This window comes from Clostridium sp. YIM B02555 (genome assembly GCF_022320955.1).
Classification (GTDB): Bacteria; Bacillota; Clostridia; order Clostridiales; family Clostridiaceae; genus Clostridium; species Clostridium saccharoperbutylacetonicum.
Genome location: NZ_JAKJJY010000014.1, coordinates 1 through 57,671, shown reverse-complemented (window position 1 = coordinate 57,671; position 57,671 = coordinate 1). Strand labels below are relative to the sequence as shown.

The following is a 57,671-nucleotide window of genomic DNA, read 5'->3' as shown; positions in this document are numbered from 1 at the left end:
GGAATTAGGATATCCTATATTACTTGGAACATCAAGAAAGTCTATGATAGGATTAACTTTAAATCTACCGTCAGAAGAGAGAATTGAAGGAACTATAGCTACAACGGTTATTGGTATAATGAAAGATGCCTGTGACTTTGTTAGAGTTCATGACGTATTGGAAAACTTTAGAGCAGCAAAAATGACAGATGCAATAGTTAGAGAATAGGATGGATGTATTTTGGATAAAATGTATATAAGAGATATGGAATTATTTGGGTTCCATGGGGTTTTTGAAGAAGAAAAAAAACTAGGTCAAAAATTTATTTTATCATTAGAATTAGATTTAAATTTAAAATTAGCAGGCAAAAGTGGGGATTTAACAAAATCTGTGCACTATGGCGAGTTATGCGAATTAGTAGAAAAGGAATTTAATAGAGAAAAGTATGATCTTATTGAGACAGCAGCTTTAAAAATGGCGGAATGTATTTTAAAGGAATATAAAATAATAGAAGGCGTGAAAGTGTTTTTGAAAAAGCCTTGGGCCCCAATAAAAAAACATTTGGATACAATTGAAATAATGATTGAGAAAAAAAGACATAAAGCATATATAGGGTTAGGTTCTAATATTGGAGATAAAGAAAAATATTTAAATGAAGCAATCAATAGAATATCTAATGAAGAGAGTATTGAAGTATTAAAGAAATCTTCATTTATTACAACAAAACCGTGGGGATATTTAGAACAAGAAGATTTTTTAAATTCTGTTATTGAAATTGAAACAACTCTTGAAGTTGAAGAACTTATGGATTTATTATTAGAATTTGAAGCTGAATTAGATAGAAAAAGAACAATTAAGTGGGGACCAAGAACTATCGATTTAGATATTATTATGTATGATGAAATTATATCTTCTAATGAAAAGGTGGTTTTACCACATCCAAGAATGCATCAAAGAGAATTTGTATTAAAGCCGTTAAATGAAATAGCACCATATCTTATGCATCCTGTACTACATAAAAGAATATTTACATTATTGGAGGAATTAACTTTAAATAATTAATTAGAAATTTTGATAAGATAGGAGTAATTTATGAGAAGTTCACTAAAGTTTACAAATAAATTAAAGATGTTATCTGAAATGGAATATGAGTCTAAATTTCAAGTATTGGAATATGAAGATTTAGACGGGGCTACAGATGTGCAGACAGCTTTTGGACTAAACATAATAAAACAAAGTGGTATAAAGTTAAAACAAGTTAGAATAATATTAGATGATAGCTCAGTGAAACTTGAACCGGGAACATTGAGTTATATGAAAGGAAATATAGAGATACAAAGCAGATCTGGTGGCTTAATAGGGTTTGGAAAAAAAATAATATCAAGTAAGTTAACAGGTGAAACGGCATTTAAACCAATCTATAGTGGTACAGGTGAGATATTTTTAGAGCCTTCTTTTGGGCACTTTGCCTTAATAGAATTGGAAGATGACGAGATAATTTTAAGTGATAATATGTTCTATGCATGTGAGGAAGGCGTAGAAGTTAATGCAGCGGCACAAAGGTCTGCCTCAGCTGTATTTTTAGGTAATGAAGGTCTTTATCAAACTAGACTAGAAGGCAATGGAATTGTAGCAATTAAAGTTCCTGTTCCAGAGAATGAAATATTTAAGTGTGTACTAATTAATGATACCTTGAAGGTAGATGGAAGTTTGGCTATTTTAAGGACTGGAAATATTGAGTTCTCGGTGGAAAAATCATCAAAATCAATTATGGGAACAGCTATTAGCGGAGAAGGTATAGTAAACGTATATAGAGGAACGGGTGAAGTATGGTTAGTTCCTACAAAAAATATTTATAGTGAGTTAAAGCTGGAGGGGGCTCACAAAGTAAACAAGTTGGAAACTGACTTAGAAGATGAAGATGTTTAATAATATAGACTATTTTGGAATGCATTTATAAGAGAATCAGTGTGTAAAATTGCTTTTGCATATTAAAGTTGTAAAGGGAATTATAGATAAGTATAATTATAGATGTAAATAGTTATGCAATGAGGTGATAAAGTGAGTTCTTTTGAATCAAAAATTAAGAGTCAAGAGTTAGATATTTTTTTTAATGCAATTTTAGAACTAAAGGATATAGATGAATGTTATAGGTTTTTTGAAGATGTGGCAACTATAAATGAAGTTAAAGCTTTGGCACAAAGGTTACATGTAGCAGCATTACTTAAAAACAAAAAGACTTATTCAGAAATTGCAGAAGTAACAGGAGCAAGTACAGCAACTATCAGCAGAGTTAATAGATGTTTGAATTATGGAAGTGATGGATATAATACCGTACTTGAAAGATTAAAAGATAACAAAGAAATTGATATGAACTATTAAATTATAAAAAATTATATTCAATTTTAAAATAATAAGTATTAAAATAAATAGAAGATTGTAAATATTATTTAAAAATATTATACTATTTAAGGTAAAGCAAATGAAGAGATAATAATTATATATTGTTTTTTATAATAAGAGCTATAAAATATGTGGTTAATGTAGCAATTATAACAGAATGAAAAAGTGAGGTAAAATTATGGGTAGAATGTTTGGAACTGATGGTGTTAGAGGAGTTGCAAATACAGAATTGACAGCAATAACAGCATATAATCTTGGAAGAGCTGGTGCATATGTATTAACAGAAGGAGCTCATAAGCCTAAGATATTAGTTGCAAAAGATACAAGAATATCAGGTGATATGCTAGAATCAGCATTGATAGCAGGAATATTATCAGTTGGAGCTGAAGCTGTAGTGCTTGGAGTAGTGCCAACACCAGCAGTAGCATATTTAACAAGAAAATATGGTGCAGATGCAGGTGTCATGATTTCAGCATCACATAATCCTGTAGAGTATAATGGTATTAAATTTTTTGATGACAAAGGGTACAAGCTTTCAGATGAATTAGAAGATGAAATCCAAAGAATTATAGAAAGTGATTTTGAAGGAGTGCCTAATCCAGTTGGGACAGACTTAGGAAGAGAAACTATAGAGGTATCTGCATTAGATGATTATATAGAATTTGCTAAGGACACAATTCCATACAATTTAAAAGGTCTAAAGGTAGCTTTAGATTGTGCAAATGGAGCATCGTATAAATCCTCAGTAAAAGCATTTAGAGAATTAGGTGCTGAAGTTTTTGTAGTTAATGATAATCCAGATGGAACAAATATAAATGAAAATTGTGGGTCAACACATCCAGAAGAATTGATGGAATATGTTGTGAAAAAGAAATGTGATTTGGGGTTTGCCTTTGATGGTGATGCAGATAGATGTTTAGCAGTAGATGAAAAAGGGAATTTAATAAATGGTGATTTCATATTAATGTTGTGTGCTAAGTATTTAAAAGAAATTGGAAAATTAAAAGATAATACTTTAGTAGTAACTGTTATGAGTAATCTTGGATTAGATCTTGCATGTAAAAAAGAAGGAATAAATCTTGTTAAAACTAGTGTTGGAGATAGATACGTTTTAGAAGAGATGGTAAAAGAAAAATATGTTTTAGGTGGAGAACAATCTGGACATGTAATATTTTTAGATTATAATTCAACTGGAGATGGATTAGTTACAGCTCTTCAAATTGCAAGCATTGTTAAGAAAAAAGAAACTCCATTATCAGAATTGTGTTCTATAATGAAAGAATTACCACAAGTATTAGCAAATGCTACAGTACCAAATGATAAAAAAGATCTATATCTAACAGATAATGAAATACAAAGTGAAATAAAGAAAATAGAAGATGCATTAAATGGTGTTGGAAGAGTTTTAATAAGACCTTCAGGAACAGAACCATTAGTTAGAGTAATGCTTGAAGGAGAAGACCAAGCAGAAATAGATAAAATGGCTCATGATTTAGCAAATTTAATTGAGAAAAAATACAATTAAGCAGTTTATTTAGAATATAAAAAGCAGTAGATAACTTTTTGAGTAAAACCAAAATATCTGCTGTTTTTTTTAGAAAGAAATTATTCTTTCATTATTTATTTAAGAAATTTCCTAAGAAAAGGTAACTATTAGTGGATATATAAAATTATATGAGGAGGCTTAATGATGTATAACAAAGAAAACTATCTTAAAATAATTGATCAGGTTATTGATAAAGGTCCTTTTTATGATAATTGGGACTCATTAGGTGAGTACCAGGTACCAAAGTGGTATAAGGATGTTAAGTTTGGAATTTTTATTCACTGGGGAGTTTATAGTGTACCGGAGTTTGGAAATGAGTGGTATTCAAGAAATATGTATATTAAGGGAAGTACTGAATTTGAGCACCATAGGAAAATTTATGGTGAACATAAGGATTTTGGGTATAAAGATTTTATTCTAATGTTCAGAGGTGAAAAGTTTAATGCAGATGAGTGGGCAGATTTATTTAAAAATGCGGGCGCTCAATATGCGATACCAGTAGCAGAACATCATGATGGATTTCAAATGTACAAAAGTGAAATCTCAAAATGGAATGCTTATGAAATGGGTCCTAGAAGAGATATTCTAGGGGAATTATCTCAAGCGTTTCAAGAACGCGGAATGAAGAATGGTGCTTCCTCTCATCGTGTAGAGCATTGGTTCTTTATGGGGCATGGGAGAGAATTTGAAAGTGATATAACCAATGAAGAAAAAGAAGGAGACTTTTATTGGCCTGCTATGGAAGAAAAGAATCATCATGATTTATTTAGTGAACCAACACCGACAAAAGAATTTTTAGAGGATTGGCTAGTTCGATGCTGTGAAATTGTAGATAAATTTAGGCCTAAAATAATGTATTTTGATTGGTGGATACAGCATAGTTCTTTAAAACCATATTTAAAAAAATTTGCCGCATATTATTATAACAGGGCAAAAGAATGGGGATTAGACGGTGTGGTAATTAACTATAAGCATGATGCATTCATGTTTGGTACAGCTGTTATTGATATTGAAAGAGGACAATTTGCTGATATTAAGCCGTTCATCTGGCAAACAGATACAGCAGTTGCAAAGAATTCTTGGTGTTATACTAAAAATAATAATTATAAGAAGGCAAAAGATATTATTTGTGATTTGGTGGATATTGTAAGTAAAAATGGTCGCTTATTATTGAATGTTGGACCGAAGGCAGATGGATCAATTCCAAAGGAAGATAAAAATATTTTACTTGAGATAGGGGAATGGCTCAAGGTAAATGGAGAAGCAATATATGGCGCAGGTATTTATAGAGTTCCTGGTGAAGGACCAACAAAGATTACTGAAGGCCAATTTTCTGATGGTAAGGACAAAGTTTTTACTAGCAAAGATATCCGTTATACTATAAAAGGTTGTTATTTATATGCGACAGTGTTAAATTATCCAGAGGATGGATTTGTGAACTTGGTTGAATTGGCAGAACAGGATGCTTCTTTGTTGCCTAAATTTCACGGTATAGTAAAGGAGGTTTCTGTTCTGGGCTTTGAAGAAGTTATAGAATGGACAAGAACGAAAAACGGTTTGCAAATAAAGACTAATAGTGTGAAAAGTGATAAGCCAGTGGTAATAAAAATACTAATTGATTAGGCTTAAATATGTATTTTTATTTGATAAGGGAAAATTTAAAATGCTTAAGAGTTCCTTATAGATAAACAGAAAGCATGCTTATGATAATTCCATGAATGTGCCTAAATTAGTAGCTTTGAATGATTTTTATAATTATTTATTAAATTTAAAGTTAATAATAAAGAATATAGGTATAATTTTCATGGAATTATTATTTGAGGATGATAAAGAAGAAATATAATTAGCATATATTTTAATTAGAATTATGAAATAGACAGCTTATACTTATTGAATATGTATGAGCTGTCTATTTTTATAATATATATTATAACTTTCAGTTATCAATGGTCAGTTACCAATTAATGAAAAAATTCTATCAATATTTTCAGAAGTTACATGTATAGTATTAATTAGAAGTTATATATCTAATTAATATTTTTACGAAATATATTTTGTATATCTAATGTTTAAGGTAAAACATATAAAATTTTTATAGTAGGACATTAAAATAATTAGCTATATAATAATGGTAAAATATTATCATTTATAATGAATTATTTAAATAGGAAGTGAAAATTTTATATGAGAAGTAAGTCTGGAATACTAGATAGTATAGTATATAAAATTACAGTGTGTATAACCAAGTTCTTTGTAATAAACTTTTGGTTTTTGATAATGATATCTCCATTTTTATTATATATATATTTTTTTGAAGGCCACATATCTATGTCAATATTATTAGTGTTCTCAATATTGCTTGGACCAGCGATAACAACACTTTTCTCGATAAGTGGAAAATTTATAAATGAAGGGGATATATGTCCTTCAAAGGATTTTTTTCGATTGTATAAAATGAATTTTTTCCAAGGAATTTTTATAGGTATAATATTAAATAGTTTTATGGGGATCTTATACTCTGATATGGAGTATTTTAATTCAATAGGAAATACATATCTTTCGATTATATGTTTACTTTTGTTAATAGTCGTAATTATGCTAAGTTTTTATATATATCCTATTATCTCAAGGTATAACATTAAAATGATATATTTATTTCAACTTTCAATAAAATTATTAATCAAAAAAATATATATAAGTTTAAGCTGTATATCTATGATTATCATTGTATTAGCACTTATAAGGATTACGAGAATATCATTAGTAGGAGTTCTATTTGGAGCAAGTATAATATGCTATTTAATAATGAAAATAGAAAATAAAACAATTGATGAATTAAATGAAGAAATAAAAGAAAAATACAATATAAATGACTAATTAAATAAAGAGTATTAGAATTCTGAGTATATAAGGAAGATGGATAAATGTATAAAATAATTGATTTAAGTGGTATTTGGAGATTTCAATTAGATGAAGAAAAATTGGGAGTAAGTGAACCATTTAACGATACAATGACACTACCAGGTACAACTTCTTACTTTAAAAAAGGTAAGAAAAATGAAAAAGTTGAACTTGGATTTCTGACTGAAGAATATAAATTTGAAGGGTATGTATGGTTTTCAAAAACCATTTATATTTCTGAGGATGTTGCCAGTAAGAAGTGTTTTCTTTATTTGGAAAGAACACGTGTAACTACTATTTGGATAGATGAATTTATAGTTGGTACACAAAATAGTATTTGTACACCACATGTTTATGACATAACAAACTACATGTCAACTGGTGAGCATGTAATAAAAATATGTGTTGATAATACAAATTATCCAACTAAGGGAGGTCATTTAACTTCAGCGGATACACAAACAAATTGGAATGGTATTACAGGAAAACTAGAATTGCAAATATATGAGAGGAGTTATATAAGTGATATCCAAATTTATCCTAATAATAGAGAAAAATCTGTTACCATAAAGGCGAAGCTTATTGGAGTAAATGAAGGCATTATCTCAATTTCAGGAGTAAGTTTTAATAGTGAAAAGGAACATAAGGTAGAAGAAGTTGATTTTAAACTTGCTTCAAATGAGGTTTTTATAACTTATGAGCTGGGAGAAGATGCTTTGTTCTGGAGTGAATATGAACCTAATTTATATAAGTTAAAATTAAAGCTTGTGATTAATGGATTAATAACAGATACTAATGAGGTTATATTTGGACTTCGTGAATTTAAGACACAAGGTAATAAGTTTACAATAAATGGTGTTGAAACCTTTCTTAGAGGGAAACATGATGGCTTGATTTTTCCATTAACAGGTTTTGCTCCAACAACTGTTGAAGAATGGTTAAAAGTTTTGAAGATTTCAAAGTCATATGGAATAAATCATTATCGGTTTCATACGTGCTGTCCTCCTGAAGCTGCATTTATTGCGGCTGATATCCTTGGAATTTATATGCAACCTGAACTACCATTTTGGGGAACTATTACTGATGAGAATGATAAAAAACATAATCAAGTTGAGCAAGATTTTTTATTTAATGAAGGGGTTTCTATGCTAAAATGCTTTGGAAATCATCCTTCATTTGTTATGATGTCTCTTGGAAATGAACTTTGGGGTAGTAAGGAGAAATTAGATGATATATTAAAAAGGTATAAAGAATTAGATAATCGCCATCTTTATACACAAGGGTCAAATAATTTTCAGTTTTGTCCTGTGATTCTAGAAAATGATGATTTTTTCTCTGGAGTTAGATTTTCAAAATATCGTCTTTTAAGAGGATCTTACGCAATGTGTGATGCGCCCTTAGGTCACATACAAATTGACGCGCCTAGTACAATGAAAGATTATGATGAAAATATTATTCCTAAATTAGTTGATGCTCAGAAAAATTTAATAGTAAACTGTGATGATCCAATAGAAATTCAATTTGGTACAGAGACTAAAATTGTTCAAGCAGCTAATTATGATTCTGAAATTATACCAAGAGTTCCGGTAATTTCACATGAAATTGGTCAGTATGCAACCTATCCAGATTTTAATGAAATAAAAAAATATAGAGGGCCTTTAAAGGCAAAGAATTTTGAAATGTTTAAACAAAAACTTGAAGAAAGAGGTCTTGGTGATTTAGCAGAAAAGTATTTTTACTGCTCAGGAAGACTTGCAGTGTCTTGTTATAAAGAGGAATTAGAAGCAGCATTTAGATCAAGAAGACTAGGAGGATTTCAGCTTTTAGATTTACAAGATTTTAGCGGACAGGGAACAGCATTAGTAGGGATGTTAGATTCATTTATGGATTCAAAAGGATTGATTTCACCAGAAGAATGGCGTAGTTTTTGCTCAGATTCAGTGCTTATGGCGAGATTTAATAAGTATAATTATATATCAGAAGAAAATTTTGATGCGCATGTTGAACTTTGCTATTTCAAAGACATCCCATTACATAGTTTAAATTTGTTCTGGGAACTAAAAGATAGTAATACTGTATATGAAAAAGGAGAAAGTTATATTTGCAATATTGAAAATCAAAATTATATTGATATATGTGATATTAATATAAAAATGCCTAATATAACTTTGATGAAAAAATTAACACTATCACTTCAAGTAAAGGAGATAGGTGTTGAAAAAAACTATGATTTGTGGATTTATCCGAAGAATGTTATTTGGGATAAGGCAGGTGTAAATATATTTAATAATTTATCCAAAGGGGTAATTGAATTACTTGAAAATGGCGAAAAGGTAATATTATTTCCCCAAGCAGATACTTTGAAAAATAAAATAGATGGATTTTTTTGTACAGATTTTTGGTGTTATCCAATGTTCCGTTCTATTTCTGAAAGCATGGGCAAAAAAGTTCCTATAGGTACTATGGGCTTATTGATTAATAATACACATCCTATTTTTAATGATTTTCCTTGTGAAGAATATTCAACCTATCAATGGTGGAACATAGTCTCAAATTCATGCTCGATTATTTTAGATGATACTGCAAAGGACTTTAGACCTATTGTGCAAACAATAGATAATTTTGAGCGAAATCATAAGTTGGGATTAATTTTTGAATGTAAGGTATTAAATGGGAAACTGTTAGTTTGTGCGTGTGACTATAATAAGATAATTAATCAACCAGATGGAAGACAATTATTATTTAGTATGTTTAATTACGTAAAATCTAAGGATTTTAAGCCAAGTACTGAAATTAGTATTCCAGCACTCAGAAATCTTTTGTTATCTTAAAAACTATGGTACAGTAGATAGATTGCTTTTATAGCAATTTAGCTACTGTCCTTTTTAATTAAGGGGCTTTTATCTATCAATCAGTAATTATAAAGCAATATAAGGACTATAGAAATTATTGCTTACAATAGCAAGAAATTTACTCCAACATAATTGGGAACTCTAATTTTTATATGAAAACATATACATTTTTTCGGGTAGTTGAGTTTGAAAATCCAGATTAAAATTAATACATAAGTTAGAGAGAAAATAAGGAGGTACATAGATGCAAATTTCAAAAATTGATACAGAAATGCTACTAAAAGATAAAACTAAAAGACAGAAGAAAAATTTATGGAAATTAATAAAGAAACAAAAATTCCTAATATTTATGTCACTGCCTTTTGTGGTTTGGATAATTATTTTTAAATATATGCCATTAATCGGATGGTCGATGGCCTTTCAGGATTATAAGCCTGGTAAATCATTTTTTGATCAAACATGGACTGGATTAAAACAGTTTAAAGTATTATTCACGGAACCACAATTTTATCAATCATTAGAAAATACTATTGCTATGAGTTTGTTGGGATTAGTGTTTGGAACTATATGTGCAATAGGTTTTGCTTTGTTGTTGAATGAATTGAAAAATGTAAAATTCAAAAAGAGTGTACAAACTATTTCGTATTTACCTCATTTTATATCTTGGGTAGTAGCTGCAAGTATAATTACAAGTATGCTTGCGCCAAGTGGAATAGTCAATGAATTATTAGTAAAATTTCATATAATTAATAACCCTATAAGCTTTATGTCAGATCCAAGTTTATTTTGGGGTATAGTAACTACAGGAGATATTTGGAAGGAAATGGGATGGAATGCCATAATATATCTAGCTGCTATAACAGCTATAGATCCAGAAATGTATGATGCTGCAAAAGTTGATGGGGCAGGACGGATAAGACAGATTATTAGTATAACATTACCTTCAATAAAGCCAACGATAATAGTTTTGTTAATAATGAGTATAGGAAATTTACTGAATATAGGTTTTGAAAAACAAATGTTACTTGGAAATCCTGTTGTTGCAGATAAATCATTGGTAATAGATAAGTACGCTTTGGATTATGGTATCGGAATGTTTAGATATTCTTTTGGTACTGCAATAGGTATATTTAGGTCAATTGTTAGCATTATTTTGTTATTTTCTGCAAATAAGTTAGCAAAAAGAGCTGGAGAAGGTGCTTTGATTTAGAACATGTTGAAATAACTAACCAAAATTCATTTAAAGAGGGGGATATCCAGTGAAGAAGAAGATTAAAAGATTTGATATAGTATTAGTTATTATTATGACAATAATTGCGCTAGTAACAATATATCCATTTTTAAATGTATTAGCAATTTCATTAAATGATGCATCAGATACAGTTAAAGGTGGAATTCACATATGGCCAAGATCTCTTACAATACAGAACTACAAGGAAATTTTCGAGGGAAGTAGTAAGTTACCTCAGGGACTTTTGATATCAGTACTTAGAACTGTAGTAGGTACTATAACAGGAGTTTTAGCGAGTGCAATGGTAGCATTTGTATTAAGCAGAAGAGAATTCATATTCAATAAATTTGTTACAATATTATTTGTTTTAACAATGTATGTAAGTGGAGGATTAATACCTGAATATATGTTGATAAAAAATTTAGGATTGGTAAACAATTTTGCTGTATATATATTGCCTGGGTTAATAAGTGCTTTTAATGTAATTGTTATTAGATCATTTATTGATGGATTACCTCCAGCATTAAATGAATCAGCTATGATAGATGGTGCAAATGATTTTGTAATATTTACCAAGATAGTGCTGCCACTTTGTTTGCCGGTAATTGCAACTGTAGCCTTGTTTATAGCTGTAGGTCAATGGAACAGCTGGTTTGATACTTACCTTTATGCAAGACAAAGTGATGGTTTAACAACACTTCAATATGAACTTATGAAGGTAATGAGCACCGCAAATGCAAGTGCAAAGGTAGATCCAAACAGTGTAGCATTGCAAGCAGCCGCTGTTAATCCAGAATCAATAAAGATGGCAATAACAATGGTTGCAACTGGCCCAATATTACTTGTATATCCATTTGTACAGAAATATTTTGTAACAGGAATGACTTTAGGTGCAGTTAAAAGTTGATAATATTAGATGGGAAGTTATGTTGATTTTTATAAGGGGGAATCATAATTGTTAATTGAAAAAACTAAACTGTGGGAAGATAATGAAGAGGTTATCTTAACATCATATATTTTAGATAATTCAGAGGAAATAAAATTAAAAAAGCGCCCAGCAATAATCATTTGTCCAGGAGGAGGATTTTTATATACTTCCGATAGAGAAGCAGAACCAATAGCAATGAAATTTGCAGGAGAAGGTTATAACACTTTTGTGCTTAGATATGGAACATATTTTAATAATTCAAAATTGGATTTCAACAATCTGCCAAAGGAAATCGAAGGAAATAAGGGAGTGAAATATCCACAACCATTGTTTGATTTAGCTAAAGCAATATTGACTGTACGAGAAAATTCAGAAAGATGGTCAATAGATAGTGAGAAGATTTTTCTATGTGGATTTTCAGCTGGTGGATATGTGGCCGCTAGCCTTGGGGTGCATTGGCAAGACGAATTGTTAAAAAGAAAGTTTGATGTAGATAATGAATTATTTAAACCCAATGGTATGATATTAGGTTATCCAGTCTTAGATTATGCATTAATGAAAGAAGTTCTAGTAGAAACAAATGATAAATTTTTGCATGAATTTTGGAGGGTATCCAACGATTCCATTTTTGGAGAACCAGAGCCATCAAATGAGTATATTGAGAAATTAGCTCTTACAAATTATATAACTGAAAAAACACCCCCTACATTTATGTGGCATACGGCTAATGATGGATTAGTAAGTGTAAGAAATACACTCAATTTTGCAAATGAATTATCGAAAACTAAGATTCCGTATGAACTTCATATATTTGAAGATGGATGGCATGGCTTAGCGCTTTGTGATGAAGTTACTGCAAATGGTGATGGGCATATTAATCCAGAAGTTAAAGTTTGGTTTGACATGGCGTTAGCTTGGTTAAAAAAATATTCATTTAATATAAATAAACTGTAATAAAGAAAGAAGGACTAGACATGAAAAAAAGTAAAATTTTATCAGTAATAATTTCATTTACTTTAGTAGCAAGTTTGTTTGTTGGGTGTGGTGGAAGCTCAAAAGGAGATAAAGCGACATCGGCTAGTGGTGGAACAATGGATAAGACACCAGTAACATTAACTATGTATACTGTTGATTCAACAGAAGATATGCTTTTTGATGATGATGTAGCAAAGAAAATAACAGAACTTACAGGGGTAACCTTAAAAATATCACATCCAGTAGCAGGAGATACTCAAGCAATTCCTTTAATGATAGCGAGTGGTGATTATCCAGATTTAATTTATGCTAAAGGTGATACAGGTAAGTTAGTAGATGCAGGGGCAATTATTAAACTTGATGATTATATCGATAAGAAGGGTGATAATTTAAAGGCACTTTATGGAGATCAATTAAAGAGATTAAAATATAGTACAGAAGATCCATCTATATATACGGTTGGAACATATGGAGTACATTCAGATATATTTGATCCAAATGGAATTATGCAATTACAGCACGCTGTTTTAAAAGATTTGGGATATCCACAAATTAAGAATTTACAAGACTATGAAAATGCAATAAAAGCATATATAAAAAAATATCCTGAAATAAATGGTAAAAAAACAATTGGGATGACGCTAATGGCAAGTGATTGGAGATGGTTGATAACATGTGGAAATATAGCTAGCCAAGTAGCTGGAATACCAGATGATGGACAGTTTAAAATAGATGATGAAACTCAAAAAGCTACTTATAAATTTGAATTACCAGAAGTTAAAGAGTACTTCAAATGGTTAAATCATATGAATGCAGAAGGATTGTTAGATCCAGAATCATTTACACAAAAGGAAGACGTATATCGTGCAAAGATAACTCAAGGTAATGTTTTAGGATTAACAGATCCAAAGTGGGATTATGATACTGCAACAAAAGCATTAATTTCATCAGGAATGGATGAAAGAACATTTGCACCACTTTCAGTTACATTGGGAGATAAATATAAAGATCAAACTATGAAAGATTATGGATATAGTGGTGGCTGGGGAGTTGCTATATCTTCAACAAGTAAAAACAAAGACAGAGCTTTTGATTTTTTAAATTGGTTGGCATCAGATGAAGCTCAAGTTTTATTAAACTGGGGAGTTGAAGGAAAACATTACAAAGTTGAAAATGGTAAGAGAATTTTTTTACCAGAGATACAACAACAAAAAAATTCTGATAAGGACTTTAAAAAGAAGACTGGTATAGGGCAATATAATTATCCATTCCCAGAAAGAGGAGATGGGGCTATAGATCCAACAGGAAATTCTTATACTACTAATACTTTAGATAATTTCATTCAAAATTATAATAAGGGTGAAAAAGCTACCTTAGCAGGTTATGGAAAGAAATCTTTTGTAGAGTTTTTCCCACCAGCAAAAGATTTAGGTCAATCTAAACACGGACAAGCATGGGAATATAATATTCCAAGTGATAGTGATATGGCTATAATTCAAAAGAAAGCTGATGATTATACTCAAAAGGCTATAACTCAAGCAATTCTTGGAAGTGAATCTAATTTCGATTCAGCTTGGGATAAAATTCAACAAGATCTTAAAGCAATGAATATAGACAAACTTGATGAAGGCATGAGTAAATTAACAGTAGATAAGATTAAACTTTGGAATAATTAAATCAAAATTATGAAGTAAATAAGCTAATGAAGAGAATAGTTTACTTCATAAAAATATGAAGATTTTAATGGATGGAAGGGTGTAAATGCTTTTGGATATTCCCAATACTGAGTTGGGTTAGCAAAAATAAAACATCCTTCCATTAAAAATTTTACCTGGGTTATATAAATAATAAAGAGATAGTTTAATAAGAGTTAAGGTAAAATATATCAAATTTATTAAGTACAAGTATAATGATTTATATAGCTTTGAACATAATGAGGATAAAAATAATTTGTGTGAAGAAGGAGTGTTAATATGAAATTTAGCAACGGATGTTGGTTAAATAAAATAGGAGTTGAAACATTTAGTCCACAAGAAATCTATAACACTAAAATTGAAAAAAATCTTTTAACAATATATACGCCTTGTAGCAAAATATATAACAGAGGATGTACCCTTGGTGGACCAGTTATAACATATAAAATTACATCTCCTATGAAGAATGTTATAAGAGTAAGAGCTTATCACTATATGGGTCAGCAAGAAAAGAGTCCAAGCTTTGAAATTTATGAAGATGATGATACTAACGTTTTGATAGATGAAAATAAAGATAAGGTTTCGTTCAAATCAGGAAACCTTAGAATGGAATATGATAAAAATACAATTGAAATGAGTTTTTATAGAGGAGATAAAAAATTAACTTCTAGTAAATATAGAGGGATGGCTTATGTAAAAACTGAACCAGAAACAGCATTTCTAGAATCATCAGATAAAGGAATATACATGAGAGAACAACTGCAGTTATCTGTAGGCGAATTAGTATATGGCTTAGGTGAGAGATTTACACCATTTGTAAAGAATGGTCAGACTGTAGATGTGTGGAATGAAGATGGTGGAACAAGTACAGAACAATGTTATAAGAATATTCCATTTTATCTTACCAATAAAGGATATGGTGTATTTGTAAATCATCCAGAAAAAGTTTCTTTTGAAGTGGGATCAGAAAAAGTAACCAAGGTTCAATTTAGTGTTCCAGGAGAATGCTTAGATTACTTCATAATAAGTGGAGACTCAATGAAAGAAGTAATTGAAAATTATACAAATTTAACAGGTAAGCCAGCAATGCCACCAGCTTGGTCATTTGGATTGTGGTTATCAACTTCATTTACAACAAATTATGATGAAAAAACAGTAAATGAATTTGTAGATGGAATGAGAGAAAGAGAGATTCCATTAAGGGTATTCCATTTTGATTGTTTCTGGATGAAAGAATTTAATTGGTGTAATTTTGAATGGGATAGCAGAGTATTTCCAGATCCAAAAGGAATGTTAAAAAGATTAAAAGAAAAAGATTTAAATATCTGTGTTTGGATTAATCCTTATATAGCCCAAGAATCTAAACTATTTGAAGAAGGAAAGGAAAACGGATATCTTATTAAGAAAGCTAATGGGGATGTATGGCAATGGGATATGTGGCAGCCAGGAGTGGCCATTGTAGATTTTACAAATCCAGATGCATGTAAGTGGTATTCAGATAAATTAAAAGAATTAGTGGTAATGGGAGTTGACTGTTTTAAAACTGATTTTGGTGAACGTATACCAACTGATGTAGTTTACTTCGATGGATCAGATCCAAACAAGATGCACAATTATTATACTCAAATGTATAATAAGGTTGTTTTTGAAACAATAAAGGAAGTTAAAGGTGAAAATGATGCAATAGTATTTGCAAGATCAGCTACAGCTGGTGGACAACAGTTTCCAGTTCATTGGGGTGGTGATTGTGAATCTGATTATGAATCAATGGCTGAAAGTCTAAGAGGTGGGTTATCGCTATGTATGTCAGGATTTGGATTCTGGAGTCATGATATAGGTGGATTCGAAAGTACATCTACAGCTGACGTTTATAAGAGATGGGTTGCCTTTGGTTTATTATCTTCACATAGCAGATTACATGGAAGTACATCATACAGAGTTCCATGGGCATATGATGAAGCTGCATCAGAGGTGGTAAAATTCTTCAGTAAGCTGAAATGTAGTATAATGCCATATTTATATGAAACAGCTAATACAGTTAATGTTAAAGGGATTCCTGTAATGAGAGCTATGGTGTTAGAATTCCAAAATGATCCGGCATGTACTTATTTAGATAAACAATATATGTTGGGAGATTCTATTTTGGTAGCACCTATCTTTAATGAAGATGGAGAAGCTAAGTACTATTTGCCTGAAGGAAAATGGACTAATTTTATAACAGGTAAGCAATATGATGGTGGAAAGTGGATTAAAGAAAAACATGATTATTTGAGTATACCTATGATGGTAAAAGAAAATAGTCTTATAGCTTTAGGATATGAAAATAATGTGCCGGATTATGATTATAGAAAAGAAGTTACCATATTAGCCTATGAATTAAAGAAAAATGTTAAAGCTACTGCAAAAATTTTAGATATGGAGAGAAAAGAGAGTCTTAAGGTTGAAGTATTAAAAACTGAAAAAGCTATTAATATAGAAGCAAAGGGAACTGATAAAGGTTGGAGTATTGTTTTAAAGAATGTAGTAAATGTAACTGAAGTTTGTGGAGCAGAATATAAGATAGAAGGAAATGATACAAGGATAATAGTGAAGTCAGGAAACAGTAATATTGCATGTAAATTGGAAGGATAGGAAATATAATGAGAACATGGAAAAGCTGTTCTCATTATTCAAAAAGCATCAAATATTTAGGAGGTTAGTGATGAGTAAGGATGAATTAATAGATGAAGAAAAAATAGAGAAAATAATATCGGAATTAACACTTGAAGAGAAAGTTGCGATGTGCCATGGGAATGGTTTGTTTAGAACTGAAGGAGTAAAAAGATTAAATATACCTCCAATAAAAATGTCTGATGGCCCAATGGGAGTAAGAGCAGAATTCCCAGATGATAGCTGGATGCCAATTGGAAATTCAGATGATTATGTCACATATCTTCCATGCAATACAGCTTTAGCTTCAACTTGGAATGTTAACTTAGCCCATGAAGCAGGTAGAGTTTTAGGAAATGAAGCAAGAGGAAGAGGGAAAGATATTATACTTGGACCTGGAATTAATATTGTGAGAAGTCCTTTATGTGGACGTAATTTTGAATATATGTCTGAAGATCCATTTTTAATAAGTAAGTTAGCAGTGCCTTTTATAAAAGGAGTTCAAGAAAATAATGATGTGGCAGCTTGTGTAAAACATTTTGCAGTAAATAATCAGGAAACTGAAAGATTAAAGGTTGAAGTAAAAGTAGATGAAAGAACGTTAAAAGAAATATATCTACCAGCTTTTGAGGCAGCAGTAAAAGAGGGAAATACTTATTTAATAATGACGGCGTATAATAAGCTTTTTGGATACTATTGTTCCCACAGTGAATATTTAATAAAAGAAATATTGGAAGATGAATGGGGCTTTGATGGAGTTGTGGTATCAGATTGGGGAGCAATACATGATACTATAGAAGCTGCTACAGCAGGTATGGACATAGAAATGAACGTAACATACAATTTTGATGAATATTTTTTTGCTAACCCATTAATTAAGGCTGTAGAAGAAGGCAAAGTAAATGAAGAAGTAATTAATGAAAAAATAAGAAGAATTTTAAGATTAATGTATAAGATAAATATTTTTTCTGATGATAGAAAAAGAGGAAGGTATAATTCTCCTAAACATAGAGAAAAAACTTTAGATATTGCTAGAGAATCAATAGTTCTTCTTAAAAATGAAAATAATGTGTTACCATTAAAAGATAAGAAAATAAAGACTCTAGCAGTAATTGGTGAAAATGCAAATACAATGCACTCCAATGGGGGTGGAAGTGCTGAAATAAAAGCCTTATATGAAGTTACACCATTATTAGGAATTAAAACAAGATTAGGTGGACAAACAGAAGTTAAATATGCTAAGGGATATAGTGCTGATAAATCAGAGAAGGAAAAATTAATAGAAGAGGCTGTTGAATTAGCTAAAATATCAGATACAGTGGTTATAATAGGTGGATTAAAGCATACTGCTGAAGATATGGAATTAGAAAACAATGCACTTACGGTATCAAAGGATAAAGAAATAAAGCGTTATGTAGATAGTGAAGGATATGATAAAACAGATATGGATCTTCCATATAATCAAGATGAGCTTATTAATAGAGTATTGGAAGTTAATAAAAATGCAATTGTAGTTATGCTTAGTGGGGCACCAGTAAAAATGACTGAATGGATAGAAAATGCAGCAACTGTAGTCCAAACGTGGTATAACGGAATGGAAGGTGGTACTGCATTAGCAGAAATACTTTTTGGAGATGTTAATCCTTCAGGTAAATTACCAGTTACTTTCCCAAGAGAACTAGAAGATTCTCCAGCACATAAAATAGGAGAGTTTCCTGGCGGTGAGAAAGTTAAATATACTGAAGGGATTTTTGTTGGGTATAGATATTTTTCTACTTATGACGTAGAACCTCTATTCTGCTTTGGTCATGGACTTTCATATACAGATTTTAAATATGAGGATTTAAAAATATCAGTTAACGAAGAAGTAGCTGATGTTGATATATCAGTAGTATTTAAATTAACAAATACAGGAGATATAGAGGGAGCAGAGACTGTTCAAGTTTATGTAAAAGATGAAGAGGCATCAGTAGAAAGACCTGAAATAGAATTAAAAGGCTTTGATAAGGTGTATCTAAAAGCTGGTGAAACTAAGGAAATTGAAATTAAATTAGATAAAAAGGCGTTAGCATTTTATAGTGTAGAAGATAAAAAATGGACAATTGAAGAGGGCGCTTTTGAGATTTTTGTTGGAAGTTCTTCTGAAGATATAAGATTAAATGGTGAAATTAATTTGGAATCAAGCTATAAATTTAAATAGTAAATAGAGTATTACAATAGCTATTAAATGGAAATGCTATAGAACTTTAAAATTGTACCCAATAGAGAATGGAGTTTTTCTGTTGGGTACAATTATATATACCAGGTAGTGGATTTTTAGTTACTATGTAAAATATACGAAGTGATGTATAATGTTATAACAAATGTTTTCTAAATAATTCCATATTTGCTGGAGAGGATTAACTATGAAAAAAAATATAAGAATTATAATAAATAATATAAAAATAAAAAATAAACTAATATATACATACTTAATAGTAACCATTGCAACTGCATTAATAGTTGGAACATATTTAACAACACAAATGACAAATGTAATTGTAAATAGGGCAATAGAGAATGCAGAAAATAATTCTAATACAATTCGAAATAGATTAGAAGAAGTACTTAATTTAACAACAAAGGTATCTGATTTGGCTTATTCAGATGAAAAATTAATTTCAATTTTAAAAAATAGATATCAAACTTATGGAGAAGTTATAAATACTTATTCTAATTATCCTGTACTCAGAAATTATCTAAAATATTATAGGGAACTTTCAAGTATAACTGTATATGTAGATAATGACACAATCCTTGGAAATACTGAAATACTAAGAGTTTCAGACAAAGTAAGAAATGAAGATTGGTATAAAAAAGCTGTAAGCAATAGTGGCAAAATAGCATGGAGATATACTACAGATGAATTTACAGGACATGAATATTTATCATTAATTAGGAGTATAAAGGATAATAATGGAGTATTAGTTGGTGTGCTAGTTATAAATATTAATCCTAGTATATTAAATGATCTAATAAGTACAGAACCAGATAATAACATGATACTTTTAGATGGGGAAGTGATTTCATTAAAAAATTCTTATCAAATTGATAAGAAGCAACTACTTAAATATAATACACAATCTAATGAAATTAATGTATTAAAGACTAAATTTAATGATAAAGATAGCTATTTAATTTTAAATTCATTTAAAATAGAGAAAACACTAGAAAATAATTTTAAAGTCGTTACAGTCTTGCCTATAGTTCAAATCACAGATCAAACTAATAAGGTTATTATTAATAGTATAATTGCAATTACAGCAACCATTATATTAGCAATAATAATGATAATATATTTTTCTAAGAATATATCAAATAGAATTGATTTGTTAAGAAGAGAAATGCATAGAGTAGTTAACGGAGATTTTTATATAATGACGAAGATTGATGGCAATGATGAAATAGGACAACTATATGATGACTTGAATATTATGGTTGAAAGTATTAATAAATTAATTAATGAAGTATATCTAGGAGAAATACAAAAAGAACAACTTAAATTAAGGCAAAAAGAAGCAGAATTTAAGATGCTTGCAAATCAAATAAATCCTCACTTTTTGTATAATACATTGGAGACAATTAGAATGAAAGCCTTCTGCAATGGAGATAAGGAAATAGCTGATATAGTGAAAAAATTAGGGAAAATAATGAGAAGAAATCTTGAAGTTAGTGGTAAGGAAGTTACACTTAAATCTGAGTTGGAGCTTATAGAAGGATATCTTCAAATTCAATCCATGAGATTTGAAGGCATGGTTAGTTATGAAATGAATATAGAAGATAATATAGATACGGAGAGCTATAAAATATTACCATTGTTACTCCAACCAGTTGTAGAAAACGCATTTGTTCATGGATTAGAAGAAAAAAGAAATAAAGGTACTATTATAATTAATATATTTATAAAAGAGAAACTTTTAATAGTAAAGATTTGTGATGATGGAGTAGGAATTAAATTAGAAAGATTACAGGAAATAAATAAAAAATTAGATTGCTTTGAAGAAAATAATGGGAAAAGTATTGGGTTAATGAATGTAAACCAAAGAATAAAAATGTACTATGGAGGAGAATATGGGATGAAGATAGAAAGTGAATTTGGAAAAGGGACAATCGTCACTTTATTTCTTCCTATATAGTGAAAATGGAGGGATTTTAAATGTTGAATGTTTTAATTATAGATGATGAACCTAATGTTAGACTAGGTCTCAGAAAAATAATTCCTTGGGAGGAAAATGGGTTTAAGGTATGTGGTGAAGCACAAGATGCAGAAGATGGATATGATAAAATAATTAACTTGAAGCCTGATATGGTATTAATAGATATAAAACTTCCAGGAAAGCTTGGAACGGATGTAATTAAGGAAACTATAGAGGCTGGATTCACTGGAAAATTTATAATTATAAGTGGATATTCTAATTTTGAGTATGCTAAAACAGGAATAAAATATGGAGTTAAATCATATATCTTAAAGCCTGTTGATGAAGATGAATTAATGGATATTCTATTAAAATTAAAGAAAGAAATAGAAACTGAAAAAAGATGGGCATTAAAAAGGACGGTAGTACACTATGCTAATTTGCAAGAAATGATTTTAGATGAGAAGTATAACTTTGATAAAGAAGATGAATTAAATTCAAGTTATTATAATTATGATAGGTTTCAAGTAGCCTTAATACTTAATCAAAGAAATAAAAAAAATAATTTGTTTAATTTGGAGGAGTTTGTAAAGATACAACTTGAAAATCATGGAGATGTAGATATAGTAAAATTGGAAGACTTAATTTTAATTTTATTCAAAGGTTTTAAAGAAGAGAGGGTATTTAAGACATTAGATGCAGTAAAATCAAAATTAGATCAGGAAGTGGAAAATCCAATTTTTATAACTATAGGAACTCCAGTTAATAAGATAAATAAAATAAGAAGTGCTTATAATGAAGCAAAGGAACTTATGGAAAAGAGATTTATATTTTTGGAAAAAGGAATAATTTCAAAAGACAATATTGAATTAAATTTTAATAATGTTAAAGTGGATCTCAATGAAGTTGTTTTTAAAATATATAGTTTTGTCGAAGTTAATGATTTAGAACAAATAGAAATAGAGTTTAGAAATATTGAAGCAGCAATTATAAAAGAGGGATACTTGGAAGAGGAAATAAAAGCGTATAGTACAAGAATCTTTATAGAACTAAAAGAAAAGTTAATTAATGATTATGATTCGAGTGAAATCAAAATAATAAATAATGAAGAAATAATAAAAAACATATATAATCAATTAAGTTTGAAAAGCACAATAGATTATTTGATTAAAAATTTTACTGATATTTCAAATCAAATTGGGACAAATTCTTCAGATAATATTATAAAAAGAGTGACTGGTTATATAAATAGAAATTATTATAAGGACATAAAATTAGAAAGTTTAGCTGAAATATTTAATTACAATAGTGCGTATTTAGGAAAACTTTTTAAAAGTATTGAAGGCGAAAGTTTTAATACTTATTTAGATAAGATAAGAATAGAAAAAGCGAAGTTATTATTGGTAGATGATAATCTTAAAGTATATCAGGTTTGTGAAAAAATAGGGTATAAAAATATAGACTATTTCCATAGTAAATTTAAAAAATATGTAGGTACAAGTCCGTTAAGTTATAAAAAACAGTTTGATAAGGAAGAATAGAGTGTATAGAAAAGTTTAATTAGTAACATTTATCTATTACTTCTAACTAAAATTTATTTTAACAATAAAAATGATAATAAGAATAATTTTCAAGGAATTATTATTTAGTCATTGTAAAAAATAAAAGTAAGAACTATAACATAAAGCGAAAAATAAGAGGTTATATTCTTTAGAAGTTGGAGGTGGAATGATTAATGGATAAAGAACCTTATAATGAGTATTTAGTAGTGATGCCAAGTGGAAATTGTAAAGGATTTAATGATATAGAAGGAGCGAAAGCGTATATAAATATATACTATGAATGGAAATATGATGATGTTATTCACAAGGATGGATTTGTAGATGCGACGGAAATAGGAGGTGATCAACCTAGATTTATTGTATTTACTCAATTAGGAGCTGAGGAAGGAGCAAAATGTGAAATATACAAAACTGAAGCCTTCATTAATGCAATTAATAAGGAGTTAGTATTTGAAGATGAAAAAGAAGAAATAATTTCAAAATTATGTGAAGCCAAGGTTGAATTTAATATATATGATTATAGTTTAGATACAGTTTTAGCTGATATTCAAGAAGTTGAATATATGGAGGATTTTGGAGATTACATTAGTAGAATGTAATTTTTATATACTAATAGTATAAAATGGATATATTTAATTTATTAAAATATATTTGATAATTAATATATATAATCAAATAAATGATAAAATGATTAATAAAATAATAAAAAAATAGCTAAAAAATTAATGAATAAATAATTAAGAAGTGCTTTTTGCAAATAAAAAAACAAGAATGAAAAATATATTACGAAAATATTGACAATAGTAAAAACGGAGAGTAAAATTCTATCTAACAAGAAAACTTAATATGTCCTTACGTTAAAAAATGCTATGATGGAGACAATTGTTTAGCAGACAAGTTGCAGAGAGTCGATGGTTGGTGAGAATCGATACTTTAGCTTTAGAATTATCACTCCTGAGCAGAATCCAGAAAGAGAAGGTAAATTTCTCGAGTAAAAGATATCCGGTGTGCATCCGTTATATGCAAGGGTTTGTTGGAACCTAGTGATATTATATAAGGCGGAATATTATCCCACTTCTTATGATTCATATCATTAAGGGTGGATTTTTTTAACCATTTTTAAGGGGGGAAGTAAATGGAGAAGTATGTGTTATCAGTACTGGTAAAAAATTCATCTGGTGTTTTAAGTAGAGTTAGCGGGTTGTTTTCAAGAAGAGGCTATAATATTGAAAGCTTAACTGCAGGCAGAACGGAAGAACCATCAATTTCAAGAATGACAATTACCTTAATGGGAGATGAAAACACCTTAGAACAAGTAAAAAAGCAATTAAATAAATTAGAAGATGTAATACGAGTTGTGAATTTTAAAGCTGATGAATCAGTTTATAGGGAGTTAGTGCTAATAAAGGTAAAAGCAAATGCAGAAAATAGAGCAGCTATAAATGAAACTGTAAAAATTTTTAGAAGTAAGATAATTGATTTATCTACAGATACTTTAACAATTGAATTAACTGGGGATGAAAATAAAATATCAGCATTAATTAACCTGATGGAGGAATATGGAATTGAAGAGCTAGTTAGAACTGGGGTTACAGCACTTCAAAGGGGAGAAAAAACTATAAAGAATTCATCAGAAAACTATTAGTGAATGACTAAACTAGAAGCAAAGGCAATATAGCAATAAGAGTGGAAGGGGGATACGATAAATGAAGCAGGTCAAGATATTTGATTCTACCTTAAGAGATGGAGCGCAAGGCCAAGGAATTTCATTTTCATTAGAAGATAAAATAAAAATAGTAAAAGTGTTAGATGAGATGAATATTGATTATATAGAAGCTGGAAATCCTGGTTCAAATCCTAAGGATATGGAATTCTTTAAAAGACTTAAGGATATACAATTTAAAAATTCCAAAGTGGCGGCGTTTGGATCAACTAGAAGACCTAATATTAATGTGGAAGATGATAAGAATCTACAAGATTTATTAGCATCAGGTGCAGAGGTAATTGTTGTATTTGGAAAGTCATGGGATTTTCAAGTGACAGATATTATTAAAACATCATTGGATGAAAATATTAATATGATAAAAGATACAATTAAATATTTATGTGAAAATGGGAAAAAAGTAATTTTTGATGCTGAACATTTTTATGATGGATATAAAGCAAGAAAGAATTATGCGCTAGAAACTTTAAAGGCAGCAGAAGAAGCAGGGGCTGATGTAGTTGTGCTGTGTGATACTAATGGAGGAACTTTGCCAAAGGAGATATATGATATAACTAAGGCTGTGAAAGAGCAAATTGCAATAGAAATTGGTATTCACAGTCATGATGACATGGGAATGGCAGTGGCAAATTCAATTATGGCAGTAGAAGCAGGGGCCACTCAAGTTCAAGGTACTTTTATTGGAATAGGCGAAAGGTGTGGAAATGCTAATTTAAGTGCAATAATACCAGCATTAAAATTAAAGCTCGGCTATGAGATATTAAATAATAGAAATTTAGAAAATTTAACTAAGACTGCAAGATATATATCAGAAATATGCAATGTTACATTAGTGGATCAAAAACCTTTTGTAGGGAATTCTGCATTTGCTCATAAAGGTGGAATGCATATAGATGCAATAACCAAAGCACCAAAATCATACGAGCATATAGCGCCAGAGTTGGTTGGAAATAAAAGAAGATTTTTGGTTTCAGAAGTTAGTGGAAAAAGTACAATACTACAAGAAATACAAAAGATTTTCCCTAATATATCTAAAGATGATAATTCTGTTAAAAAGATTACAGATAGATTAAAGGAATTAGAGTATGAAGGGTATCAATTTGAAGGCGCAGAAGGGACAATTGAACTAGTTATAAGAAAAATTATTGGGAAATATAAACCTTTCTTTCAATTAAATCATTTTAAGATTATTGGTGAGCAGCCTTATGGTTCAGAAGAATTTTCATCAACAGCTGTGATAAATATTACAGTTGATGGGAAAAGTGAGATGACAGCAGCAGAAGGAGAAGGGCCTGTAAATGCACTAGATAAAGCAATAAGAAAAGCGCTTGAAGTATTTTATCCAGAGATTAAGCAAGCAAGGCTTGTGGATTATAAGGTTAGAGTTCTAGATTCAGAAAGTGCAACAGAAGCGAAGGTAAGAGTTTTAATTGAGTCAACAGATGGAATTGAAACTTGGAGTACAGTTGGGGTATCCCGAGATGTAATTCAAGCCAGTTGGATAGCATTAGTAGACTCTATAGAATATAAATTGATAAAAGATATTGAAAGAAAAGTAAAAGCATATTTTTAAGGAGATGATTAAAATGGGAATGACAATGACACAAAAAATCTTAGCAGCACATGCAGGTTTAGAAACTGTAAAGGCAGGACAATTAATAGAGGCGAATCTTGATTTAGTTTTAGGAAATGATATTACAACTCCAGTAGCTGTAAATGAATTTAAAAAGTTTGGGACAGATAAAGTTTTTAGTAAAAGTCAAATTGCAATAGTGCCTGATCACTTTACTCCTAACAAAGATATAAAAGCAGCAGAGCAAGTTAAATATATTAGAGAATTTGCTCAAAAGATGGAGATTGAGAATTTTTTTGAAGTAGGAGAAATGGGAATTGAACATTGCTTACTTCCTGAAAAAGGATTAGTTGTTGCTGGAGATGTAGTCATAGGGGCTGATTCGCACACTTGTACTTATGGTGCACTTGGCGCATTCTCAACAGGTATTGGTTCAACTGATATGGCAGCAGGTATGGCTATAGGAAAATGTTGGTTTAAAGTACCATCAGCTTTAAAATTCGTGCTTAAAAATAAACCAGCCAAGTGGATAAGTGGAAAAGATATAATATTGCATATTATTGGGATGATTGGTGTTGATGGAGCATTATACAAATCAATGGAGTTTGTGGGTGATGGATTAGAATATCTTTCAATGGATGATAGATTCACAATGGCTAACATGGCAATTGAAGCAGGAGGAAAAAACGGAATATTTCCTGTTGATGATAAAACTATTGAATACTTAAAAGAACATGCAACTAGAGAATGGAAGGTTTATGAAGCGGATGAAGATGCTGAATATGATGAAATTATTGAAATTGATTTAAGTACATTGAGACCAACAGTATCATTTCCACATCTTCCAGATAACACAAGAACAATTGACAATACAGGAGATGTAGTAGTTGATCAAGTAGTAATTGGATCTTGTACTAATGGTAGAATCTCTGATTTAAGAATAGCTAGAGATATATTAAAAGGAAAGAAAGTAAAGAAAGGAATTAGATGTATAGTGATTCCTGGAACTCAAAAGATTTACTTACAGGCTTTAGAAGAAGGAATTATTAAAGATTTAGTTGAAGCTGGTGCAGTATTCTCAACACCAACCTGTGGACCATGCTTAGGTGGACATATGGGGATTTTAGCAAAAGGTGAAAGATGTGTATCAACAACAAATAGAAATTTTGTAGGAAGAATGGGACATGTTGAATCAGAAGTATATCTTGCAAGTCCAGCTGTAGCAGCAGCATCTGCATTGACTGGAAAAATAACAGACCCAGAATTAGTCTAGGAGGTATTAGTAATGAGCGTAAAAGGAAAAGTATTTAAATATGGTGATAACGTAGATACAGATGTAATAATCCCAGCAAGATATTTAAACACATCAGATGCTAAAGAGCTTGCTGCGCATTGTATGGAAGACATAGATGTTAATTTTGTGAGAAATGTAAAAGATGGAGATATAATTGTTGCTAATAAAAATTTTGGATGTGGTTCTTCAAGAGAACATGCACCACTAGCAATTAAAACTGCTGGAGTTAGTTGTGTTATTGCATCAACTTTTGCAAGAATATTTTATAGAAATTCAATCAATATTGGATTACCAATTTTGGAATGTGAGGAAGCTGTAAAAAATATTGATGCAGGGGATGAATTAGAAGTAGATTTTTCAACAGGATTAATTAAAAATCTATCAAAAAATCAAGAATATCAAGGTGAAGCATTTCCGGAGTTTATGCAAAAAATTATCGATAATGATGGACTAATAGGATATATAAGAAATAAATAAGTAAAAATATGAATGCTTTATATTGATATAATTTTTGAATAAAGAGATAATAATAGAAGAACGTTAAATTGAGTGAATTTTCAAATAAGCAATAAGAATCAGAAAATTACAAAAGGGGGATTTTTATAATGAAATATAATGTAGCTGTAATACCAGGGGATGGAATAGGCCCTGAAGTAATAGAGGAAACAATAAAAGTTTTAAAAATTATTGGGGAGAAGTTTGGGCATAGATTTGATTATGAATATGTTCTAGCTGGAGGCTGTGCTATAGACAAAGAGGGAACACCACTTCCAGAGGAAACTTTAGAAATATGTAAAAAAAGTGATGCCGTTTTACTAGGGGCTGTTGGTGGACCAAAATGGGATGATCCTACGGCTAAAATAAGACCAGAACAAGCATTATTAGGTTTAAGAGGGGCCCTAAATCTTTATTGCAATTTAAGACCAGCGGTTTTATATGCACCATTAAAAAATGAATCACCACTTAAAGATAGCATTGTTAAAGATGGAATTGATATTTGTATAGTAAGAGAATTAACTGGTGGAATTTATTTTGGTGAAAGAGGACTAGAAACAGTTGATGGTGTAAAAAGTGCGTATGATACTGAAAGATATAATGTAAAAGAAATAACTAGAATTGCTAAAATTGGATTTGAAACAGCAATGAAGAGAAATAAGAAGCTTACAAGTGTTGATAAAGCAAATATACTAGAAAGTTCAAGACTTTGGAGAAGCGTAGTAAATGATATGGCTAAAGACTATCCAGAAGTTGAAGTAAATCATTTATATGTTGATAATGCAGCAATGCAATTGGTTAAGGACCCAAATCAATTTGACGTAATTGTAACTTCAAATATATTTGGAGATATATTATCAGATGAAGCTAGCATGGTAACTGGATCAATAGGAATGTTGCCTTCAGCATCTCTTGGAGAAGGAACATTAGGAATGTATGAACCAATTCATGGAAGTGCACCTGATATAGCAGGGAAAGGAATCGCTAATCCTTTAGCAACAATTCTTTCAGCAGCTATGATGCTTAGATACAGCTTTTCATTAGATGAGGAAGCTAAGGTTATTGAAAACGCAGTGTTAGCAGTGCTTGAAGATGGCTATAGGACTGGAGATATAATGACAGAAGGAAAGAAAAAAGTTGGAACAGTTGAAATGGGGAAATTAGTTTGTAAAAAAATAGAAGCATAATTGGCAATTATTATTGAAATGGAGAAAATACTGAAGAGTTTTTTCAAAAACATGGTTGCTGAGCATAAAATCAATTAAATAGGAGGAATATAGCGTGAGAAGCGACATTATGAAATTGGGTCCTACTAGGGCGCCACAAAGATCCTTGTTAAAAGCATCAGGATTAACTGATGAAGAAATAGAAAGACCACTAATTGGAATTGTTTCTGCACAAAATGATATAATTCCAGGTCATATTAATTTAGATAAAATTGTTGAAGCAGTAAAAAAGGGTGTTTTAATGAGTGGTGGAACTCCACTTGTATTCCCTGCTATTGGTGTATGTGATGGAATAGCAATGGGGCATGAAGGAATGAAATATTCTTTAGTTACTAGAGAACTTATTGCAGATTCGATAGAATGTATGGCTAAAGCACATGCATTTGATGCTTTAGTATTTGTACCAAACTGTGACAAGATAGTCCCTGGAATGGTAATGGGGGCTCTAAGAGTTAATATTCCATCAGTTGTAGTAAGCGGTGGTGCTATGCTTGGAGGAAAACATAAAAATAAAAGTATTTCCCTTACAACTATGTTTGAAGCTGTTGGTGCATATGAAAATGGAACAATGGATGAAAAGGAATTGTGTGATTTAGAAAATTGTGCATGTCCAACTTGTGGCTCATGTTCGGGAATGTTTACTGCAAATTCGATGAACTGTTTATGTGAAGTATTAGGAATTGCATTACCAGGGAACGGAACAATTCCAGCAGTATTTTCAGAGAGAATAAGACTTGCCAAAAAAGCTGGTATGGCCGTTATGGAAATGCTTAAAAAAGATATTAAGCCAAGAGATATAATCAATGAGAGAAGTATTCAGAATGCATTAAAAGCTGATATGGCACTTGGATGTTCAACTAATAGTGTTCTTCATATAACTGCAATAGCAAACGAGGCAAAGGTTGAAATGAATTTAGATATTATAAATGATTTATCAGCGAAGACTCCAGACCTATGTAAATTAGCTCCAGCATCTGATGTTCAAATTGAAGAATTATATGCTGCTGGTGGGATTTCAGCAGTACTTAATGAACTTTCTAAGAAAAATGTTTTAGATTTAGATTGTATGACGGTTACAGGAAAGACTGTTGGAGAAAATATTAAGGGAGCTCAAGTTAAGGATTATGAAGTAATTAGACCAATTGATAATCCTTTTAGCCAAACTGGAGGAATCGCAATTCTTAGAGGTAATTTAGCTAAAGATGGAGCTGTTGTAAAAAGAGCAGCAGTTTTGCCTGAAATGTTAGCACATGAAGGTCCTGCTAAAGTATTTAATTCTGAAGAAGAAGCTTTAGAAGCTATATTTGGAAAGAAAATAGTTTCAGGGGATGTTGTTGTTATAAGATATGAAGGACCAAAAGGTGGCCCAGGAATGAGGGAAATGCTTCAAGCAACAGCAGCCGTTGCAGGGATGGGACTTGATTCATCAGTAGCTTTAATAACTGATGGAAGATTCAGTGGTGCAACAAGAGGAGCTTCTATTGGGCATGTTTCACCAGAAGCAGCTGATGGAGGAGTTATTGGATTAGTTGAAAATGGGGATATTATTTCAATTGACATAAATAATGCAAAACTTGAATTAATGGTTTCCGAGGAAGTATTAGAAGAAAGAAGAAAGAAGTTTAAACCACTAGAGCCAAAAGTTAAAGAAGGATATCTAGCTAGATATGCTAAACTTGTAAGCTCAGCGGCAGAAGGAGCAATTCTTAAGTAGTTATGAGTTAAGAGTTGAGGAATTACTTTTGTAATTTTATGAAGAGTATGATTGCTGAAAGAGTGCGAAGCACGACTAAAAAACTAAATTACAGAAATTTCGAAGAAATTTCCTCCGCAACTGTAAATTGCCCACAGGATATCCTAAAGGGCATAAACTGATAACTGTAAACTGAATAAAGGGGGGAATACAATGTTGTTAACAGGGGCTGAAATCTTAATAAAGTCATTGCTTGATGAAGGAGTAGAGACTATATTTGGATACCCAGGAGGCGCTGTATTAAATATATATGACGAACTATATAAATATAAAGATAAGCTTCACCATGTCTTAACTTGCCATGAGCAAGGAGCAGCACATGCGGCTGATGGATATGCAAGAGCTACAGGTAAAGTCGGAGTATGCCTTGCAACTTCAGGTCCAGGGGCAACTAATTTAGTAACAGGAATTGCTACAGCATATATGGATTCAGTTCCAATGGTAGCTATTACAGGAAATGTAGCTAAGCCGTTACTTGGAAAGGACAGCTTTCAGGAGGTTGATATAACTGGAATTACAATGCCTATAACGAAGCATAATTATATTGTAAGGGATGTTAATAAACTTCAAGAAGTAATTAGAGAGGCTTTCTATATAGCACAAGAAGGCAGGCCAGGACCTGTATTAATAGATATTCCTAAGGATGTTACAGCTGAGAAGACTCAATATACAAAACTTATTCCTAAAGAAGTAATTAGAAAAGCAGATTATATTACTGATAAAGCTTTACAAGAAGCAATAGAATTAATAAATCAAAGCAAAAGACCTTTTATTTATGCTGGTGGAGGTATAAGAATTTCAGGAGCAACTCAGGAATTAATAAATTTTGCAGAAAAAATAAAAGCACCTGTATCAACATCACTTATGTGTATGGCTGAATTTCCTAATGATCATGAACTTTATACAGGGATGATAGGAATGCATGGGACAAAAGCATCAAATATAGCAGCAACTAAATGTGATTTGTTAATAACACTTGGAGCTAGGTTTAGTGACAGGGTTATTAGTAATCAAAATCATATTAAGAATGCTAAGGTATTACAAATTGACGTAGATCCAGCAGAAATAAATAAAAATGTAAAAGTTGATACCTGTATTGTAGGAGATTTGAAGGTTGCACTAGATAAATTAACTCCATTAATTGATGAAAAGAAAAATGAAGAATGGATAAGTTTAGTTAGTAGCTTAAAAGAAGATATGAAAATACCTTCAACTGATGAACTAAATCCAGAATTGCTTTTTGATAAATTAAACAAATTAAATGACAATAATTTTATAATATCAACTGAAGTTGGGCAACATCAAATGTGGTCAGCGCAATATTTTAAATTTAAAGCTGAAAGAAGCTTCATTACTTCAGGTGGTCTTGGAACTATGGGATATGGACTTGGGGCAGCAATTGGAGCACAAATTGGCAGACCAGACAAAAGGGTTATAAACATTGCTGGTGATGGTAGTTTTGGAATGAACTGTAATGAGTTAGCTACAGCTGTTAAAAATAGACTTCCATTAATACAAGTGATAATGAATAATAACTGTTTAGGGATGGTTAGACAATGGCAAAATTTCTTCTATGAAGGAAGATATTCTGAAACAACGTTGGATAGACCAACAGATTATGTTAAGCTTGCTGAAGCTTTTGGAGCCAAAGCATTTAGAATAACTAAAGTAGAAGAGATAGATGAGGTTTTGAGAAAAGCTCTGGACTCGAATGAACCAGTTCTTATAGATTATATGATAAATACAGATAAAAAAGTTTTTCCTATGGTTGCACCTGGTGCACCAATTAATCAAATAATAAGTGAAGAAGATATTAATAATAATTAGGAGGGTCATTAAAATGCCAAAAATGTATTATGAAAAGGACACAGATTTAAATTTATTAAAAGGAAAGAAGGTTGCTATAGTAGGTTATGGTAGCCAAGGTCATGCACATGCATTAAATTTACATGAAAGCGGAGTAGATGTTGTAGTTGGCTTATATAATGGAAGTAAGTCTTGGGCTAAAGCTGAAGCAGCTGGATTAAAGGTTGCAACTGTTGCAGAAGCAGCTAAAGCAGCAGATTTAATTATGATTCTTTTACCAGATGAAAAACAAGCTAAAATATATAATGAAGAAATAGCTCCAAACTTAGAAGAAGGAAATGCATTAGTATTTGCACATGGATTTAATATTCATTTTGGACAAATCAAACCACCAACATATGTTGATGTATTTATGGTTGCACCTAAAGGGCCAGGTCATTTAGTAAGAAGAACATATACAGAAGGTGCAGGAGTACCTTGCTTAATTGCTATACATCAAGATGCATCAGGAAAAGCAAAACAATATGCTTTAGCATATTCAAATGGAATAGGTGGAGCAAGAGCTGGTGTTCTTGAAACTACTTTTAAAGATGAAACAGAAACAGATTTATTCGGAGAACAAGCAGTACTTTGTGGTGGTGTTTCAGAACTTATTAAAGCTGGATTTGAAACTTTAGTAGAAGCTGGATATGCACCAGAAAATGCTTATTTTGAATGTATGCATGAGATGAAACTAATAGTTGATTTATTATATCAAGGTGGATTAAGCATGATGAGATATTCAATTTCAGATACTGCTGAATATGGAGATTATCAAATCGGTAAGAGAATAATAACTGATGAAACTAAGAAAGAAATGAAGAAAGTGCTTACTGAAATTCAAGATGGTACATTTGCTAAGAATTGGTTATTAGAAAATGCAACTAATAGACCTGGTTTCAATGCAAGAAGAAGAATGGAAGCTGAGCATCCAATTGAAAAGGTTGGTAAAGAATTAAGAGGAATGATGAGCTGGATTGATACAGCTAAAGTAGATTAGTTCTAAAAACACTTTTTTGGAAAGTCAAGCTCTCTATGGAGAGCTTGACTTTCTTTTGTGATATAATAAACCTTAGAATAAGTATATAAATTAAGAGGGATATAAATGAACTATGTATATATTGTGGAATGTTCAGATGGAACATTCTATACAGGATGGACAAATAATTTGGATAAAAGGATTGAAATGCATTCGAATGGTACGGGAGCGAAGTATACGCGAGGAAGAGGTCCTGTGAAATTAGTATATAACGAACAGTTTGAAGATAAAAGAGATGCTATGAAAAGGGAATATGAAATTAAGCAAATGACAAGACAGGAAAAGATGTTGCTTATAAATGAATAAGGATGAGTAAAAAGTTTATGCAAACGGTTTTGTGAAAAATAAACTATATTAAAGCAAATGATAATAAATTAAAGAAAAATTGAATAATTTGCCCTAAAATGATAAGAATAAATATTTGTAAAAGTTTTCTTGGACTGTTATACTAATCTCAGGTAGGAAGCAGATTTAAAAAGCTAGATGTTATGTAATCATCAAAGCTAAATTTTTTTGAAGTTTTCGCAAACGGTTGCGAAAACTTCGATATAAAAGATAACATTATATGTTTAAAATAAACATTTTAGACATATGTTATATAAAAATATTATTCTATATTTTAAAAACTGATTAATAAAAATCAGATATGTGGAGGGGTATTTACATGAAAACAAAAAAAATATTATCGTCTATATTGGCTTCAACATTATTAGTTGGAACTATGGTTGGATGTGGAACATCATCAACTAGTACAAGTGATCAAAATTCAAGTGCTTCTGGAAGTGGAAAGACAGTTAGAGTTTATCAATTAAAAGTTGAAATTAATGATGCACTTCAAGAATTAGCTAAAAAGTATGAAGCAGAAAAAGGTGTAAAAGTTGAAGTCACTTCTGTTGGTGGAGGAGCTGACTATGGTGCATCACTAAAGGCAGAATTTCAAAAAGGTACTGAACCAGATATATTTATGATTCAAGGTGCTGGAGATTATGAGACATGGAAGCACAAAATTGATGATTTGAGCTCAGAAAAGTGGGTAGACAAGGCCGTTAAAGGTACACTTGATACAGTTAAAATTGATGGAAAAGTATATGGTATGCCAGCTGCAACAGAAGGTTATGGATTGTTATACAATAAGGAAATATTGGACAAGGCAGGTATAGATCCAAAGTCTCTAGATACCTTTGATAATTTAAAAGCAGCCTTTGAAAAATTAGATAGTAAAAAAGCTGAATTAGGAATTGATAATGTTGTATCTTATACAACAAAAGAGTTTTGGGTTACTGGTAATCATACATTCAATATACCTTTAGCAGCACAAGATAATCCAACTCAATTTACAAAAGATTATCTTGCAGGTAAGGCAGATATAGTTAATAACAAGCAATTTAATGACTGGATGAATTTAGTTGAGTTATTATGCAAATATGGCGGAGGAAAGGCACTAGATACTATTGATTATGCTACTCAAGTTGGTAATTTTGCACTTGGAAAAACTGCATTCTTACATCAAGGTAACTGGGTCGCTTCAGATTTAAAGAAATTAGATGCTAAGTTCGATATGGGATTTGTTCCATTAGCAATTAATAATGACACAAAGGTAAGTGGAGCTATTCCAGTAGGAGTTCCAATGTATTGGGTAGTTAACAAAGATTCTAAGGTTAATAAGGATGCAAAAGAATTTTTAGATTGGATGGTTTCTAGTAAAACTGGTCAAGAAGCCTTAGTTAAGAATATGGATATGATTCCTGCATTTAATAACTTTACTGTTGAAAGTGACAATCCATTGAATAGATCAATATCTGAATATAATAAAGCAGGAAAAACAATCCCTTGGGCATTTACTAATTTACCAGATGGATTTAATAAAAATAAATTAGCTCCTTTATTCTCTAAATTTATTACAACTGACATGGGAGCTCAAGCTAAAAAAGATATGTTACAAGGAATTCAAGATGCAGGGAAAGCTCAATAGCAGCAAATGAAATTTTATTCATGGGGAGAGTGATTCCTCCTCATGAATTTTTTAGAAGGAATTTTAATGCAGTAATTAAAAATTTTTAAGAAAGGGGTAAGTATATGAGTAAAAAATCAAGAGAAAATAAAGATTTTTGGATTTTTGTAGGACCTTCTTTATTTGCAATAACAATGGTAGTAATAATTCCTTTTTTAATTGGTATATATTATACATTTACAAATTGGAATGGTGCTAATCCTAAATATGATTTTGTAGGAATAAAAAATTATTTAGGAATTTTTAAAGATGTTCAATTTATTTATTCATTAAAAATAACTGTTTTATATACAATTGCCAGTGTAATAACTATAAATTTGGTGGGGTTTGGATTAGCATATGTAGTTACAAGAAAACTAAAGACCAGCAGTTTTTTAAGAACTGGCTTTTTCATGCCAAATTTGATTGGAGGATTAATTTTAGGTTTTATATGGCAGTTTATGTTTAACTCTGTATTTACAGGCATAGGCCATGTTTTAGGAAGTGAAACACTTTCGACATCACTTTTACAAGGAGCATCTACATCAATGCTTGCAATGTTAATTGTTTCAACTTGGCAATATGCAGGTTATATAATGGTTATTTATGTTGCAGCATTAGAAAATGTGCCTAGTGATTTAATTGAAGCAGCACATATTGATGGAGCCGATGGATGGTGCACATTTAAGCATATTACGATTCCTATGGTAAGACAAGGAATGACAATTTGTTTATTTTTGACCTTGGCAAACTCCTTTAAACTATTTGACTTAAACTTCTCTCTTACACCATTGAAGACTACTGAGATGTTAGCTTTAAATATTTATAATGAAGCTTTTATGGTAAATAATATGGGTATAGGACAAGCTAAAGCTATTATATTTTTTATACTTGTAACAACTATTTCTTTAACTCAGGTTTATTTTAATAAGAAAAAGGAGGTAGAAGTATAATGGAGTCAAGCAATATCGCAAGTAATGTAGAGAAATATAAACCAGCTAAAAAGCTTAAGACACTAGATAGTTATACTGGAAGATTAAAATTGTTAGAAGTATTTTCCTGGTTACTACTAATTATATATATGATCCCATTTTATTTAATGTTTATTAATTCATTTAAGACAAGAAGAGAGATTTTTGCAAATACTACTGGATTGCCTAATACCTGGAACTTTCAAAATTATTTAGAAGCAATGAATAAAATGAATATATTAAGTTCCTTCACTAATTCAATGCTAATAACCGTAGTAAGTGTATCATTAATTATATTATTTTCTTCAATGGCTGCCTGGGTATTAGTAAGAGATCAAAGCAGAAAGAGTAAAATATTATTTTATGTATTTACTTCTGGAATGATTGTTCCTTTCCAAGCTGTAATGATACCTCTTGTAAAGTGGATGGCTAAAATTGAATTCGGACCGTTTAAAATGCTAGGAACACACTATGGGCTTATTTTCATGTACATAGGATTTGGTGTTAGTATGAGTATATTTTTATACCATGGATTTATCAAAGGAATACCAAAAGAAGTTGAAGAAGCGGCAACTATAGATGGTTGTACTAAATGGCAAACATATGTTAAAGTGTTACTTCCACTATTGAAACCAACTACAGTTACAGTAGCAGTACTAAACAGTATTTGGATATGGAATGACTTTTTGTTACCTTTCTTAACTGTAAATGGAAAAATAAATACTATACCATTAGCTATGAATAATTTTTTTGGAGCATTCTCAAAACAATGGGAATTAGCAATGGCAGCACTAGTTTTAGCTATAATTCCAATAATAATATTCTACTTCTTTGTTCAAAAACAAATTATTGCAGGAATTGTTCAAGGATCTATAAAATAATTATAGATTAACTACAGAGATTATTTTTAAAGTATAATCAATAAACATTTTTATTATGAGTCTATCTGACAGGAATAGGTAAGCTATCTTGTGAAAAGTACATTTTTGTTAGATAAAGTTAAACTTTTAAATAATCTCTTGATTTTTAGATAAAATACAGTAATTAAATAGTGATAGTAAAAACAGAGTTTTTTGTGCAAGCGGTTGCTTAAGGAAATATCTATAATATATTTAATTAGTGAGGAAATAGGAGGAAGATATGAATAGAGGAAGCGGCATCATTATGCATATTGCTTCTTTACCAGGTAAATATGGAATAGGAACTTTTGGTAAGGAAGCATATAAATTTGGGGATTTTCTAAAAGACTCTGGACAGAAGTATTGGCAGATACTTCCACTTGGTCCTACTAGTTTTGGAGATTCACCATATCAATCTTTTTCAGCATTTGCTGGAAATCCATATTTTATAGATTTTGATATATTGAAAAAGGAAGGGATATTAAATAAAGAGGATTATGAAATTATAAACTTTGGAAAAAATCCAGAAAAAATAGATTATGCAAAAATTTTCATAGAAAAGTTTAAAGTATTAAGAAAAGCATATGAAAATTTTAAAATGAAGGGCAATTTTAATGATATAAAGAAATTTGAAGAAAAAGAAGCTTATTGGTTAGAGGATTATGCTCTGTATATGGCATTAAAAAATCATTTCAAATTGAAAAACTGGCAGACTTGGGATGAAGATATTAGATTAAGAAAAGCTGAATCAGTAACTAAATATAAAAAAATATTAAGTGATGAGGTAGGATATTGGAAGTTCTTACAATTTGAATTTTATAAACAATGGAATGAATTAAAAGCATATGTAAATAGGCTTGGAATTCAGATAATTGGAGATATGCCTATATATGTTGCAGAAGATAGTGCTGATGTATGGAGCAATCCAGAAGCATTTTTACTTGATAAAAACACATTAAAGCCTTTAAAAGTTGCAGGCTGTCCACCAGATATATTCTCAGCTACTGGTCAATTGTGGGGAAATCCGATATATGATTGGAACTACATGGAGAAAACTAATTATAAGTGGTGGGTTGCTAGAATAAAGCAAAGTTTAAATTTATATGATGTGCTTAGAATAGATCATTTTAAAGGATTTGAATCATATTGGTCAATACCTTATGGCGATTTAACTGCAGAAAATGGTAAGTGGGTCAAAGGACCGGGTATAAAGATTTTTAATGCAATCAAAGAAAAACTTGGAGAAGTAAATATAATTGCAGAAGATTTAGGAACCTTAACTGAAGAAACAATTAAGCTTAGAGATGATACAGGATTTCCAGGTATGAAAATATTGACATTTGCTTTTGATACAGATAGTACAAATCCATTTTTACCTCATAATTATGAAGAAAATTTTATAGTTTATACAGGTACTCATGATAATGATACAGTTAGGGGATGGGTAGAAACAACTGCTCCAAAGGAGCAAGTTAAAAAAGCAGTACAGTATTTGGGGTTAAATGAAGAGGAAGGATATAATTGGGGATTCATTAGAGGTGTATGGGGAAGTGTTGCACGTGTTGCAATTGCACAAATGCAAGATTTCTTAGACTTGGGAAATGAAGCAAGAACAAATCTACCATCCACTCTTGGAAGCAATTGGTGCTGGAGAATGAAAGAAGATTTAATTAATAATAATTTAGCTAAAAAAATCTATAGTATAACAGAAATTTATGGAAGATGCGATCAGAAGAAAAATAAAATAGCTAAGGATAAAAATAATTTAGATGCCAATTAGAATAGTATAAATTTAGTTATATATTGTTTATACATGAGTCGAAATATGGTAATATTAATTTAATAGTGTTAGAAAAAATGAATATTTATAAGTGTAGTAAATTTGTAAATATAGATAGGAGAAAAACATGAAGGTTACCATAAAGGAAGTGGCTAGGGAAGCTAATGTATCTCCATCAACTGTATCTAGGGTTATCTCGAATAGTTCGCAGATAAGTGAAGAAACAAAGGAGAGAGTTAGGGAAGCCATAAACAAACTTAAGTATAAACCAAATGCAATAGCTAGGAGTTTGGCTAATCAGAAGAGTAGAATTTTAGGTGTTGTTTTACCAAATGAATCCCAAGATTTAATAACTAATACATTCTTTATACAAGCTATGAAAGGAATGAGCAGATATGCTCAAAACAAGAAATATTATATTACCTATGCATTTAGTGAAGACGAAAAAACGGAATTAGAATATATAAATAATTTTATTACTAGCAATTTAGTTGATGGTATATGCTTACTTCGTGCAAGGGCAGATGATAAAAGTATTAAGTTTCTTAAGGATGCTGAATTTCCATTTGTAGTAATAGGTAGACCTGAAGAAGCTGATGGAGTATTGTGGGTGGATAATGATAATTTTCAAGCTACCTATAATTTAGTAAATGAACTGATAAAGAAAGGTCATAAAAGCATAGCTTTTTTAGGAGCAAAAAAAGAATGGAATGTTACAAAAGATAGATTTAATGGGTTTAAAGTTGCATGTGAAATTAACGGTATTTCGATGCAAGATAAAATGGTTGTAATGATGAATGACTTTAATGAAGATGAAGGTAAAATTGGAGCTATTAAACTACTAGAAAATGCTACTCCTACAGCTATAATAGCAGAAGATGATATATTAGCATTTGGAATACTCAAAGTATTAAGAGAAAAAAATATTAATAATATTGAAGTGGTTGGATTTAATAATAATCCATTGTCAGAATTTCAAAATCCTTCATTATCATCAATTGACATAAATGCAGATGAACTTGGATATTTCGCTGTGAAAATTCTAATTGAACATCTTGAAAAAAATGAAATGTTAATTAATCATCATATAGTTGATTCAAAACTTATAAAGAGAGAGTCATTTAAATAATATACATTATAGGAAATTGTTTATGTTAAATAGCAATCGGTTGCGATTTGAGAACGTTATTAATAATTATTATACAAAAAGCAGAGTGAAGTTAAATATAAAAAATTTCGATTTAAAATAGGTTCCTCAAGTGCATATATTTTTCTTAACTACTAATGAAAAATATATGCACTTAAAATAACTGATAAAATTATCAAAGTATATAGTTAAGGAGGAGAAGATGAGTATTGAAGTAAGAAAAAACAAAAAGATGGTAATTAGTCTCAAAAGTAACATAATAATTAGCTATCTCATAGTATTAAGTTTTATGCTTACAATCGCAATCGTTTGCGTAAGACAAATGAAAAGAGTTATGTTAGAACTTGGAGTAGCACAGGACACAATAAATAATGCAGCAGTTCAAGCTGTAACCAAGATGAATATGAGAAATTCGATTCAAGAACTTGAAGATTCAGTAGGAAATGTTACTAATATAATTATTATTACATCTATTATTGGATTTGTTATAACATTGATTCTTGCAATGTTAATAATTAGGGGAATCCTTAAACCGTTAAGAGATTTGAGTAAATTATCATATTCATTGAGAAAAGGTGATTTAACAGTTGAACTTGAAGGAACATATGCAAAAGAAATTAAAGAAGTTATAGAGAGTTTAAATGAAGCAATAAAGGCAAATAGGGCTATGGTTCGTAATATATATACGTACTCAAATTTATTAATAAAATCAAGTGGAAATTTAAATGATAGTTTAAAAAATATTAATAGTAGAATAAATGAAGTGAATTCGTCGACAGAGTTAATATCAAATGAGGTTGAACAATTGAGTGCAGCTTCACAGGAAGTTAATGCATCAACATTTGAAATAAAAGCTGTAGTATTAGGTTTAAATGAGACTGCATTAACAGATAGTAAATCAGCAGAAAACATTAGAGATAAGGCAATTAAGGTTAAAGATAAAGGTCAAGCAGCAGCAAAAAATGCACGAGGGATATATAGCGAAAAAATTGAGAATATTACTAATGCAATTGAAAAAGGAAGAGTAGTCAATGATATTAAGATGATGGCAGATGTTATTGCTGAAGTATCAGAACAGACAAATTTATTAGCACTTAATGCAGCAATAGAGGCAGCTCGGGCAGGGGAACAAGGAAAGGGATTCGCAGTTGTTGCTGATGAGGTTAGAAAATTAGCAGAACAAAGTAAAGAAGCTGTAAATCAAATAAGGACAGTAATTAATGAAGTACAAGGTGCATTTTATAATTTAAGTGAGCATAGCAAGAATTTATTGGATTTTTTACAAAAGGATGTTGATGGGGATTATGAATTATTGATTCAAACTGCAACAAATTATGAAAGTGATTCAGCATTAATTACTAGCATGGCATCGGAAATTCAAAATACCAGTGCAGCCATAGAAGAAATTATTATGCAGATAACGCAAGGGATTGGGACTGTAAGTTTAAATGCTGTAGAAACAGCAAGTAAATCAAAATATATACAAAAAAATGTAGATGAAGTTACTGATCAAATAGGTACTATTGTTAAAGCAATTAGTGAACAAACTATACTAGCAGAAGAATTGAAAGCGGTCATTAATGTATATAAAATTTAAGCTAATTATAGAAATATATTTATAGAAGACTAATGAAGAATGTGCTAAAATCTGTATAATGATAACTCAAAATTTTAAAAAAGCTGAGGATTTTATATGGGTAGAAGAAGTATTGAAAATAGCCGCAGAAGACGTTATCTAAGGGAGAATAGGAAGAATAATAACTATTTTAAAAGTTTTATATTAGTTATTATAAGTATTGCAATTGTAATCGTATTAGGTCTTTTTTTGAAAAATTTGAAGCTTATAAGTACAAATAAAATTGAAAATGGGATTAAGTTAAATGGTGAAATAATAGGGAATGTAGCTAAAGAAATAGTAAACGAACAGCTTGTAAAAATGCCAATTAAAAAAGAAATTCTTATTTCATTTGCTGGGGATTTCACGTTAGGAACAGATGATAAATTCTCATATGAAGGAAGTTTACCAGCTGCATTTGTTAGTAATGGAAAAAACTATTCTTACTTTATGAAAAATGTAGTTAATATATTTAACAAAGATGATTACACCTTAGTGAATTTAGAAACTACATTAACAAATTCAAATGTTAAAGCTGCTAAGGATGGAGATGTATATTATAACTTCAAAGGGCCTAAGGAATATGCTAAGATTTTAACAAGTTCTTCTATTGAAGGAGTTACAATAGCGAATAATCACATTTATGATTATGGAGAAGAAGGAATAAAGGATACTATTTCAACCTTAAAGGAAAATAAAGTTGATATCTGTGGAGAAGGCTATAAAATTATAAAAGATATAAAGGGAGTTAAGTTTGGATTTTTGGGATATACTGGGTGGGAATCTTCAGATAAATTAAAAACGAAGATTGCGAATGATATTAAAGAATTGAGGAAACAGGGAGCTAAAGTTGTTATTCCATATTTTCATTGGGGAATAGAGAGAGAATATGAACCATGTGATGTCCAAAAAAATTTGGCTAGATTTTCTATTGATAATGGAGCAGATGCTGTTATTGGTTCACATCCTCATGTGATTCAAAGTGTTGAGAATTATAAGGGGAAACTTATAGCTTACTCAATGGGGAATTTTTGTTTTGGCGGAAATGCAAATCCACCAGATAAAAGAACCTTTATACTTCAATTTAAAGCTCATATTCAGGATGATAAATTAGCAAACTTTGAATACAAGGTTATTCCAGCTATGATTTCTTCAAGGAATGATAAAAATGATTATGTACCAACCTTGGTAAGTGGTGAGAATAGAATTAATATATTAAATACCTTAAATCAATTATCTCCAAGCTTGAAGGGTAACATTAATGATGAATTTTTTAGTTTGAATTAGCAGTGAACTATTTAAGGATAAAATTTTATTAAAGGTGATATTAAGATGTTTTATATATTTTAATATCACTTTTTGTATTTTTACTGACTTAGATTTTAATCTTACAAAATTGAAAGATAAATGTAATAAAAATCGATTTCTTATAGGTTAATTATTTAATATGCTTTTAATAGAAATAATAATTAGTATAAGTTTAAAGAAGATTTATATTATTAAGAAAAAATTAATGTTGAATTAATACTTATCTTAGATTTTAAGTGCTATACTAAAAAATATATTAATGGATTTTAAAATATTAGCATTAGTGTAAAATAACTACATATTAAGTGATTTATTGAAAGTAGGGGGAAAACTTATATGCCAAAGTTAGACATTAAAAAATTAAAACCTAAAGGCATAAGTCTTAAGGGAATAAAATTAAAAAGGAAACCGAGTAAAAAGGCAATTATTTTTAGCATAATATTTGTAATAATTGTAGCTGCTATAATTGCTAAGATAATTATGCCTAAGCCAGCACCGCAGGTTAAATACACAACACTTTCTAAAGGAAAAGTTGTAAACAGTGTGAACGTTTTGGGAGAAATAAAAAGTCAGGACACTACAAATATTTATAGCACTGAAAGTAATGCTATAAAAGAAGTAAAAGTAAAAGTTGGAGATAATGTTAAGACAGGTGATATCCTAGCAATTTTAGATTCAGCAGGGTTGGAAAAAGATATTGAACAGTCAACAGCTACTGCAGATGCAACAGATGCTAATAATAAGGTGACTCTTGAAGCTGCCCAAAAAGCATATGATGATGAATTGAAAATATATAATAATAATTTAAATACTGATGTTAAAAATGCTGAAGAAGTTTTAAATTTGGCAAAGATTAATTTAGATGATAAGAAGAAAACTTATGAAAAAAATAAATCATTATATGATGCTCAAGCAATTACAGAGAGTGATTTTAATAAGGTTAAAATTGATTATGATACTGCAAATTCAGATTATGAGAAGGCAAAGGTGTCATTAGAAAATGTAAAGATTAAAGCTGATCAAGCCTTAAGTAAAGCTAAGAATGAGTATGATACAGCACAAAATAATTATAATAACAAAAGTCAAAGGATTGCTATTGAAAAACAAAAGCAGCAATTAGAAAATTGCACAATTAAGGCAACAGTTGACGGAACAGTTACAAGTGTAAATGCTACTGTTGGAAATTCAGGAAATGGTATTTTATTTGAACTTGAGAATTTAGATAATATAGAAATAACTGTACCTATTAAAGAAGTTGATATAGCAAATATTAAAGTTGGACAAAGAGCAGAGATAAAGACAGATTCAACAGGGAATGATGTTATTGAAGGAGAAGTAGTAAGTGTCAGCCCATCTGCTAAAAAAGATATAATTGCTCAAAGTAAAGATGCAAGCCAATCTCAACAAGGAACAAGCTCGGATGCAGGGTTTGAAGCAAAGGTTAAAGTTAATAATGCAAATCAAAATATGAAAGTTGGAATGAGTGCAAGAGTAAATATAATCACTAGTGAAAAATCAGATGTCTATACAGTATCATCAGAAAGTATAATTGAAAATGGAAATGGTAAAAGTGTATATGTAGCTGAAAAAATTGGTGAAAAAGGAAATGAATATATAGTTAAAGAACTGCCGATAAGTACAGGCCTTGAATCTGATTTTAATGTAGAGATTTCAGGTGAAGGAATTTCAGATGGAATATTTGTAATTAATGATCCTTCAACATGTAAAGTTGGAGAAAAAATTCAAATAAAAGGGGCGTGATTTATTTGAATAAAACTATAATAGAAATGAAAGATATAGTTAAAAGCTTTTATGTGGGTACTCCAAACCAATTGGATATTTTAAAAGGGATTAATATAGTTGTAAATGAAGGTGAATTTATAGCTATTGTTGGAGCTTCTGGTTCTGGAAAAAGTACATTGATGAACATCATAGGGGCACTTGATAGGCCAACTTCAGGAAAATATATTTTAGATGGTACAGATATTGAGGATAAAACTGACAATGGTTTATCAGAGGTAAGAAACAAAAAGATAGGCTTTGTATTTCAAACCTATAATTTAATACCAAGAAGCTCAGCTTTAAAAAATGTTGAATTACCAATGCTTTATTATGGAATGAATAGACATGAAAGAAGGGAACGGGCAGAACAACTGTTAGAGCTTGTTGGAATGAAGGATAGAATGAAACATCAACCTAATGAATTATCAGGAGGTCAGAAGCAAAGGGTTGCTATAGCTAGAGCTCTTGCAAATAATCCAAGTATTATACTTGCTGATGAACCCACAGGGGCTCTTGATTCAGAAACCGGAAGACTTGTTATGGATTTGTTTCATAAGGTACATGAAGTAGAAGGGAAAACTATAGTATTTATAACTCATAATCATGAGCTTGCAGAAGAAACAGAAAGAATTATAACATTGAAGGATGGAAATGTAGTATCAGAAGAGCAGAATGACAAGTTTATTAAAAGATTTCCAAATGGTGAAAAGATATGTTTATAAAAGAAAATATATTGCTTGCAATAGCAGGTATTAGAGCTAGCAAAATGCGTTCCCTATTGACTATGCTGGGAATTATTATAGGGATATCTTCTGTTATAGGAATTGTTTCTATAGGAAGTGCAATTACTTCTAAAGTTTCAGGGGAACTAGATAAACTAGGTGGAAATAATATGTATGTTCAGATCAGAGAAAAGAGTGAAGATGATGGAGGCGGAGGATATTCCTCTAAGCAACCAGAAGATACTGATTTGCTCACTTTAGATCAAATAAATTCAATTAAAGAGGCCTTTTCTGACAGGATTAGTGGTATAAGTATAGATACAGATGCAGGACAAGGTAAGGTAAAAGATGGATATCTGTATGCTAATATATCAACAGTGGGAGTAAATGATGAATATAAAGATGTTAATAATGTTAAGATGGTTAGTGGAAGATTTATTTCAGATAAGGATGTTAAAGGAACAAAGAAAACTGCAGTAGTGTCTGAAAAGCTTGTTAATAATATGTTTAAAGGTAAAACTAATCCTTTGGGCAAAGAAATTAAAGTATATATACAAGATAATATTGAAACATATGTTATTGTAGGAGTTTATGAATATGAACCACCTTCATTTCTTGAAGGAATGGGTGGGACTGCATCAAAAGAAAAAGATATACAAACTAATTTATATGTCCCTATAACAACAGTAAAAGCTGAACAAAAATATAAGAATTACTATGGTTTTATGATTAAACCTAATGGAAATATTGATTCAGAAAAGTTAGTCAAGGATATAAAGAAATATACAGATAAGTTGTATAAGAGTAATAAATATTGGGAATTAAATGTTAGAAATCTTAAAAATCAAGTACAATCCTTTACCTCAATACTCAGTGCTATATCAGCAGCAATATCTGTAATTGCAGCTATTGCATTGCTCGTAGGTGGAATAGGAGTAATGAATATAATGCTTGTATCTGTTACAGAGAGAACAAGAGAAATAGGAACTAGAAAAGCTCTTGGAGCTAAAAGCAGCCATATTAAAATGCAATTTATAACTGAATCAGTTATAATATGTTCAATCGGTGGGGCTATAGGAATAATATTAGGAATTGGGATGGGGATAATTGCATGTATAGTATTAGATTCTCCTATATCAATATCTATTCCAACAATACTAATAAGTTTCACTTTTTCAATGGCAATTGGGGTATTTTTTGGATATTACCCAGCTAAAAAAGCAGCAAATCTTGATCCTATTGAAGCATTAAGATATGAATAATGTACCAAGAATAAATTGGTATTTAACCTAGAATTAATAAGAATACAATTTTTATTAAACAAAACAGTTATACAATATAGTGGATAAAATTATTTTATGAAAATTTATTAAGCGAGGAAAGATTAACATGAATTTTAATAAAAAAATTATGCCACTAGTTTTAGCAACTACTATAACTCAAGGGTTAATGCCTTTTAAGGCTTTTGCTGCTGATGATTTAACTGCTCATAGAGGAGCTTATGGATACTTTGTTGACACATATCAACAAAATTCAGGAGGATATAAACCAGGTGATACTTCACCTTCGACGAATCCAGCAGTAGGAGCCTTATCTCAATTTCTTAATATATTTACACCAGTATCAGGAACTGCTAATGGTGATGAATGGACTAGAGGTACAATATTAGATCAAGATATACATGATCAAAATATTAGTACTGTAATTGATATGACAGCAGGAAATACAACTCAAGCAGCTGTTACTACTACAGGGCCATTAGTTAGAGTATTTTTTGATGATCGTAGAAATGCAAGTTATAGTGTTACAGATGGTCTTGGAAAATATACAGATGTGTTTAGAAATCTTGCTAATGCAAATACTGCAATTAATGAAGATATGCTACAGGATGCATTAACACAAAAAATAACCAATGATGATGATCGCGAGGATAGTCATCAAAAAGGTCCTTGGGCCAGTGAAACTTCTGAGCTTGGCAACATGGTTAAATTAGTAAATACTTTACGCGGGGGACAAGCTAGTGGAAATCCATCAAAATATTTTTATCAATACATGCGACCATATCGTTGGAGTTCTGAGGTGAAATTACTTCCAACCTTAGCACTAGATATAGGAAGTAATCCAAATAAGGATGGAGGTTTTCCAAGTGGACATACAAATGCTGCATACTTAGCATCAATTGGAATGGCTTATGCAGCACCAGAGCGTTTTCAAGAAATGCTTACACGTGCTTCTGAACTTGGAAATGATAGAATTATAGCAGGATATCATTCTCCTTTAGATGTAATGGGAGGGCGTATAATTGGTACAGCACTTGCCGCATCAGCTTTATATGATCCAAACAATGCTAGCTTAAAGGCTGCTGCTTATAATGAAGCACAAACTAAACTTTTTACACAAGAAGGCACATCAGAAGATAGATTTAGTGATTATAAGAAGAATAAGGAAGATTATATTAAAAGATTAACTTATGGCTTTGGACAAACTGGAGACACAACTATACCAATGAAAGTGCCAAAAGGAGCAGAAGTACTATTAGAAACTCGTCTTCCATATCTTGATGTTAATCAAAGGCGCGATGTTTTATATACAACTGGTTTAGAATCTGGCTATCCATTATTAGACGATGCTGAAGGCTGGGGAAGGCTTAACCTCTTTGCAGCGGCAGATGGTTATGGAGCCTTTAATAGCAATATTACAGTGAACATGGATGCATCAAAGGGTGGATTTAATGCTTCAGATAGATGGCGTAATGATATTTCAGGAAGTGGAACCTTAATCAAGCAAGGAACAGGAACTTTAAAATTAGGTGGAGATAATACTTATAGTGGTGGAACAGACATTCAAGGTGGTACTATTGAAGCAGATTCAGCTACAGCTTTTGGAGTAGGAAGTGTTTCAAATGAAAGTGGTACAGTTGTTGAAAATGTAGATGGATTAGTGAATATAAAAAATGACTATAATCAATCACAAAACAGTACACTTGAACTTTCTATTGGAAGCAAAGATGATGTGTTGGAGGTTGATGGTAATGCAACCTTCAATGGAAAGTTGAAGTTGGATTTTAGTAATAGTTATATACCTACAAGTGGTATGACTATAATAAAAATTAATAGTAATAACACAAATAGTAGATTTTCATCAATTGAAACAACTGGTTTACCAAGTAATTATGTAGTAAATCTAGTTTATGATAATAACTCTGTCAGATTGCTAATAGGAACATCAGATTCTTCTTCAGGGTCACATAATAATTCACCAAGTAACAATACGAACGCAACTAACGATAATGCAAGCACAAACTCAGATAAAGCGGCAGCTGATAATGGTGGGATTAATAAAACTGCTAGTGAAGGTAGCACTGGATGGCAGCAAAAAAATGGAGTTTGGTATAATTTATCAAAAGAAGGAACAATAAATACTGGATGGCTTAAAGACACGGATGGTAAATGGTATTACTTAGATAAATCAGGAATGATGAAGACAGGCTGGGTTCAAAGTGGTGATGGGATCTGGTATTATTTGGATAAAGCAGGGGCTATGCAGACAGGTTGGGTTAAGGATACGGATGGAAATTGGTATTATTTAAGCCAATCAGGAGCTATGAAAACAGGTTGGTTTAAAGATATAGATGGAAAATGGTATTATTTAAATCAATCAGGAACTATGGAGCATGATAAGTATATTGATGGATATTATGTTGGTTCTAATGGGGCATGGGTAGAGTAAATACACAAAATCGATAAATTTACTAATATTTATTGACATAAAATTTTTATTATGTATAATTAATAATAACAAATATATATTTGGATAAGTTAATCTTATTAAGAGTGGTGGAGGGACTGGCCCTTTGAAGCCCGGCAACCTGAAAGATTTATATAAATTTTTCGTTGGTGCTAAATCCTGCAAGATAATATCTTGAAAAATGAGAGGCATTAAGACTTAATGGAACTTATGGTTTATATAGTCACTTCTTGTTTTAGGAGTGGCTTTTTTTTATAACCTTCATCTATAAGATGAATTTATTCTTTAGCAGTAACAATAAATAAGTTTTAAGCAATATATAAATTTGAGGAGGCAAAAAAATGACAGTAAAAAAATCTTTTGAAACAATTGCAGTTAGTGGCATATCAGGTGGGGATGAAACTACAGGGGCAATAAGTTTTCCTATTTATCAAGCGGCTACCTTTAAGCATCATGGCTTAAATAATAGCACAGGCTATGACTATTCAAGAGCACAAAATCCAACAAGAGAAGAAGCAGAAAAAACCTTAGCAGTTTTAGAAGGTGGAAAATCAGCCATTGGTTTTTCATCAGGAGTGGCAGCAATAACGGCCTGTATACACTTATTTAAAACAGGGGATCATATACTTTTATCTGATGATTTATATGGAGGCACATATAGGTTATTTGATGAAACTTTTAAAGATTTTGGGTTAGAAGTAACCTTTGTTGATACAACAAGTACAAAAAATATATTGGAAGCAATAAAGGAAAACACAAAAGGTATTCTTATAGAAACTCCTTCGAATCCTATGATGAAGGTAACAGATATAAGAGCTACAGCAGAAATAGCTAAAAATAACAACTTACTACTTATTGTAGATAATACATTTTTAACACCATATTATCAAAAGCCATTAGAATTAGGTGCTGATATAGTAGTACATAGTGGAACAAAATTCTTAGGTGGACATCATGATTTACTAGCAGGTTTTATTGTTGCAAATGATGATAACATATTGGAAAGATTGAGAAGAATTCATATGTCGACGGGAGCTACGTTATCACCTTTTGATGCCTGGCTTATTTTAAGAGGCTTAAAGACATTACACATAAGATTAGATAGATCACAGGAGAATTCAATAAAGATAGCTAAATTCTTAGAAAGTAGTCCTAATGTAGAAAAAGTTTATTATGTAGGGCTAGAAGCTTTTGAGGGATATGAATTGAATAAGCAGCAAGCAACAGGCTTTGGAGCAACACTTTCCTTCAGAGTTAAGGATAAAGAATTAATACCTGAAATTTTAGAGAGTGTTAAAGTAATAAGGTTTGCAGAAAGCTTAGGTGGGGTTGAAACTTTAATAACTTATCCATTCACGCAAACTCATTCAGAAATACCAGAAGAAATTAAGCAAAAATTAGGTGTTGATGAATATTTACTTAGACTGTCTGTTGGAATAGAAAATATAGATGACCTAATAAATGACTTAGACAAAGCGATTAATTCAATTAAGAGTTAGGAGTTATGAGTTTAAGGAGGAAAAGGCTGTGGCTTTTCTTGTAATATATTTTAAGAATTTGCAAAGCAAATTCAACATTAACAGTTAACTGTAAACTAAAAAGATTGGGGTGTAAATTATGAATTTTGGAACTAAATTAATACATGCAAGTGGAGATATTGATCCTACAACAGGATCTGTAAGTACTCCTATATATCAAACATCTACTTTTCATCAATTTGATATAGAGAATTTTGGAAAGTATGATTATGCTAGATCAGGAAATCCAACTAGAGATGTTGTAGAAAAACTAATAGCAGAACTTGAAGGTGGGGAATGTGGTTTTGCTTTTGCATCTGGGATGGCAGCAATTTGTTCTGTGCTCTCAATATTCTCAGCAGGAGATCATATTATAATTTGCGGAGATGTATACGGTGGAACATATAGGGCAACAACAAAATTGTTTTCTAGATTTAATATTGAGTTTACTTTTGTAGATGCATCAAATATTGAAGAAATAGAAAGAGCTTTCAAAGAAAATACAAGAGGACTTTATTTAGAAACTCCTTCAAATCCATTGTTAAAGGTAACGGATTTAAGAGCCGCTAGTAAGTTGGCTAAAGAAAATAATTCTATTACAATAGTTGATAACACCTTTATGTCACCATATTTGCAAAGGCCATTAGAACTAGGCGCAGATATAGTTGTGCATAGTGCAACTAAGTTTTTGGGTGGGCATAGTGATGTGATTGCAGGACTTGTTGTTACTAAGACAAAGGAACTTGGAGATAGGGTTTATCAAATACAAAACACATTTGGGGCTGTGCTAGGGCCACAAGATTCCTGGCTTTTAGTTAGAGGAATTAAAACTTTAAAAGTAAGATTGGATGCACTTCAAAAAAGTGCTCAAAAGTTAGCAGAATGGCTTGAAGCAAGAGAAGAAGTTGAAAAAGTATATTATTTAGGTTTAGCTTCAATGGAAGGGAGAGAGTTACATTTAGAGCAAGCTGATGGTGCAGGTGCGGTATTATCCTTTAAATTTAAAACTTTTGAAAGAACTAAAGTTTTCTTGAATAATGTTAAAAATGTAGCAGTTGCAGTAAGTTTGGGAAGTATTGAAACTATAGTATCATACCCAGCTAAAATGAGTCATGCTTCAATTCCAAAGGAAGAAAGAGAAGTGCTTGGAATTACAGATACTTTAATAAGGGTTTCTGTAGGGCTTGAAGATATAGAAGACTTAATAAAGTCTTTTGAAGAAGCAATTGAAAAATAATATCAACTGTATATAGTTAATAATTAAATAGTTAAAAAAATGTACTTCATAAGTTAGATATAAAAATTATCGCTTTTGAAGTACATTTTTATTATTAGTAGATTTTTTTAAATAAAGTTATAAGGTTTAACATAGATTGGTTTAATAGCACTACATCATCATCAGAGAGTGCTGATATTTTTTCTACAAAGGAATTAGAAATAGCATCACGAAAAGCGTCTAGTAAATCATGAGCTTTTTGAGTTAATTCAACTCTAAGAACTCTCCTGTCATCAGAATCTGGGAATCTATTAACCAAGCCGTAATTAATTAAATTATCAATAATAGGAGTCATATTTGATTTTGATATTCCTAAGCTATCAGCTATTTGTGAAATAGGAGAGGAATTACAATGTAAAAGATAAAAAATAACTCGCCCATGTGAAGGCGGAATTGAAAAATCTTTACAACATCCGCGTGTATCGCTACGTGATGCTTGAATAATTTTATTTATATCTTGAGTTTTAAGTACATTATTTTGAATAATCCATAAAAAGTTCATTAATGAATCTGAGACTTTAAATAAATCATCTTTATCCATTTTTAAACAATCCTTCCTAAGATAGTGTATGAGTAGATTATAAACTATTAATAATTTGAAAACAAGGAAAAAAGTTATTGACTTATAATAGTTATGAAAATATAATCAAAATATATTAGTAAAAATATCAAGGTTGGTTATTAAATAGTATAAATGTAAGTTCAAATTAAGTTTAAATTAAGGGAAAAATAAGAAAATTACTTTATAATTTAATTGAGAAGGTTTAATTTTAAGAGAGACTTAATTATGAAAAAATAAAATGTTATTTATGCAGGATGATTCCATAAAGTGGTTATATAGGTTAAAATTAAATCAGGTGGAATAGTCCCTTTAATAAGAGATATTAAGTGTATTTTATAGTATAACAAAATTTAATTAAAAAGGAGAAGTAACATGAGAAAGAATATAAATAAAATGGTTGCATTTGCAATTGGGATAAGTGTTATGAGCGGAAGTATAGTACCAGTATTTGCAGCAGATACTACACAACAAGCTTCTAATACAGTGACAAGTACACAAACAGTAAGTGGAAAACCACTTTTTACTTTAGATGAAGCTATAAAGGCTTCAATAAGTAATAGTGATATATTAGCAATTGATAATAAAAAAGTAAGTTATCAAGATAAAGTTAATGATGTAAATGAAAGAATAGAGGATATTACTCCTAACCTATCTAGTGATAAGAAAGATCTTAATAAGGATACTCGTAATAATTCACTTGATCAGGCTGAGCAACAAAGAGAATTTGATGAGGATTCTGTAGTACAAAAAACTACTAATGCCTATAATAGTATTGTCACAAGTCAAATGAAAATAGATAAAGCAGCAAGAGATTTAGCTGTCAAAACTAAGCAATTAAATGATGCAAAATTAAAAAATAATTTAGGACTTTTAACAGAAGTTGATTTGCAAGCTAATCAGATTCAAATTCAAAACTTACAATATGCACAAAATTATAGTCAAAATCAATTGAAGGATGCAATATATAGTTTTAAAGTGTTAACTGGAAAAGATGTGACTCAATATAGTTTAGAACAAGATATTCAATTTGATAAATTAAAAATAGATGGAGATGTAGATGCTTATTTTGATGAAGTTATAGATAAGGATTTGAAATATAAAGTAGAATTAAATAAGATTACTAAAGAGTATTATAATGATCATGACAACCAAGTATCTGAAAGGAATGTACAAGATGCAAAGACGAAAACAGATGGTGCAACAGCACCTGTAGCAATTACAGGTGAAACTTTGGAACAGTATATGGCTCGTTATAATCAATATGAGCAAGATAAAAGTGCATATTCAAATGCATTGTCAGCACGTTTAGGATATCTTAGTACAAAACTAAGTATGGATACAACTGATATATCTTTAAATATGACTAAAAAACAACTAAAGGATACACTAAGAACTTTATATACAAATCTCCTTGCACAAGAAGATAAGATTAATTCAACAAAGAGTAGTATAGAATTAACTAATAAACAGCTTAGTAATGCAAAGCTTAAGTATGATTTAGGACTAATGACTAAATCAGATTATGATACATTAGTTGTTAATAGCTTAGATTTAAATATTCAATTAAGAAGTGCAATAGATAGCTACAATACTTTAAAAGAAGAAATACAAAAGCCTTGGATAGCTGCAGGTGGAGCTGCGTCAAGCGGTTCAGGAAATGCGGGAGCATAAATAATAGAAATGTTAAATTAAAATAAAATATTTATAGAAAAACATACTGGCATGAAGTTGATATTTTAAATATTGATTTCATGCCTTTGCTTTTTTTATTCAGCTATAATATGATGAAAAACAAAAATGTAGAATATTTAGAGGGCAGTCATATTATATATTTATAGACAAAAAAAAATTATATGATAAAATAATATCCAGGGTATAAAATATAAAAAAGAGGAGTGATAGTATAGAAAAGTGTTTTTAATTTAAAATAAAGCGCCAGAACTTAAGTGTACTACTTAATTAATAGTACTATGGTTCAAAATAAAAGGTGATTTAAATTTATTTTGTAAATACTATAGTAATTTTTTTAAGGAATTTAACTAGCTAAAGCTAGTTAACTAAGTTCGACTAACCAAATCATAGATTTGGAGTCTCACTTATCACTTAAGTTGACGAGGTTGGGGAGTTATCGAAACTTCGGCGGGTGCCCCACGGTATTTGCACTACCGTTAACAACTGGCAAAACTTTAAAGCGATTTAAAGAACAAATCCAGTTTGGTGTTAAAACCTTCTAAAGTTTAAGGCTTTAAGGGTACTAGGATAATTATGCCCTTTTTTAATAGGCTTTTGTTTTGTAAATATTCATATAATAAAAATATGAATATGACAGGAAGCTTATTTTGCTAGTACAAAGTTTTAAATTTGGATAAACTTAATTTAAAAGATTTACTCAAATAATTTGTTAGAGTAAGTTTTAAAAAGGAAGGAAGAATTAATATGTGCGGAATAGTAGGATATTTAGGAAGCGGGAAAGCAACATCTTTTTTAATCAATGGATTGTCAAAGTTAGAGTATAGAGGATATGACTCAGCTGGAGTTGCTGTTCTTAATAAAGGAAATATTGAAGTTAGAAAATTTAAAGGACGTTTAGCTAATTTAGCAGATAATATAAAAGAAAATCCTGTTGAAGGTAACATGGGAATAGGTCATACAAGATGGGCTACTCATGGAGCACCATCAGATGCAAATTCTCATCCACATTTAAATAGTAAAGAAACAATTGCTGTTGTTCAAAATGGTATAATAGAAAATTATTTAACTCTTAGAACATGGCTTAAAGGGGAAGGATATACTTTTAAATCAGAAACAGATACAGAAGTAATTCCAAACTTAATTGATTACTATTATAAGGGTAATTTATTTGAAGCAGTTCAAAAGGCACTTAAGAAACTTGAAGGAAGTTATGCTTTAGGAGTTGTTTGCAAAGATGAACCAGACAAGCTTATTGCAGTTAGAAAAGAGTGCCCATTAATAGTTGGACTTGGAAAAGATGAAACTTTTATAGCATCAGATATTCCAGCAGTATTAAGCTATACTAGAGATGTTTATCTTTTAGAAGATCATGAAATAGCAGTGCTTACAAAAGATGGTGTTAAGCTTTTTGCTCAAGATGGAAGTGAAATTCAAAAAGAAATATACCATGTAACTTGGAGCGAAGATGCTGCAGAAAAAGGCGGCTTTGAAGATTTCATGTTAAAGGAAATTCATGAACAGCCAAGAGCAATAAGAGACACTTTAGCTGGAAGAGTTTCTATGGAAAATGAAATATTATTAAATGAATTAAAGATCACTAAAGAAGATCTTCAAAATACAGATAGAGTATTTATAGTAGCTTGTGGTACAGCATACCATGCTGGACTTGTAGGAAAGAATCTAATAGAATCACTTGCAAAAATACCTGTAGAAGTAGATATTGCATCAGAATTTAGATATAGAAATCCACTAGTTACTGAAAGATCTTTAGTTATTGTAATAAGTCAATCAGGAGAAACAGCTGATACTTTAGCAGCACTTAGAAATTGTAAAAATATTGGAGCTACAGTAATTGCACTTACTAATGTTGTTGGAAGCTCAGTATCAAGAGAAGCTGATCATGTATTATACACCCTAGCAGGACCAGAAATATCTGTTGCTTCAACAAAAGCTTATACAACTCAAATTATTGGTATGTATATGATGGCAATGACCTTTGCTAAGATTTTAGGTAAGTTAAAGAGTGATAGATTAGATAAATTAAAAGAAGAATTATTAAATTTACCAGAAAAAGTAGAATTAGTTTTAGAAGATAAAGAAAAAATCAAAGCTATAGCTAAGAGAGTGTATGAAGAAAAAGATATGTTCTATTTAGGTAGAGGTCTTGATTATGCATTAGCCTTAGAAGGATCACTTAAGCTTAAGGAAATATCATATATTCATTCAGAAGCATATGCTGGTGGAGAATTAAAACATGGTACTATAGCATTAATTGAACAAGGAACAAAGGTTGTAGCTTTATTAACTCAAGAAGCTTTAAAAGAAAAAATGGTAAGTAATATTGTAGAAATTAAAGCAAGAGGAGCAGAAGTAATTGGTGTTTGCTATGAAGGAACTAAGGGGTTAGAAGAAGTTCTAAATGATGTGATTTATATTCCAAGAACAATAGATATTTTTGCACCAGTGCTTGGAGTTGCAGTACTTCAATTATTCTCATATTATATTGCTAAGTTTAAAGGCTGCGATGTTGATAAGCCACGTAATTTAGCTAAGTCAGTTACAGTTGAATAGACTTTACGGACAAGCTCAACAAATTGTATATTTATAACAAAGTTTGATCGTTTAGAATAAAGTCGTATTAAAAATAATTAAAGTGGTAATGCTAAAATTAATGTTTAGTATTACCATTTAAATTAATTACATAAGGAAAATAATAGAAGGATAGACATTTTGAGTAAAATTAATGTGAAGTTGTCAACTAAAAGTAGACAGAAAAAAGGCATGTTTAACCAAACCCTTGTTCAATCTTAAATTGAACA

The 57,671-nt window shown here is 30.5% G+C and carries 42 protein-coding genes and 1 riboswitch (1 of these 43 running past the window's edge); of the genes, 41 read left to right on the top strand and 1 reads right to left on the bottom strand.

The genetic code is table 11. The features are described from left to right. The 39 genes from folP to L3B98_RS17825 form a co-directional block, all read left to right on the top strand. Positions 1–208 carry the 3' portion of a dihydropteroate synthase gene (gene folP / locus L3B98_RS18015; protein ID WP_238917768.1) on the top strand. 602 nt of this gene lie to the left of the window's left edge, so the window shows 208 of its 810 coding nt (coding positions 603–810); the start codon falls outside the window, past its left edge; it ends in the stop codon at positions 206–208. A 12-nt stretch (positions 209–220) separates the two neighbouring features. Beyond that, complete coding sequence (folK, locus tag L3B98_RS18010; RefSeq protein WP_238917767.1) at positions 221–1,042, top strand: 2-amino-4-hydroxy-6-hydroxymethyldihydropteridine diphosphokinase; 822 nt, start codon at positions 221–223, stop codon at positions 1,040–1,042. Positions 1,043–1,072: 30 nt separating this feature from the next. Further along, a complete protein-coding gene (locus L3B98_RS18005) occupies positions 1,073–1,909 on the top strand; it encodes an AIM24 family protein (RefSeq protein ID WP_238917766.1) in 837 nt (278 codons plus the stop codon). A 132-nt stretch (positions 1,910–2,041) separates the two neighbouring features. Beyond that, positions 2,042–2,362 (top strand): YerC/YecD family TrpR-related protein, encoded by a 321-nt coding sequence (locus tag L3B98_RS18000; protein WP_077359860.1) that lies wholly within the window; start codon positions 2,042–2,044, stop codon positions 2,360–2,362. 199 nt (positions 2,363–2,561) lie between these two features. Then, the gene (glmM, locus tag L3B98_RS17995) at positions 2,562–3,908 is read left to right on the top strand and encodes a phosphoglucosamine mutase (RefSeq protein WP_077359862.1); all 1,347 of its coding nucleotides are present in this window, start codon (positions 2,562–2,564) and stop codon (positions 3,906–3,908) included. Positions 3,909–4,073: 165 nt separating this feature from the next. After that, positions 4,074–5,552 (top strand): alpha-L-fucosidase, encoded by a 1,479-nt coding sequence (locus L3B98_RS17990; protein ID WP_238917765.1) that lies wholly within the window; start codon positions 4,074–4,076, stop codon positions 5,550–5,552. Between the two features lie 561 nt (positions 5,553–6,113). Then, positions 6,114–6,806 carry a YesL family protein gene (locus L3B98_RS17985; RefSeq protein ID WP_275298453.1) on the top strand — a complete coding sequence of 231 codons (693 nt, stop codon included), beginning with the start codon at positions 6,114–6,116 and terminating at the stop codon, positions 6,804–6,806. Between the two features lie 47 nt (positions 6,807–6,853). After that, positions 6,854–9,661, top strand: coding sequence for a sugar-binding domain-containing protein (locus L3B98_RS17980; protein WP_238917764.1), 2,808 nt, complete (start codon positions 6,854–6,856; stop codon positions 9,659–9,661). A gap of 265 nt (positions 9,662–9,926) precedes the next feature. Beyond that, positions 9,927–10,892 carry an ABC transporter permease subunit gene (locus tag L3B98_RS17975; protein WP_238917763.1) on the top strand — a complete coding sequence of 322 codons (966 nt, stop codon included), beginning with the start codon at positions 9,927–9,929 and terminating at the stop codon, positions 10,890–10,892. A gap of 94 nt (positions 10,893–10,986) precedes the next feature. After that, positions 10,987–11,820 (top strand): carbohydrate ABC transporter permease, encoded by an 834-nt coding sequence (locus tag L3B98_RS17970; RefSeq protein WP_042314968.1) that lies wholly within the window; start codon positions 10,987–10,989, stop codon positions 11,818–11,820. Between the two features lie 48 nt (positions 11,821–11,868). Next, positions 11,869–12,795: an alpha/beta hydrolase gene (locus tag L3B98_RS17965; protein ID WP_238917762.1), complete on the top strand. Its 927-nt coding sequence runs from the start codon at positions 11,869–11,871 to the stop codon at positions 12,793–12,795. 20 nt (positions 12,796–12,815) lie between these two features. Further along, positions 12,816–14,492, top strand: a complete 1,677-nt coding sequence (locus L3B98_RS17960; protein ID WP_238917761.1) for an ABC transporter substrate-binding protein — start codon at positions 12,816–12,818, stop codon at positions 14,490–14,492. A gap of 297 nt (positions 14,493–14,789) precedes the next feature. Next, on the top strand, positions 14,790–17,141 hold the full coding sequence (yicI, locus tag L3B98_RS17955; protein ID WP_238917760.1) for an alpha-xylosidase: 2,352 nt from the start codon (positions 14,790–14,792) through the stop codon (positions 17,139–17,141). 70 nt (positions 17,142–17,211) lie between these two features. Further along, complete coding sequence (locus tag L3B98_RS17950; RefSeq protein WP_238917759.1) at positions 17,212–19,359, top strand: glycoside hydrolase family 3 C-terminal domain-containing protein; 2,148 nt, start codon at positions 17,212–17,214, stop codon at positions 19,357–19,359. Between the two features lie 205 nt (positions 19,360–19,564). Next, positions 19,565–21,334, top strand: coding sequence for a histidine kinase (locus L3B98_RS17945; RefSeq protein ID WP_238917758.1), 1,770 nt, complete (start codon positions 19,565–19,567; stop codon positions 21,332–21,334). Positions 21,335–21,354: 20 nt separating this feature from the next. Next, positions 21,355–22,875, top strand: a complete 1,521-nt coding sequence (locus L3B98_RS17940) for a response regulator (RefSeq protein ID WP_238917757.1) — start codon at positions 21,355–21,357, stop codon at positions 22,873–22,875. Positions 22,876–23,069: 194 nt separating this feature from the next. Further along, on the top strand, positions 23,070–23,495 hold the full coding sequence (locus tag L3B98_RS17935; protein ID WP_015390417.1) for a hypothetical protein: 426 nt from the start codon (positions 23,070–23,072) through the stop codon (positions 23,493–23,495). Positions 23,496–24,031: 536 nt separating this feature from the next. Next, positions 24,032–24,541 (top strand): acetolactate synthase small subunit, encoded by a 510-nt coding sequence (gene ilvN, locus L3B98_RS17930; RefSeq protein WP_015390418.1) that lies wholly within the window; start codon positions 24,032–24,034, stop codon positions 24,539–24,541. Between the two features lie 61 nt (positions 24,542–24,602). Further along, positions 24,603–26,192 carry a citramalate synthase gene (cimA, locus tag L3B98_RS17925; protein ID WP_238917756.1) on the top strand — a complete coding sequence of 530 codons (1,590 nt, stop codon included), beginning with the start codon at positions 24,603–24,605 and terminating at the stop codon, positions 26,190–26,192. A 7-nt stretch (positions 26,193–26,199) separates the two neighbouring features. Then, entirely contained in the window at positions 26,200–27,465 is a 1,266-nt protein-coding gene (leuC, locus tag L3B98_RS17920; protein WP_238917805.1) for a 3-isopropylmalate dehydratase large subunit, read from the top strand. A 12-nt stretch (positions 27,466–27,477) separates the two neighbouring features. Beyond that, a complete protein-coding gene (gene leuD / locus L3B98_RS17915) occupies positions 27,478–27,963 on the top strand; it encodes a 3-isopropylmalate dehydratase small subunit (protein ID WP_238917755.1) in 486 nt (161 codons plus the stop codon). 128 nt (positions 27,964–28,091) lie between these two features. Next, entirely contained in the window at positions 28,092–29,168 is a 1,077-nt protein-coding gene (gene leuB / locus L3B98_RS17910) for a 3-isopropylmalate dehydrogenase (protein WP_015390422.1), read from the top strand. A 94-nt stretch (positions 29,169–29,262) separates the two neighbouring features. After that, the gene (gene ilvD, locus L3B98_RS17905; RefSeq protein WP_015390423.1) at positions 29,263–30,921 is read left to right on the top strand and encodes a dihydroxy-acid dehydratase; all 1,659 of its coding nucleotides are present in this window, start codon (positions 29,263–29,265) and stop codon (positions 30,919–30,921) included. A 192-nt stretch (positions 30,922–31,113) separates the two neighbouring features. Further along, positions 31,114–32,787, top strand: a complete 1,674-nt coding sequence (gene ilvB / locus L3B98_RS17900; protein ID WP_238917754.1) for a biosynthetic-type acetolactate synthase large subunit — start codon at positions 31,114–31,116, stop codon at positions 32,785–32,787. 13 nt (positions 32,788–32,800) lie between these two features. Further along, the gene (ilvC, locus tag L3B98_RS17895; RefSeq protein WP_015390425.1) at positions 32,801–33,805 is read left to right on the top strand and encodes a ketol-acid reductoisomerase; all 1,005 of its coding nucleotides are present in this window, start codon (positions 32,801–32,803) and stop codon (positions 33,803–33,805) included. Positions 33,806–33,910: 105 nt separating this feature from the next. Beyond that, positions 33,911–34,150 carry a GIY-YIG nuclease family protein gene (locus tag L3B98_RS17890; protein ID WP_015390426.1) on the top strand — a complete coding sequence of 80 codons (240 nt, stop codon included), beginning with the start codon at positions 33,911–33,913 and terminating at the stop codon, positions 34,148–34,150. A 358-nt stretch (positions 34,151–34,508) separates the two neighbouring features. Beyond that, positions 34,509–35,816 carry an ABC transporter substrate-binding protein gene (locus tag L3B98_RS17885; RefSeq protein WP_238917753.1) on the top strand — a complete coding sequence of 436 codons (1,308 nt, stop codon included), beginning with the start codon at positions 34,509–34,511 and terminating at the stop codon, positions 35,814–35,816. Positions 35,817–35,920: 104 nt separating this feature from the next. Next, positions 35,921–36,787, top strand: a complete 867-nt coding sequence (locus tag L3B98_RS17880) for a sugar ABC transporter permease (protein ID WP_238917752.1) — start codon at positions 35,921–35,923, stop codon at positions 36,785–36,787. Continuing rightward, positions 36,787–37,686, top strand: a complete 900-nt coding sequence (locus tag L3B98_RS17875; RefSeq protein WP_238917751.1) for a carbohydrate ABC transporter permease — start codon at positions 36,787–36,789, stop codon at positions 37,684–37,686. The genes L3B98_RS17880 and L3B98_RS17875 overlap by 1 nt, the downstream gene beginning before the upstream one ends. A gap of 259 nt (positions 37,687–37,945) precedes the next feature. Next, on the top strand, positions 37,946–39,484 hold the full coding sequence (gene malQ / locus L3B98_RS17870; RefSeq protein ID WP_238917750.1) for a 4-alpha-glucanotransferase: 1,539 nt from the start codon (positions 37,946–37,948) through the stop codon (positions 39,482–39,484). 127 nt (positions 39,485–39,611) lie between these two features. Further along, on the top strand, positions 39,612–40,613 hold the full coding sequence (locus L3B98_RS17865; protein WP_238917749.1) for a LacI family DNA-binding transcriptional regulator: 1,002 nt from the start codon (positions 39,612–39,614) through the stop codon (positions 40,611–40,613). 220 nt (positions 40,614–40,833) lie between these two features. Further along, entirely contained in the window at positions 40,834–42,228 is a 1,395-nt protein-coding gene (locus L3B98_RS17860; RefSeq protein WP_238917748.1) for a methyl-accepting chemotaxis protein, read from the top strand. A gap of 96 nt (positions 42,229–42,324) precedes the next feature. Further along, positions 42,325–43,533 carry a CapA family protein gene (locus tag L3B98_RS17855; RefSeq protein WP_238917747.1) on the top strand — a complete coding sequence of 403 codons (1,209 nt, stop codon included), beginning with the start codon at positions 42,325–42,327 and terminating at the stop codon, positions 43,531–43,533. A 357-nt stretch (positions 43,534–43,890) separates the two neighbouring features. Next, positions 43,891–45,315, top strand: coding sequence for an efflux RND transporter periplasmic adaptor subunit (locus L3B98_RS17850; protein ID WP_238917746.1), 1,425 nt, complete (start codon positions 43,891–43,893; stop codon positions 45,313–45,315). A 5-nt stretch (positions 45,316–45,320) separates the two neighbouring features. Beyond that, complete coding sequence (locus L3B98_RS17845) at positions 45,321–46,058, top strand: ABC transporter ATP-binding protein (RefSeq protein ID WP_275298451.1); 738 nt, start codon at positions 45,321–45,323, stop codon at positions 46,056–46,058. Further along, positions 46,049–47,320: an ABC transporter permease gene (locus tag L3B98_RS17840; protein ID WP_238917745.1), complete on the top strand. Its 1,272-nt coding sequence runs from the start codon at positions 46,049–46,051 to the stop codon at positions 47,318–47,320. Before L3B98_RS17845 ends, L3B98_RS17840 begins: the two co-directional genes overlap by 10 nt. A gap of 127 nt (positions 47,321–47,447) precedes the next feature. After that, entirely contained in the window at positions 47,448–49,787 is a 2,340-nt protein-coding gene (locus tag L3B98_RS17835) for a phosphatase PAP2 family protein (RefSeq protein ID WP_238917744.1), read from the top strand. 92 nt (positions 49,788–49,879) lie between these two features. Next, positions 49,880–49,993: riboswitch (SAM riboswitch) on the top strand. A gap of 153 nt (positions 49,994–50,146) precedes the next feature. Continuing rightward, a complete protein-coding gene (locus tag L3B98_RS17830) occupies positions 50,147–51,304 on the top strand; it encodes a PLP-dependent aspartate aminotransferase family protein (protein WP_238917743.1) in 1,158 nt (385 codons plus the stop codon). A gap of 118 nt (positions 51,305–51,422) precedes the next feature. After that, on the top strand, positions 51,423–52,559 hold the full coding sequence (locus L3B98_RS17825; protein ID WP_238917742.1) for a PLP-dependent transferase: 1,137 nt from the start codon (positions 51,423–51,425) through the stop codon (positions 52,557–52,559). Positions 52,560–52,653: 94 nt separating this feature from the next. Here L3B98_RS17825 and L3B98_RS17820 read toward each other — a convergent pair whose 3' ends face one another. Then, complete coding sequence (locus tag L3B98_RS17820; protein ID WP_015390440.1) at positions 52,654–53,139, bottom strand: MarR family transcriptional regulator; 486 nt, start codon at positions 53,137–53,139, stop codon at positions 52,654–52,656. 393 nt (positions 53,140–53,532) lie between these two features. Here L3B98_RS17820 and L3B98_RS17815 point away from each other — a divergent pair, with 393 nt between their 5' ends. Together L3B98_RS17815 and glmS are read left to right on the top strand one after the other, a co-directional pair. Continuing rightward, positions 53,533–54,831, top strand: a complete 1,299-nt coding sequence (locus L3B98_RS17815; protein WP_238917741.1) for a TolC family protein — start codon at positions 53,533–53,535, stop codon at positions 54,829–54,831. 765 nt (positions 54,832–55,596) lie between these two features. Then, positions 55,597–57,423: a glutamine--fructose-6-phosphate transaminase (isomerizing) gene (gene glmS / locus L3B98_RS17810; protein WP_238917740.1), complete on the top strand. Its 1,827-nt coding sequence runs from the start codon at positions 55,597–55,599 to the stop codon at positions 57,421–57,423. Positions 57,424–57,671: the final 248 nt, after the last annotated feature.

Excerpts from the sequence above, each read along its gene's own strand:
- L3B98_RS18005 (WP_238917766.1), top strand. The coding sequence starts at position 1,073 with ATGAGAAGTTCACTAAAGTTTACAAATAAATTAAAGATGTTATCTGAA.
- glmM (WP_077359862.1), top strand. The coding sequence starts at position 2,562 with ATGGGTAGAATGTTTGGAACTGATGGTGTTAGAGGAGTTGCAAATACA.
- L3B98_RS17990 (WP_238917765.1), top strand. The coding sequence starts at position 4,074 with ATGTATAACAAAGAAAACTATCTTAAAATAATTGATCAGGTTATTGAT.
- L3B98_RS17985 (WP_275298453.1), top strand. The coding sequence starts at position 6,114 with ATGAGAAGTAAGTCTGGAATACTAGATAGTATAGTATATAAAATTACA.
- L3B98_RS17980 (WP_238917764.1), top strand. The coding sequence starts at position 6,854 with ATGTATAAAATAATTGATTTAAGTGGTATTTGGAGATTTCAATTAGAT.
- L3B98_RS17975 (WP_238917763.1), top strand. The coding sequence starts at position 9,927 with ATGCAAATTTCAAAAATTGATACAGAAATGCTACTAAAAGATAAAACT.
- L3B98_RS17970 (WP_042314968.1), top strand. The coding sequence starts at position 10,987 with ATGACAATAATTGCGCTAGTAACAATATATCCATTTTTAAATGTATTA.
- L3B98_RS17960 (WP_238917761.1), top strand. The coding sequence starts at position 12,816 with ATGAAAAAAAGTAAAATTTTATCAGTAATAATTTCATTTACTTTAGTA.
- yicI (WP_238917760.1), top strand. The coding sequence starts at position 14,790 with ATGAAATTTAGCAACGGATGTTGGTTAAATAAAATAGGAGTTGAAACA.
- L3B98_RS17950 (WP_238917759.1), top strand. The coding sequence starts at position 17,212 with ATGAGTAAGGATGAATTAATAGATGAAGAAAAAATAGAGAAAATAATA.
- L3B98_RS17945 (WP_238917758.1), top strand. The coding sequence starts at position 19,565 with ATGAAAAAAAATATAAGAATTATAATAAATAATATAAAAATAAAAAAT.
- L3B98_RS17940 (WP_238917757.1), top strand. The coding sequence starts at position 21,355 with ATGTTGAATGTTTTAATTATAGATGATGAACCTAATGTTAGACTAGGT.
- L3B98_RS17935 (WP_015390417.1), top strand. The coding sequence starts at position 23,070 with ATGGATAAAGAACCTTATAATGAGTATTTAGTAGTGATGCCAAGTGGA.
- ilvN (WP_015390418.1), top strand. The coding sequence starts at position 24,032 with ATGGAGAAGTATGTGTTATCAGTACTGGTAAAAAATTCATCTGGTGTT.
- cimA (WP_238917756.1), top strand. The coding sequence starts at position 24,603 with ATGAAGCAGGTCAAGATATTTGATTCTACCTTAAGAGATGGAGCGCAA.
- leuD (WP_238917755.1), top strand. The coding sequence starts at position 27,478 with ATGAGCGTAAAAGGAAAAGTATTTAAATATGGTGATAACGTAGATACA.
- leuB (WP_015390422.1), top strand. The coding sequence starts at position 28,092 with ATGAAATATAATGTAGCTGTAATACCAGGGGATGGAATAGGCCCTGAA.
- ilvB (WP_238917754.1), top strand. The coding sequence starts at position 31,114 with ATGTTGTTAACAGGGGCTGAAATCTTAATAAAGTCATTGCTTGATGAA.
- ilvC (WP_015390425.1), top strand. The coding sequence starts at position 32,801 with ATGCCAAAAATGTATTATGAAAAGGACACAGATTTAAATTTATTAAAA.
- L3B98_RS17890 (WP_015390426.1), top strand. The coding sequence starts at position 33,911 with ATGAACTATGTATATATTGTGGAATGTTCAGATGGAACATTCTATACA.
- L3B98_RS17885 (WP_238917753.1), top strand. The coding sequence starts at position 34,509 with ATGAAAACAAAAAAAATATTATCGTCTATATTGGCTTCAACATTATTA.
- L3B98_RS17880 (WP_238917752.1), top strand. The coding sequence starts at position 35,921 with ATGAGTAAAAAATCAAGAGAAAATAAAGATTTTTGGATTTTTGTAGGA.
- L3B98_RS17875 (WP_238917751.1), top strand. The coding sequence starts at position 36,787 with ATGGAGTCAAGCAATATCGCAAGTAATGTAGAGAAATATAAACCAGCT.
- malQ (WP_238917750.1), top strand. The coding sequence starts at position 37,946 with ATGAATAGAGGAAGCGGCATCATTATGCATATTGCTTCTTTACCAGGT.
- L3B98_RS17865 (WP_238917749.1), top strand. The coding sequence starts at position 39,612 with ATGAAGGTTACCATAAAGGAAGTGGCTAGGGAAGCTAATGTATCTCCA.
- L3B98_RS17860 (WP_238917748.1), top strand. The coding sequence starts at position 40,834 with ATGAGTATTGAAGTAAGAAAAAACAAAAAGATGGTAATTAGTCTCAAA.
- L3B98_RS17855 (WP_238917747.1), top strand. The coding sequence starts at position 42,325 with ATGGGTAGAAGAAGTATTGAAAATAGCCGCAGAAGACGTTATCTAAGG.
- L3B98_RS17850 (WP_238917746.1), top strand. The coding sequence starts at position 43,891 with ATGCCAAAGTTAGACATTAAAAAATTAAAACCTAAAGGCATAAGTCTT.
- L3B98_RS17840 (WP_238917745.1), top strand. The coding sequence starts at position 46,049 with ATGTTTATAAAAGAAAATATATTGCTTGCAATAGCAGGTATTAGAGCT.
- L3B98_RS17835 (WP_238917744.1), top strand. The coding sequence starts at position 47,448 with ATGAATTTTAATAAAAAAATTATGCCACTAGTTTTAGCAACTACTATA.
- L3B98_RS17830 (WP_238917743.1), top strand. The coding sequence starts at position 50,147 with ATGACAGTAAAAAAATCTTTTGAAACAATTGCAGTTAGTGGCATATCA.
- L3B98_RS17825 (WP_238917742.1), top strand. The coding sequence starts at position 51,423 with ATGAATTTTGGAACTAAATTAATACATGCAAGTGGAGATATTGATCCT.
- L3B98_RS17820 (WP_015390440.1), bottom strand. The coding sequence starts at position 53,139 with ATGGATAAAGATGATTTATTTAAAGTCTCAGATTCATTAATGAACTTT.
- L3B98_RS17815 (WP_238917741.1), top strand. The coding sequence starts at position 53,533 with ATGAGAAAGAATATAAATAAAATGGTTGCATTTGCAATTGGGATAAGT.
- glmS (WP_238917740.1), top strand. The coding sequence starts at position 55,597 with ATGTGCGGAATAGTAGGATATTTAGGAAGCGGGAAAGCAACATCTTTT.